Consider the following 57,671-nt stretch of genomic DNA (forward strand, 5'->3'; position numbering starts at 1 on the left):
ATCCTGGTCACGGGCGATTATAATTTTGACATGTTTCGGCGGGCTTTGCTGTGTGGTCGCTGCCCGCCTTCGCATTTATCCGGTGCTTAACGGTTACGCTGTTTACGTTTGCCAGATTCTGTATTGCGTTTTTTGGTTTGGGACGACTGAGCATTGATTTTGCTGATATTCAGAGGACGGCCAGCGACGCGTACTTTTTTCAGCGCCTGAAATAAATCTTTGGGCATGCCAGCGGGTAGTTCAACTGTACTGAAAGTATCTTCGATTTTGATTCGGGCGATATGTTCGCCATCAATGCCGATTTCGTTTGCGATAGCGCCTACAATATTACCGGGTTTAACCCCGTGCTGTTGGCCGACTTCGATCCGAAAAAGCTCCATCTCAATAGCGCTTTTACGTTGTTTGCGTCGCGGTTCAGGGCGATCATTTCTGTCTTGTTTCTGACGTGATGATGACTCAGTTGAGCGTGATTTTCGAGGGCTGTCTTTTACGAGCAGTGGCGTATCGCCTTGGGCGATTTTTGCCAGTGCGGCTGCAATTTCAACAGCAGGAACATCATGTTCGCTCTGATATTGCTCAATAAGCTGTTCAAAAAAGCTGAGTTCATCTGTTGCCAGAGTATCTGTAATTTGTTGTTTGAAGCGTTTGATTCGGGTGTTATTGATAAATTCGGTAGAGGGTAGCTGCATTTGCTCAACCGGCTGGCGGGTCGCACGTTCGATATTTTTTAGCAAACGACGCTCTCGCGGAGAAACAAATAAAATGGCATCTCCGGTTCTGCCGGCGCGGCCCGTTCTGCCGATACGATGCGTATAAGACTCAGTGTCGTAAGGAATATCATAATTGACTACATGGGTGATGCGTTTAACATCTAGGCCGCGTGCCGCGACATCGGTGGCAATCAAAATATCCACTTTGCCTTTTTTTAGCTGTTCAATTGTACGTTCACGAATAGCCTGCGACATATCGCCATTGATGGCGGCGGCCGAATGTCCCCGGGCCTGCAATTTCTCGGCCAGTTCGACCGTGGCTGTTTTGGTGCGCACAAAAATAATCATACCATCGAATTCTTCCGCTTCCAGAATCCGGGTGAGGGCATCGAGCTTATGTACGCCGCTGACTAACCAATAACGTTGACGAATATTCTCTGCTGTCGCAGTTTTAACCTTGATAGTGATTTGTTCAGGGTTATGCAAATAGTTTTGGGCAATCTTGCGGATTGCTGTTGGCATGGTGGCTGAAAATAAAGTGGTTTGATGCTGTTTTGGCAATTGTTCCAGAATCCATTCCACATCATCAATAAAGCCCATGCGTAACATTTCATCGGCCTCGTCCAGAACCAGGCAGGTCAACTTATCTAGTTTAAGTGTGCCTTTGCGCATATGGTCCATCACTCGGCCGGGTGTTCCAACGACGACATGAGCGCCGCGTTTTAGTTGGCGGAGCTGAATGCTGTAATCTTGACCGCCATAAATAGGTAAAACATGGAAACCCTTGATTTTGGAGGCATAGCGTTGAAAAGCCTCGGCTACCTGAATGGCTAGTTCCCGGGTCGGGGCTAACACGAGAACTTGTGGATCTTTTTGTTTGATGTCCAGACGCGATAACAAAGGTAAGGCGAATGCCGCCGTTTTACCTGTGCCGGTTTGGGCTTGGCCGAGTACGTCACGGCCGTCCATGATATAAGGGATGATTTCCGCCTGGATAGGCGAGGGCGTTTCGTAGCCGACTGTTTTTAATGCCTTTAAAACAGGTTCTGATAAACCGAGACTTTGAAATGATGGTGTTGGTGTAATTGATTCTGTCATTAAATGTTGAGTGCTTGAATGGATAGGGAGGTCAGCGAAGTGTTTAAGTCTTTATTCGCTGGTAAGTTAAGTCTTCTTATAGACTTTAAGGCCCAATATTTTTTCCACTGCAAGTTGTTCGAAAGCGGTTTTTTTCAGGATAGTACAGGAAGGAGAAAAGATTGAGTGGTGGGTCGTGAGCGATTCGAACGCTCGACCATCGCATTAAAAGTGCGGTGCTCTACCGGCTGAGCTAACGACCCGTAAGAAAGAATGCGCATTATACGGATAAGATCAGAGGTATGCAAGTTTTTTGTGACTGTTTTTAAAAAACGAGCTGAAGAAATCAACGAAAAAAGACTTGACTTTTGTTAACTATTGAAAAAATAACAGCTAAAAAAGTTGTGCACAAAAACTGTGGATAACTTTGTGGATTAAATGCGAAAAAAGGGCTGAAGGGCGCAGTTTTGTTACAGTTGTGTTAAATTGTGTAGAAAATAGACAATTATAAAAGTTTAATAATATCAATTGGTTGTGTGGAGTTTTGTTTTTTTGATGACATCCTCCAATAATAAAGTGACGTTATCTGACGATTTTATAGCATTGTGGAAAGATTCGTTTATAACAGCTTGATTGCTGGAGACCGAAGTGGATTATTTTTAAAAAAGTCGGTCTCCATGCTGTTTATATCTCAATCAATTTGAAGAAACTTTTTGGCGCACCACAAATAGGGCAAGCCCATTCTTCCGGAATATCTTCCCAGCGTGTACCCGGCGCGATACCGCTGTCGGGGTCGCCTTTTTCCTCATCATAAACATGTTCGCATTCCATACACCGGTATTTTCTATAATTTGCATAATCAGACATGATTTTTTTCCTTAAACTTGGATAGTTTTGCCGTTTTCTGCCGATTGGTTAATCGCGACGATGGTGCGGCAATTAGCTTTAGCATCTTCAAGGCTAAGTGCCGGTTGTTTGTCGTTTAAGACACAGTCGGAAAAATGTTCAATTTCCAGGGTAAAGTGATTCGCTGCTGGAAGGCGCTCTTCGGTTTGTTGACCGGCTTCTGTCCACCAAGAAATGATGGGAGTATCCCCGGGCAATTGCCAGACATTGTGACATTTCAAGCCCCCCTGAGTACCAATAATCTCGTATTCGGCGCGACGGGCACGTTCAAAGCTGAAATCAAACTGGGCAAAACGACCCTCACCAAAATCCAATACACCGCTTTGACTGACGTCGGCGCCACTGTCGGTGTATTTTGCCAGGCTAGTGGCGGCTTTGGGCAAGCTATCGAAGTGGCGACGGATAGTATGAATAGCGTAGCAGCCAATATCCCACATGGCGCCGCCGCCATGAGCGACATCTTTTTCCAGCCGATAAAGGCGAGCGGGTTTCATCATAAAGGAAAAACAACTGCGTACGTTACGAATCTCGCCGATGATACCTGAGTCAAGAATTTCTGCGACCCGTTGATGTTGTGGGTGGAAGTGATACATAAAACCTTCCATCACTTTAACCTGTTTTTCGGCAGCGGCGCTTTGGATGGACTCGATATCAGCGACTGTCAATGCCATCGGTTTTTCGCACAAGACATGTTTGCCTTTTTCAATAGCGCGCAAGGCCCACTTGGCATGTTCATCATTGGCCATCGGTAGATAAACGGCCTGAATATCAGGGTTGTCGAGCAATTGCTCAGGGTCATCATAGGTTTGGACATTTGATGCCCCGGCACCATACTGTTCCAGGGTTTCGCGTGCCGCACCAGGACGTCGGCTAGCGATGGCGACAAGTTCACTGTTTTTGGCGGCAATAATAGCCGGCATCAGGCGTTGGTTGATACGTGCTGCGCCAAGAATGCCCCATTTTAAGGTTTCTGACATGGTTTTTTCCCTTTGGTCTGCGAAGACTATAAACATAACGGGAATAAAATGACTTGTCCAGATGTAAACTATTTAATCCATATAGGCATTAAAACGACAACAAGAATGAGATGTAGGCATGAATCAAAAAACTAAACAAATTGCCTTGTTCGGTGAAGTGCTGTTTGATCAGTTTCCAGACGGCAAACAAGTACTCGGTGGTGCACCGTTTAATGTTGCTTGGCATTTGCAGGCATTTGGGGTGGAGCCTTTATTTATTTCCCGTGTTGGAAAGGATGACAATGGCGAAAACATTCTGGCGACCATGCAAAACTGGGATATGCGGATCGATGCCGTGCAAATTGATACGCAGCATCCGACTGGGTGTGTGCAAATCCAGTTGCAAAATGGAGAGCCGAGCTATGACATCGTGGCGGATAGTGCCTGGGATTTTATTGATGTGACAGCCTTGCCAGATTTGTCTAACATCAAGCTTTTTTATCATGGCTCGTTGGTGTTCAGGCAGACGATGAGTCGGCAGTGTTTAGCGCGGATTTTAGCGGGCGATTTTAAGCGCTTTGTCGATGTCAATCTGCGCGATCCCTGGTGGTGCAGGCATCGACTTGAACAGATGATTGAATCGGCGACATGGTTGAAATTAAATACAGACGAGCAGCTGCAGTTACAAAAAGAAATAACAGGTTTCGGCGGTAATCTGATTGTGACAGCCGGGGCGGCGGGGGCTACTTTTTTGCCGCAGCAGGGCGAGGCACTGACAGTGTCGCCAACACCGACTATGGTTGTCGATACCGTTGGGGCGGGCGATGCCTTCAGTAGTATTGTTTTGTTGGGTATTCTGTCTGACTGGCCTATGCCACTTACCTTCGAACGGGCACAACAATTTGCAAGTCGGGTGGTGGAGCTACAGGGGGCGACGACTCAGGATAGAGCATTTTATCAGGATTTTATTCGGCAGTGGCGGCTGTGACGGTGTGAAAACGGCTTATCGAAAAAGCGTCGATAGGCAGGTCGGTTTTTCCTGTATCAATCAGCTCAGCCATGATTTTTCCGATGATGGGCGAAAGCTGAAAACCATGCGCAGAAAAACCGAAGGCATGGTAAACCGAATCAAATCGTTGTGAGCGGCCGATAATCGGTAGATTGTCTGGGGTAAAGCCTTCGATGCCGGCCCAGGCACGAACAATACGTGTGTTTTTAAGTTGCGGGAAAAAATCCAATACGGTCTTAGCACTTTTTGCCATTTGCGGCCAGTTTATTTCTGTGTGTTCTGTGTCAAAATCTAGTTTTGCTACTAGCGCGCCGCCAATAATGACAGTGCCATTTTGCATTTGTTTGAATGAAAGCTTGCGACTGGCAGCGCCGATTACTGGGTCGATAAAATGCGGCAAGCGTTCTGTAACCATTAGCATCAATGCTTTTGCCGCGGTAAATGTCAAAGTAACTGTCGCCAAAAGTTGAAAATTAATGAATGATATTGGGCTTGTTGACTGAGCGCGAATCATTCGGTTTATCAGGATTTAGGCAGACGTCAGATTGCCAATCCCAGTTTCGGGTATGTTGACTCCATCGTTTGGGGTTTTGAGCTTTAGCGGCCTCATAGACCGCTTTACGCTGGATTAATATCGCCTGATCTTTAGCCTCATGGCGTTGGGCCGGTGTGACAAATTGAATACCACTATGCCGATGCTGGTGATTGTACCAGTCCACAAAGCCTGCGACCCATTCCCTGGCAGCCGCTATTGTCTCAAAGGGCTGTGAAGGATATTTAGGCGTATATTTAAGCGTCCTGAATAGGGATTCGGAATAAGGATTGTCATTACTCACCGCTGGCCGACTGAGTGAAGTCGCTACCCCCAGTTTTTGCAAGGTTGCCAGCATGGTTGCGCCTTTCATTGGGCTACCGTTGTCAGAATGCAAAACCACCTGCTCGCGTTGAATGCATTCACGTTGGCAGATATCGGTGATGACATCGGCCGCATACTGACTGCTTTCTTCCTGGTAGACCTGCCAGCCGACAATTTTACGGCTAAAGATATCCATAAACAGGTACAGATAAAAGAACTGTCCTTTGACTTGCGTTGCCAGATAGGTGATATCCCAAGTGTAAATCTGATTGGGCGATGTTGCGGTCAAGGCTTTCGGTTTGCTGCGCGAGCTAGGTGTCCGACTGGTATGCCGGTGTGATAATTGATTGGCCTCCCTTAAAACTCGATAAAAACTGGATTCTGAAGCAATATATTGACCACGCTCGGCCAATATCGGCACGATTTGATGCGGCGTACAGTCTTTAAATTCGTCCGAATTAGCGATAGCAAGTATCTCGGCTCGTTCCTCGTCACTGAGCTTATGGCTCGGGGTAAACTGACGCTGTGTCCGGCCATCGACGGATAGCGTTTCAGTTTTTGCCAACGCTGCAAAGTGCGTAAGCTGATGCCGATGATCTCGGCGGCTTTTGATTTTCTTGCGCCCAGGCCGACGGCTTCATCAAAATATTCCAACCATTGTTCGCGTTCTGCAAGAGAAATCATCACGCCTTTTCCTCCCAGAACGCTCGGCACTTTTTGGAGCACCAATAAGGCGGCGGCTTCTGCCAAGGCCTTTTCCTTGCGATTTAATTCTTTTTCCAGTTGTTTTATCTCATCCCGTAAAGACTTGTCTGATCGGGATTTTCCTGATTGTTCTGCTTTGTCGGTTTTCTTGATAAACTCGTCTTTCCAAACATCAAGATGATGCGGAAATATACCGTGTTGACGGCAAAAGGCATTTAACGCCTCACCTTCTAAAGCGACGCTTTCCATTAATAAAGCAAAACGCTCTGCCATTGACCAGTCAGCTGGGCGTTTATTCATCGGGGTGTCTGTCATAGGCGTTGTACGAGGTTTCTTTAGCCAGTTTTTAAGGGTAAACAAGTTTACATTCAATTCATCAGCGATACACTGTATCGTTTTATCACCACGTTGCAATACTTTTGATATGGCTTGTTCTTTAAATGCTTTACTATAACGTTGGGACATCGTTTTATTCCTCTGTTTTAATAGAGGCGACAACTAGTCTGACACAGGGGGCCGTGAGCGGAACCGCTTCTTCAAATTGTGCGGTCAGTTGATTGGCCCAGGCACCGGCGCAATTGACCAGGATTGGGCTGGAAAAGCGCCCCTGTGATGTGCGTATTTCCCAAGTATTGTCAATTTGTCGCAGCTGATAGACTTTTGTGTGGGATAAAAATTTAGCCCCAAACGATTCGGCCTTGTGGCGAAAGGCTGTAAGCGCATGATAGGGTCGGCCGTAACCATCGGTTTTGCAGAGCAAAGCACCGACACAGTGCGGCGCCAGGGCTGGAACGCGCTGATAAAGCTCTTTTTGCCAATCAGTTCTTCATGTCGATAGCCCAAACTTTGCACCTGTGCGGCGCGTTGTTCGAGTTTTTCCATATCGGCTGCGTTTTCTGCTACCCGCATACCGCCTGGAAAACGGGCGTCACAATCGGAGTCGGCCCATATTTCAACGCTATGCCACATCTGTGTTGCGGCTACAGACAGTGGGATTTCGGCCGGATCGCGATTGAGTAATCGTAAGCCGCCTGCATTTGCGCCGGAAGCATGTCGTCCGGGACTGTCTTTATCAACTACAATGCAGCGGTAACCTCGCATGCTCAATTGTAATGCGGTGGAGGTGCCAATCAGACCAGCGCCGACGATTAAAACATCTGCATCCATGAGCTATTCCTCGTATTCCAGTCTGGAAAGTTGTTGTAAGGTTAATGGCGTAACGGGTGGTCGACCGCGGAAAATACCGGCATTAGCAATATGGCAACCGGTCTCAGTCGCAACGATATGGGCGACGCTCAGGCTGCATTGACGCCCCTGACACGGTCCCATGCCGCAGCGGGTAAAGTATTTTACCTGATTGCTATCATCATGGCCTTGGGCGATAGCGTGTCGAATTTGGCCGGCGGTGATTTCTTCACAGCGGCAGACTAGCGTGTCGTCCGCAGGATTCAGCCAGGATTCCGGGATGCGGAAATAACGCTCAAGAAAAGGCCTGATGGCGCGATCTGTACGTAGGCATTTTAAATCCTGTTTCGCCAGCCGGTCACGTTGATGATGAGAAATTTTCCCGGCCTTGAACAGGCAAGCCAGCGCCGATAATCGACCGGCATATTCGGCAGATTTTGCACCATAAATACCCGAACTGTCGCCGGCGATGAAAATGCCGTCAAGGCTGCTGTGTCCCCAGTTATCCGTGACTGGTTGCCAGCATTGCTGGCTGTCGTTCCAGCGATGCTGACGGCTTTGTTGCATAAATAATCCACAGCGTACTCTTTTCTTAAATTCCAGTCTTTATTCATGAAACAGAATAACTTTCAGGCATACCCAGGCCTGTCATTTTATTCATTGCGCCGACGCGGAGATACGCCTCAACCATCTGAGCCGCAAAGGTCCGGTTTTTTAATTGGCCACTAAAGAGCGTTTTGATGCGAAACATAGCCGTTTCAGCCAGGCTGCGTTGATGATAACCACTTTCTTGTTTCCATGCCTTTCTCCCGATTTCAGCGCAACGTTGAACAATCGCTGTTCTTGGATGAGTTCTCCCATCTTCATCACTCGGCCATTCCACCGCCCCTTCCCGCGGCGGTATCAATGCATCGGCGCCTTTGTTACGAATCGCCTGATGACACTGGATCGTATCATAAGCGCCATCCGCCGCCACACTGGCAACTTGGTCGTGTTCATCCAGCTGCTCTAATAAATCCGGCAAGACTTCGGAATCACCAACAAAATTAGCCGTCATCTCAACTGCCACGACTTCCTGCGTTTGTGCATCAACCATGATATGGAGTTTACGCCAGGTTCTGCGCTTGCCGCTAAATGTCAACCAACCTGTCGCATTTTTTGCAATAATTTACGAAATGAATTTTATTAAGCTGCTTGACATTCTGTTGTGTTGAAATTTTCCTTATCCGGATTAAGATAAACATGGCCAATGGGCGTTAAATTTCGTGTTTGTCGTCCATTCCATCGCTCTGGATTGTCTCTTTTTGCTTGCTCGATGACTCGTTTTCTTTTTTCGAGTACGGCGCTGTCTAAGCCGTTATGGCGTTGGTTGGGTGTTACAAACTTGAGCGCACTGTGTTGATGTTCATTGTTGAACCAACAAACGAAAGCTTCAACCCAGTTCCTGGCTTCGCTTAATGTTTTAAAAGGGTTTTCTGGAAAGGTATGATGATATTTGACTGTTTTAAATAACGATTCTGAATAAGGATTATCATTACTGACACGAGGTCTGCTGAACGACGTGGCAATGTCTAAATCGACCAATTTGGCCCTTAATGTTGCGCCTTTCATCGGACTGCCGTTGTCAGAATGTATCACCAATTGCTTTTTGTCGATGTTTTCCCGGCGAGCGATATCTTCGATCAAATCAGCAGCGTGTGCGCTTGATTCGGCATCATGAACTTGCCAGCCTACGATTTTCCGACTATAGATGTCCATCACCATGTAGAGGTAAAAATACTGCCCTTTGACGGGGCTTAATAAATACGTAATATCCCACGAGTAGATTTGATTGGCCTGTGTGGCTTTGAGTGACTGCGGTTTATTATGCTGACCTGCGGCTCCTTTAGCTCTGTGCTTAAGCTGGTTGTGGGCTTTCATGACACGATAAAGGTTGATTCTGATGCGAGATAGCAGCCCAAATCCAATAACCTCGGAACGATTTGATGCGGCGTTAAAGCGCTGTATTCCGGTTTATTAATCACGGTGATGATTTCTTGCTTGATGGCCTCGGATAATTGATTGTGCACAGGCGCTGTATTGTGCAGTCGTAGGTCTTCTGAGAGTCCTTCTCCCCGGTTCCAACGCTGATAGGTTCGAGCTGATATACCCACCAGTTCACAGGCTAATTTCTGCCGCGCTCCATTGTCAACGGCTTCATCAATGAGTGCGCTAGTGTTGGCGATCTGAGTAGGCGATTAATCGGCCGCCTTTTCCCCCAGATCGCTTGGCACTTTTTGATAACACCAGTAAAGCCGCTGTTTCTGATAACGCTTTCTCTTTGCGGTTTAGCTCCTTATGCAAACGCTTGTTTTCTTGTTTGAGTTTTGTTTGCGCCTGTTTATATACGGATTCTGTTGATTTAGATTCTGACAAAAATTCCGCTTTCCAGGTATTTAGATGATGTAAGTATACTCTTCGCAAATGAGAATTTAGCATAAAAAGATGACGTAATGGAGTGAAATATATAAAATAAGGCCATGTCGAATTACACCCTTCCAGAGACTGAATTAGCCGATTTGCGCGAAAGCCATGGTGAGCTTCGAGAAAAACGTGATGCAGACCGAGTTAAAGCCATCATTCTTTTAGGTTCAGGCTGGTCAGCAACAAACGTTGCCGAAGCACTTCTCATTGACCGCAATACAATCCGTACCTACTATCGAAAATATAAGAAAGGTGGTCTTGCTAAACTCCTACAAACTCAGCATGTTGGAAGTGCCAGTTTCTTATCGGTTTCAGAAGCGACCGAGTTGGATGAATATCTGCAGAAAAATCTTCACTTAACCGCTAAATCGGTTGCAGCTTACATTAAAGAGCGTTGGCAGGTTCGCTATAGTGAACGCGGTGTGACAACCTTGCTGCATCGCTTGGGTTATGTCTATAAAAAGCCCAAGCTGATACCCGGCAAAGCTAATGCAAAAGCCCAACTGGAGTTCCTTGAGAAATATCAACAACTAAAGGAAGACAAGCAGCCCGAAGACTTGATATTGTTCATGGATGGTGTTCATCCACAACATAATCCTGTAATGGCTTGTGGTTGGATTAAGCGTGGTGTGGAATTCACGATTCAGAGTAATACCGGGCGTCAACGTCTCAATGTCAACGGTGCAGTCAATATCGATTCTCTGGATACTGTCTGCCGCTTCTATGACACCATCAATGGCGAGGCAACGATTGATCTTTGTAAGGCGATTGAAGAACGTTACCCGAAGGCTGGGACTATTTACATCATTTGCGATAATGCACGCTACTACCGATCAAAGGCTGTCAGACAATTTCTTGAAATGTCGCGAATTGAATTAGTGTTTTTACCGCCGTATGCGCCGAATCTTAATTTGATTGAACGGTACTGGCGATATTTCAAGAAAGAAATCTTATATGACCAGTATTATGAAACATTCAAAGAATTCAAAATAGCCTGCGAGACATTCTTTTCTGAGCCAGAAAAGCATGTCGACAATTTGCGCTCACTTTTAACTGAGAATTTTCAAATTATCGGTGCATGATGGTTTGCTCTATTTTCATGTGCGGAGAGTATAGATGCCTTGTTCACGACAATAGGCGCTAGCCTGATCATCGGTGAGATGATGACAATGAACAATGGCTTCAAAACGTTCTACTGTATTCCAATCTTGAGGGCTTTTTTCTTTTGACATGTTTGACTCTGTTTTTTCGAGTTGATTTTTCTTAGCTAACCGAATCCATTTTTGAAGTGTGGAGTAACCCACACCTAAAGTAACTGCAATTTGCTTTAGCGATTGTTCTGGTCTTCTGGATAATGCTTTTTCTACTGATTGTACTTTAAATTCTTGGCTAAATACGCTCATTTTTGTCTCCTGATTTAAAATTTCCTAGGCGACAGGTATGTTGACATAGGGGGAACTGTACAGCAATTATTAGACTTGATGTTGAAAAAAAAATTACTGTATCGTGATGTCTCCCTGCAGAACTTTCTCAATGGACAATTTCTCGGCAAGGATACGGAATCATGAAAACAATCAATTTACGTATTTGGCTACCTTTACTCATTTTTGCTTTTACCAGCAGCATGATTATCGGCCTATTTTTCTATCATAGTCATGAGCATAAACTGAATTTACTCAAACAAAGCCAAAGCTTTATTCAGTTCAACATGGCAAGGCTACAACGTTTACTGGAAACCGCCACCGAAACCCATGATATGGTTGCTTACGAATTCAGCGCACTGGCGACAATTCCAGAAATATCCACATTCGTACTCGCGAATGAAAATGGTGTCATCATCGAGTCGATCCATTATGACTGGATTGGTAAAAATATTGCCGATGTTTACCCTTATTTTTCTGCCGAAACACTCAAACAGGTCTTACAGGAAAAGCAAGCCCAACTCATCACTCTTCAGCATCCGGTTTTGATCCAAGCCTATTATCCAGTTCAAGCACCCAGTCAAAATGGTGAACTCCGATCCTTAAAGTATGGCGTATTGGTTTTGAGCTATGACTTATCTCAGCCATTAGCTCAACTTTACTATGACACATGGTCTGAAAGCTTAATCTTTATCTTTGTTTCGTTCCTATTATCATTACTGCTCATTGTTGTAATAAATCGCATGGTGACAAAGCCCGTTGACTACCTCTGCCGTCAGATGATTCAGTTTGCTAAAACAGAACATCCCGTACAAATCAATCTGACGGGAAAAGGGGAATTAGCGACTTTAGGTCAAGCTTTCAACCAATTAGTCACCCGCCTGACGATAAGCAAAAGTCTTCTGTTACAACAGAAAAACCTCTACCAGACTCTCAGTCAAGCGAATCAGATGATAACCCGCGTCAATGATGAGCGCAATTTATTACAGGAAGCCTGCCAAATTATTGTCGCACACGATGGTTTTATTTTTGCCCAAGCCACATTGCCTCAAGCAGACAACCCTCTTACCGTTTCCGCAGGCTCTCCGAACTTAGAACCCATCTTTGTAGTACAACCCTCTGAACCCAATAATCATTTAGGCTCAGATCCCCTCATTATCAACGATGTACAGAACACAACTCACCCATTGCCACAACGGCCTGCAGCCCCTATACAAGCCTGCGCCTTCTTCCCGCTGACTCAATTCAATAAAACAGTGGGGCTGCTAGCCCTGTATTCTGATCAAGCCCAATTTTTCAGCCACGAAATTGTACAACTGCTGCAAGATTTAAGCCTTGACTTATCTTATGCACTGGAAAAAATTCATCTGGAAAAATTACGTCAAAAAATAGAAGCTGACTTGCGGGAACGCGAAAAACGCCTGGACGTTACACTTAATTCAATTGGTGATGCCGTCATTGTCACCGATAGCAAAGGCCGAATCACACGCATGAATCCAGTTGCAGAATCCCTAACCGGCTGGCACTTCGCCGAAGCTAAAGGCAAACCCTTAGCCCGTGTTTTCCATATCATCAATGCAATAACGCGCAAGCCCGCACAAAACCCTGTGGAAAAAGTCATGGAACACGGCCAAATTGTTGGCTTAGCCAACCATACAGCGCTGATTGCAAAAGACGGAACTGAATACCAGATTGCCGATAGTGCCGCTCCCATTAGAGATGACGATGGTTCTATTCTCGGTATTATTCTGGTTTTTCACGATGTCACCAAAGAATATCAATTACATCAACAAATACAAAACAATGCCGAGCGCTTTCAGCATGTCCATGCCATAACCGGCGCTTATGTTTGGGAAACTGATGCTGACGGCCACATTACCTATATATCCGAACAATGCTATGCGATTAAAGGCTATCGCGCCGAGCAACTCATCGGCCGCAAATTATTTGAATATATGCCGGAAGACAAAAAGGCCCAGCTAAAAGATATTTTGCTTAATATGGCAAATCATAAGCAAACAAAATTCTCACTACGAGTAAAGAACACTCTCCCCGATGGCCGCATTGTTTGGGAACAAATCCGCGGTGGCGGATTGTTTGATGAAAAACAGACACTGGTTGGCCTGCGCGGAGCAGGTATCAGCATCACCGAGCAAGTTGAAGCGGAAGAGCGGATTAAAAAACTGGCTTTTTTTGACCCTTTAACCCATTTACCCAATCGCCGTATGTTTCTTGATCGGTTAAAAAATGCCGTCACCGCCGCGATGCGCCACCATAAATTCGGCGCTATTCTTTTCATGGATCTGGATCATTTTAAAAACCTGAATGATTCGCTTGGGCATGACATCGGCGACGAACTACTAAAACAGATCGCACAACGCCTTCGCACCCAGCTTCGTGGTGAAGATACTGCTGCACGACTAGGCGGCGATGAATTCATTATTCTATTTACCGAGCTTGGTGACACCGAAGATAGCGCCATCGCCCATGCCCATATCGTGACTGAAAAAATCCAACAAGCCCTAGCAAAAGAATTTTATCTTAAAGGCCATAGCTATCATTTAACCTTGAGCATCGGTATCACGCTATTTCCTCAACCGGATACAGAAATCCATGATTTGATCAAACAAGCAGACACTGCTTTGTATCGTGCAAAAGCAGCCGGTAGAAACCAATATCAATTTTTCTCCAAGGAAATGCAAGAGGCCGTAGACCAACGCCTGACAACCGAAAAAGAACTCCATTCCGCTTTATTACAAAATCAACTACGCCTTTATTTTCAGCCTCAAGTCGACCAGAACCAACAAATTATTGGCGCCGAGGCTCTGCTACGCTGGCATCACCCAGAAAAAGGTATACTCTCTCCGGCTGCATTTATTGACATTGCTGAAGAATCTAGTCTGATTCTAAAAATAGGTGACTGGGTTCTAAAAACAGCATTCCAATATCGCCAGCAATGGCGACAAAGTGGTCTGTTAAATGAACAACAAAAGCTTTCCATCAACATCAGCCCAAAACAGCTAAGACAAGACAGCTTTATCCCAACTGTCATAGAATTACTTAAAAAACATCAGATTGATGGAAATTTATTTATTTTTGAAATTACAGAAAATGTATTTCTGCATGATCTTGACGCCATTATCCAAAAAATCAATCATCTCAGGAATTATGGCATCTGGTTTTCAATTGATGATTTCGGTACCGGCTACTCATCCTTAGCCTATTTAAAACGGTTACCCATCCGGGAGTTAAAAATTGATCGTAATTTTGTCAAAGATATTGGCCATGATACAAACGACCAAGCCATCATAGACACTATTATCGCCATGGCCAAACACATGCAATTACAAGTCATTGCCGAAGGCGTAGAAACCGAGCTTCAGCTAAACTTTTTACATCAGCATGGCTGTTTCCATTACCAAGGATATTACTTCAGCAAACCTTTACCTCAAAGTGACTTTGAAAATTTTGTTCGCCAAAGCCGTAACATTTAGCGCTCTTGAAAAGCATGGCTAAAGCCCCGGGTCACAGGTTTTAACAAATAATCCAAAATACTCTTTCTGCCTGTGACAATGCTGACCTGAACGGTCATGCCGGGAATGATTTTCATTAAATCCGGGTTGTCACCCAAATGGTTTTTCGACAGCACAATACGGCTCAGATAATAAGGATTTCTTTTTTCATCCAGGTAGGTTGAAGGTGAAATCTGATCCACAGTGGCTTCGACATAACCATACTTACTGGCATCATAACTATCTATTTTAACTTCAGCTTGCTGACCAACGCTGATATGACCAATGTCTTCCGGCAAAATACGGGCTTCGACAATCACATTACCGTCCATCGGCACAATCTGCAAAATCACATCCCCCGGCGCTACCACCGCATTCTTGCCAGTGATTGAGATACCTTGAACAATCCCGGCAATAGGCGCATAGACATCAAGACGATTAACCTTGTCTTCTGCCTTGATCAAAGCCTTTTCCACTTCGGCCAATTGGCCAGTCAATTCCAACACTTCAAATTCATTTTCTTTATGGTGTTTGTCCATAATCTCCTGATAGCGTTGCCTGGCTTCCTGCATGGCCATTTGGGCGACTGAAATGCCGCCCTCGACGGATTTGACCTGACTTTCCACACTGGCCAGACGGCTTTTGCTGGACAGTAAATCCGTCTGGGAGATGACATGGGTAGCCGCCAGCCTTTCTCGCATATCCACTTGTTTTTGTAATAATGCCCGTTCTTTTTTCAGGGCTTTGAGCTGGTTTTTCTGTTTTTCCAGTTCCCGGGCCTTTTGGCGAGACTGCGATTTCAAAACGGCCAGTTCGCTTTGCAAACTCTCCTGTTGGGCGTAATAGCTGGCCAATTCCTGCTTGGCCAGCGCTGGGTATTTTTTACTCAAGGTTGAAAAATCCGGTTGCCGACCTTCCTCGATGGCCCGGATGCGCTCCAGTTTTAGCAAAATACTGGCTTTTTTGATTTGCAGTTGTTCAAAATCCGCCATGGAGGCTGGCATGGCAAAGCGCACCAGTAATTCTCCCGGTTGGACTTCATCACCGTTTCTGACCAGAATTTCACTGATAATCCCGCCTTCAAGATGCTGGACATCATATATTTTTCCGGTGGGCACCACTTCCCCTTTGGCGTGCGTCACTTCATTGACCTGGGTCAAAGCTGCCCAGAGTACAATGGCAATAAACAAAAACAAACTGAAATAAATACCCAGTTTGATAGTGGGTTCTATTCCTTGTTCTTCCAATTGAATGGCTTGTGCCAGAAACCGGGCACGAGCCCGGGTTAAACTGCCAGCCGGTTTGTGTGTTACGTTTTCGCTCATGCTTCTGCTTCCATCAAAATTGAAATGGCTTTGTCGGCTTCACCGATAAACTGGACAGCCCCTTGTTTCATCACGACCACTTTATCGGCTAGGCGAATATGGCTAGGGCGGTGGCTGACCATGACAATGGTGCTGTGTCCTTTCAGCGTTTTAAGCTGCTTCATAAAGCGGGTGTCACTTTCAAAATCCAACGAGGCACCGGGCTCATCAAACAAAATGATGCGAGCGGGACTGACCAGTGCCCGTGCAATGGACAAGGAACGTAAAAACCCCGGGGGATATTGTTCGGCCGTTTTATCGGTCAGGCGGGTATTAAAGCCTTCTGGCAGGGCCAAAATGTCCTCGAGAATTCCTGCTTTTTCAGCGGCGGACTCAAGTTCTGTATCGGTGGCAAGGCCATTGGCCAAACGCAAATTCTGGGCAATAGTGCCATGAAAAAGGGTGGTATATTGCGGCACATAGGCGATTGAGCGACGTAATTCCAGGATATTCAGTTGACGCATATCCACCCCGTCGATATGAATGGCACCCCCCTGTGGGCTGTACATACCGACTATGGATTTAAGCAAGGTCGATTTGCCTGATCCGGTATAACCGACGATGGCCACCATTTCTCCAGGCTGAATATCGACGGACACGCCCAGTAATGCCGGATCCTGGGATGGGCCATAGCGGAAACTGACCCGGTCCAGTCGGATATGGCCTTTGATGTTTTGCAGCACCAAGCCTTTGTTGACCCCTGATTTTTCCGCCGGAATTTTCATCAGTTGATTGATTTGGCGAATGGATTTAAAGGTTTGCTGGAATTTTGAAATGGACAGAAAAGCACCTTGCAGCGGTGAAAGAATCCGCCAGACTAAAGCCATAGTAGCAATCAGGCCCCCCATGGTAAGGCTGCCGTCAATCACGCCTAGCGTTCCCATGGCCAATACCGCTAACGCCGTTAATGTCATTATGGCCTGAGACAGACTGCTCATGACAGAATTGATAATAAACGTCTGATAATTTGCCATAATCGCTTCGCCCGATACTTCTCTAAAGCGTTCCCACCAGACATTCTCGGCGGCGATCGATTTGATTTCCTTGCGTCCTGACAACGTTTTCAGCAACATGTTTTGCTTGTTGGTTCGGGCTTTTCCCGACCGGTTGATGCGGCGGTTTAATTCGGGCACAAATACCAGCCCGATGAGCAGATAAACAAAAATCATCACGAATGGAATCAAGGCAATCGGCCCGGATAACACCGCAACTACAATCAGAAACAATAATACAAACGGTAATTCCAGCACGATAGAGGCGTTGGCACCAGTAAAAAAGTCCCGGATAGCATCAAATTGTTTCAGTTGGGCAAGCTGGGCCGCGACGGTCGAGCGCTCGATACTCAAAGGCGGCAACGACAACAATTTCTTAAAGGTTTCCACGCCGATCAAATAATCCATGCGGCCTGCGACCGTTCCCAACAACCGAGCCCTCAAAATTCGCAGCCCGAGGTCAGCAGCAATCAATATCGCCACACCCGAAAGCAACATGGGCAGGCTGTCCAGCGAGCGGGTGCCAATGACTTTATCGTAAATTATCATGATAAAGAGCGGAACCAACAGAGCGACCAGGTTGATGACGAAAGTCATCCCCAATAAATGAATAATCAGTTTCTGAAAGCGGGCGAGCAAATCGGAAAACCAGGGGTTATTCGAAGCACTAGCACCGGGCAGTCCATGTGAAATGTTTTTATCGGTAAATAAGTAGGCAGTTCCCGGGAAATTTAATTGATCAGCGGCCTGGGTTTTCTCCGTTTCGCTCTGTGCATCGAAATAACGGATCATGCCGTTTTCTTGCGCCAGCAGAATATAGACTTGCTCATTGGAGGTGATAAACAAGGCCGGATACAATTCGGCTTGTAATTGATTCAACGCAATCGTCTGCGGCGAACTTTCGTAGCCGATGTTGACTAAAATATTGCGTAGATCAACCAAATCCAGTTCATTGGCAAAATGCGGCAAGGCTTCGATCAATTCCCGATCGATGTTTTTCCAGCCCAATGCTTTTAGCAGTGGGAACAGACAGGCAGCATAAGGGCATTGGTCGGAAAAGTGTTCAATTTGTTTTTCCCGCAAGGCCCGGGCAAACTTTTCAGCGACATCCGGTGATTTTGACGAGGAGTCGGTCGATTTCTTTTGCATCGTTGTCATAATAATTCGTGCATGGCTACTGGCGTGGCTGCAAAGTGCCATCCTGTAATTGGAACTGACGATGACACAGTTTCAGAAAAGAGGGTCGGTGCGAAACAATGACGATAGTCTTGTTTTTTTGCTGCATGATTTTCATCACGTCAATTAAACGTTTGTCATTTTTAATATCGAAATTGGCATTCGCGTCATCAAACAGAATGATTTTTGGGTCGCCCACCATGGAACGCACCATGATAATCATCTGTTTTAATCCCTCTGGCAGATTATCCATCGCTAAATGTCAACATACCTGTCGCCTAGGAAATTTTAAATCAGGAGACAAAAATGAGCGTATTTAGCCAAGAATTTAAAGTACAATCAGTAGAAAAAGCATTATCCAGAAGACCAGAACAATCGCTAAAGCAAATTGCAGTTACTTTAGGTGTGGGTTACTCCACACTTCAAAAATGGATTCGGTTAGCTAAGAAAAATCAACTCGAAAAAACAGAGTCAAACATGTCAAAAGAAAAAAGCCCTCAAGATTGGAATACAGTAGAACGTTTTGAAGCCATTGTTCATTGTCATCATCTCACCGATGATCAGGCTAGCGCCTATTGTCGTGAACAAGGCATCTACTTACATCATCTAAATACCTGGAAAGCGGAATTTTGTCAGAATCTAAATCAACAGAATCCGTATATAAACAGGCGCAAACAAAACTCAAACAAGAAAACAAGCGTTTGCATAAGGAGCTAAACCGCAAAGAGAAAGCGTTATCAGAAACAGCGGCTTTACTGGTGTTATCAAAAAGTGCCAAGCGATCTGGGGAAAAGGCGGCCGATTAATCGCCTACTCAGATCGCCAACACTACAGCGCACTCATTGATGAAGCCGTTGACAATGGAGCGCGGCAGAAATTAGCCTGTGAACTGGTGGGTATATCAGCTCGAACCTATCAGCGTTGGAACCGGGGAGAAGGACTCTCAGAAGACCTACGACTGCACAATACAGCGCCTGTGCACAATCAATTATCCGAGGCCATCAAGCAAGAAATCATCACCGTGATTAATAAACCGGAATACAGCGCTTTAACGCCGCATCAAATCGTTCCGAGGTTATTGGATTTGGGCTGCTATCTCGCATCAGAATCAACCTTTTATCGTGTCATGAAAGCCCACAACCAGCTTAAGCACAGAGCTAAAGGAGCCGCAGGTCAGCATAATAAACCGCAGTCACTCAAAGCCACACAGGCCAATCAAATCTACTCGTGGGATATTACGTATTTATTAAGCCCCGTCAAAGGGCAGTATTTTTACCTCTACATGGTGATGGACATCTATAGTCGGAAAATCGTAGGCTGGCAAGTTCATGATGCCGAATCAAGCGCACACGCTGCTGATTTGATCGAAGATATCGCTCGCCGGGAAAACATCGACAAAAAGCAATTGGTGATACATTCTGACAACGGCAGTCCGATGAAAGGCGCAACATTAAGGGCCAAATTGGTCGATTTAGACATTGCCACGTCGTTCAGCAGACCTCGTGTCAGTAATGATAATCCTTATTCAGAATCGTTATTTAAAACAGTCAAATATCATCATACCTTTCCAGAAAACCCTTTTAAAACATTAAGCGAAGCCAGGAACTGGGTTGAAGCTTTCGTTTGTTGGTTCAACAATGAACATCAACACAGTGCGCTCAAGTTTGTAACACCCAACCAACGCCATAACGGCTTAGACAGCGCCGTACTCGAAAAAAGAAAACGAGTCATCGAGCAAGCAAAAAGAGACAATCCAGAGCGATGGAATGGACGACAAACACGAAATTTAACGCCCATTGGCCATGTTTATCTTAATCCGGATAAGGAAAATTTCAACACAACAGAATGTCAAGCAGCTTAATAAAATTCATTTCGTAAATTATTGCAAAAAATGCGACAGGTTGGTTGACATTTAGCGCTAACGACAACAAACATCCCTGTGTCGCTCTCAACGGCAGCTTAAAGAGTTCTCTCAGGGTCAATGCGCATTGAATAGCAGTATCAGAATACGTCATCGGGCTTCCTCTATAGCCTGTCTTTTCAGGCTGATGCCATTGCTTGATCATGGATTCTTCGAACCATAGCGTTAATGAACCTCGATTGATCAAGGCTTGATTGTAATTCGACCAATTCTTTAGTTTGTAGCGTTGTTTCTTTTTCTTGTCCATGCCCTATAATATGGGGATCCTTATGATTTATGCAACAAAGCCAAATCGCTCCATCACTCAGGCGTGTCAACTTTTCAGCGGGAATTGCTGAATAATGGATCGCTGGTTTGTCTTGCATTTAAACTAGTGTTAGATAGGAAGGCGCTTACATGGAGAAGATATCTCTAAAATGAACTATTCTTAAAGAAAGGTTCAGTATTCAACAGATTGGATTAAATATTAATTGTGAGGTAACAAAATGAAACAGTTTTCTTATGATGAAGCATTTTCGAGAAATATAGGCTGGGTAACAGAAAATGAATTAGAGCTTTTGCGTTCAAAGAAAGTAGCTGTCGGAGGGCTGGGTGGGGTTGGCGGGAGTCATTTGATTGTGCTGGCCCGACTAGGAATTGGCCATTTTCATATTTCAGATTTGGATACGTTTGAAATTGCTAATTTCAATCGGCAATACGGCGCATGTATGACGACATTGAATAGACCTAAGGCAGAGGTAATGGAGGAAACGTTAAAAGACATTAACCCGGATGTTAAGGTTACAAATTTTCCAAATGGTATTACATTGGATAATCTGGATGAGTTTTTGCGTGATGTGGATATTTATGTAGACAGTCTGGATATTTTTGCGCTACCTATTAGGCGTGCAGTGTTTATGCGCTGTTATGAATTGGGGATTCCGGCAGTTACTGCTGCACCAATGGGAATGGGTACTTCGATGTTGGTTTTTATGCCAGGTAAGATGGATTTTGAAAGTTATTTTGATTTGGATGGCTATTCATTTGAAGAGCAAATATTGAGATTTGTTATCGGTGTTTCACCTAGTGTGATGCAACGAGCATATCTTGTAGACCGTTCGGCTGTTAATTTTTTGAAAAAGAAAGTTCCCTCTACACCTATGGGGATTGAGCTTGCAGCAGGTGTGGCATGTACCAATATTTTAAAGATTTTGTTGAATAGAGGTGGGGTTATTTATGCCCCATGGGGATGCAGTTTGATGCCTATTTGAACAAATTTAAAAAACTTGGCGGCCATGGGGAACAAAAATCCTATTCAGCAGATATTGTTTTGGCGTTTAAAACAACTTTTGGATATTAGATGAGTTTATTGCTTAAAGTGACCCTTATTATCCAGAAATAAAAATAAGGGGTCAGAGATGTTTTCATATTGACTCATTATATATTGGGTGCGAGAATGAGGACATTGTGCAATGTTTAGGCGGGTGAGTCAGTATGCTGGCGGAAGAAGATATCAGTTTTATCAAGGCGCATATTAGCGAGTGGTTGGCTGAACAGTCATTAGGCAAGCCGCCGGTGGTGTATGAAATTGAGCTGCGCGAGCGGATGGTTCGGGTGGAAGAGGCGTTAAAACATCAGGGAGATGAGCTAAAAGCCCAGCGTGAATTGATTCAGACGATTCTGACTCAAATGGATAAGCGCTTTGAGCAGACAGCAAAGCAGATTGAGAATTCAAGATTGGATATGGAGAAGCGTTTTGAGCAGCTCGATAAGCAGATTGAAAATTCAAGACTGGAAATAGAGAAGCGTTTTGAGCAGGTTGATAAACGTTTTGAGCAGGTCGATAAGCAGATTGAAAATTCAAGATTGGAAATAGAGAAGCGTTTTGAGCAGGTTGATAAACGTTTTGAACAGGTCGATAAGCAGATTGAAAATTCAAGACTGGATATGGATAAGCGTTTTGAGCAGGTAGATAAGCGCTTTGAGGAAATTACCAAGCGTCTGGATCGTTTTATGTTTTGGTCGTTGGGTATTACAGTAACTTGTGCGATTTTCGTGGTTAATTTTTTAAAGTAAAAGGCATCAATAGGGTCGGAGTCCTTTTATGCCTAGAAAACCCAGATTCATTTTGCCAAATGTACCCGTGCATGCCATTCAGCGTGGTAATAACCGTCAGGCTATTTTTTTTTGATGAAGCTGATTATCGGGTTTATCTGGAATGTATGAAAAAGGCAGCTAAAAAATACGGATGTCTGATTCATGCTTATGTGTTGATGAGCAATCATGTGCATTTGTTGATAACGCCTGAAAATAGGGAAAGTGTAAGTCGTTTTTTTCAATATATTGGACGTATTTATGTGGCTTATATCAACAAATCTTATGGACGAACCAACATTATGGGAAGGGCGCTTTAAAGCCAGTCTTATTGAGGAAGATCAATATCTTTTAAATTGTTATCGCTATATTGAGTTGAATCCGGTTAGAGCGAAAATGGTGAGTCGGCCGGAAGAGTACGTTTGGTCAAGTTATCACTATAATGGATTGCAAAAGCAGGATGACTTGATAACGCCGCATACTTTATATTTGCAATTAGGCAGGACGTATGAAGAGCGGCAGCAGGCTTATCTCGCTTTATTCAAGACAGCGCTGGGGCCAGCAATTGTGACAGAAATTCGTAGTTGTCTACAAAGTGGGATGCCGTTAGGCGATGAGCGGTTTAAGCGTCAGATTGAACAGCGATTAAATGTCAGTGTGGGTCAAGTAAACCGTGGGCGTCCACGTAAGAATGTGTGTAAAAAGTCTGACACACCTATGGCCTTTTAGGTACAACTATTGATAATGCAAGGGATAGGCGGGTCGTTAACAGGGCAATCGGGTTTAAAAAAGGGTTGAAATTATAATTTAGATAAGGTATTGGTTTTATCATTTTGATTATAAATGACAGTTACCCCAACGGCCTCAATTATCCACCATTTTTCAACGATTGCTGATCCAAGAGTAGATCGGCGAAAGAAGCATCAACTCACTGATATATTTTTCATCACCTTGTGTGCGACTATTTGTGGAGCCGATAACTGGGTGGCCATTGAAAAATTTGGAAAGGCTAAAGAAAGCTGGTTCACTGAACAGCTTGGTTTAGAAAATGGAATCCCTTCACATGATACGTTGGGTGCTGTTTTTGCCGCCATAGATACGGAACAATTTAGTCAATGCTTCTCAAACTGGGTGGCCGATCTAGCGGACTTGGTTGAAGAAGATATTATTGCAATGGATGGCAAATGCTTAAGGCGCAGTATTGATAAAGCCTCAAATAAGTCAGCCATCTATATGGTGAGCGCCTGGTCGCGGAAAAACAGTTTGGTTTTAGGTCAGGCGAAAGTGGATGATAAATCCAATGAAATTACGGCCATACCCAAACTTCTGTCGCGTTTGGATATTGCAGGCGCTTTGATTACAATTGATGCAATGGGGTGCCAAAAGAAAATAGCCAAACAGATTATCGACCAAGGCGGTGACTATGTTTTGAGTTTAAAAGGAAATCATGGCACCTTACATGAGGATGTAAAGGCCTATTTTACATCCGCTTTATCGCCAGAAATTGCCACAAAAACCGTCAATGGTGAGCATGGGCGAATTGAAACGCGTTCTGTTCGTGTCACGGATGAGATTGAATGGTTAAAAAGGAGCATTCCTGGTCAGGATTAAAAAGTATTATTGCCGTCACAGCCACAAGAGAAGTGGATGAAAAATAACCGAGGAAACACGCTATTTTATAAGCAGTTTAAGCGCAAACGATCCAAACAAGTTAGAGCATGCTGTTCGCGCTCATTGGGCGATTGAAAATAACTTGCATTGGGTTCTTGATCTTGCTTTTGATGAGGATAGCAACCGAACCCGCAAAGGATATAGTGCTTCAAACTTAGCTGTCATTCGACACATGGCCTTAAATTTAATAAAAGCCGAGGAAACGGCCAAAGTCGGTGTAAAAACCAAGCGAATGATGGCAGGGTGGGATAATGATTATTTACTCAAGATTCTTGGTGTAATTTAAACCCGATTGCCCTGGGGTCGTTAACAGGTTCGATGGCTTGGTTTTGGCGCGTCATTGGGGCACAATTTCAGGTAAAATAACTGGCTTCCGAATCCTATCATCTTGTGCTATGCGTTTTTTTTATACCAGCCTGTTTTGTTTGCTTTTACCTTTTGTGTTGTTGCGCCTGTATTGGCGCGGGATTAAACAAGCTGCTTACCGGGCGCGTTGGCAGGAGCGGTTGGGGTTTTTTACACAGTCTTATCCTGAACATTGCATCTGGTTCCATGCCGTTTCTGTGGGCGAGGCGGAAGCGGCTTTTCCTTTGATTAAGCGTTTGCAACAGCGCTATCCAGACCAGCCCATTTTAGTGACAACGACTACGCCAACAGGGGCTGCGCGTGTTGCCGAGGTTTTAGGCGACAGTGTCAGCCATGTTTATTTTCCTTATGATATTCCCTGGGTTGTTTGCCGATTTTTAAGTGTTTTCAAACCCGTTATGCTGGTGGTGATGGAAAAGGAAATCTGGCCGAATCTATTCAGGCAATGCGGCCAGAGACAGATTCCTTTATTTATAATCAATGCGCGCTTGTCGGCGCGTTCTGCAAAATCTTACCGCTGGATTAAAGGCTTGGTTAAGCCTGCTTTGGAGAATGTGCAGATGATTTTAGCGCAGACTGAGGACGATCGTTTGCGCTTTATCGACATTGGTGCGGCATCCGATAAGGTGCAGGTAAGTGGCAATTTAAAATTTGATATCGAGTTACCACAACAACTGATTGAACAAGGTAAGGCGCTTAAAGGTGATTTGTTTTCTGGGCGTTTTGTCTGGATTATTGCCAGTACGCACCCGGGCGAGGAGGCCGTTTTTCTGGCGCAATATGCGGATTTAAAACGCCATATCCCAGAGCTGTTACTGGTGATTGTACCTAGACATCCCGAACGCTTTGATAGCGTTCATCAACTGGCCTTGCAGTATGGTTTGCAGGTCGAAAGACGCAGCAGGCAGGCGTCCATTTCTTCCGCAACCGATGTATATCTGGCCGATACCATGGGCGAGTTAAAGATGTTATATGCGGCGGCCGACGTTGCTTTTGTTGGCGGTAGTCTGGTGCCGGTCGGCGGGCATAATATTCTGGAGGCTTTAGCGGCTGGAACGCCGGTTATGTTTGGCCCGCACATGGTGAATTTCAAGGAAATTGCCCGCCAGGTTTTACAGGATGGCGCGGCTGTTCAATGTCAAAATAAAGAAGATGTGGCAGGGCGACTGCTGATACTTTATCAGGAGCCGGCTCTCCGACAAGCATTGGTGGAAAAAGGTCATCGCTTCATTCGGAAAAATCAAGGGGCACTGGATAAAACGCTAGCTATGCTGGAGAATCAGGGGTTTACTCAGCCTGAGAGGCTTAAATGATGCAAAATCATCATGATATATTTAAACAGCTGATTCCGTTTATTTTGCTGCTTGGCTTGTTTTGGCTGAGTTATTTGATTCTGGAAGCGTTTTTAGAATCGTTGATTTGGGCGTTTATTTTGGCCTATGTGACATGGCCGCTGTATCGTTGGATCGATAAACGCTTGAATTATCAGCAATTGTTAAGCGCTTCTGTCATGACACTACTGATTTCGTTAGCCATTTTTGTTTTGATTTATGGCCTAGCAGGCCTATTGCAGGACGAAGTCAAAACTGCTTATCAGACGCTGTACCAGGTTCTTAAAAATGGCGAATTAACATTGCCGGAAGCCATTCGTAACCTGCCCGGATTGGGGCATTATTTGCAAGCCTGGCTGGATAACTTTAATGCCGATAAAGCCAGTATTATAGCGCCCTTGATTAACGAATTGAGACAGTGGGTTGGGAATTTTGCCACCTTCTTGGGTAGTGTCGGTCATTATATTCTTAAATTAGGTGTGGTTTTGGTGACCTTGTTTTTTTGTTACCGCGATGGTGAAGAAGCAATAAGACAAATGCGTTCAGGCATTTTACGTTATGCAGGTAAAGATGGTGATGTTTATTTACACGCCGCTGCCCACACCACGAGGGCGGTTGTGTATGGCATGGTATTGGCGGCGTTGTCGCAGGGGATTCTGGCGGGTGTAGGATATGCCTTTGCCGGGGTTAATGCACCTATTTTGTTTGGTGCGCTCACGGCGTTGCTGGCCTTGATCCCTATGGGGGCGACACTGGTCTGGATTCCAACCGGTATTGCCTTGATTTTAAGCGGACATATTTGGGCGGGCGCGGGTTTGCTGGTATGGGGGTTTACCGTGGTCAGTACCGTCGATAACCTGATTCGGCCGATTGTGATTAGCGGCGCGAGTAAAGTCCCTTTTTTAGTCGTCATGTTTGGCGTGTTGGGTGGTTTGACTGCATTTGGAGCGATTGGGCTGTTTATCGGGCCGGTTATCCTGGCGGTTTTATTGACCGTTTGGAAACAATGGATAAGGCAGCAAGCTGAAACGTCCGAGGTTTGATGAAATTTCGGCGCAAAATACCACGACAATAAGGCATTGTGAAATTTAACAGGTATTAGGGGCTGTTGCCATTTCACATAGGTAACCATAAAAAGGCGCAGTCATGAACTTCGCCGCCTGTCACTGAGAAATGAATAGGAAGACCACAGGCATCAACGGCCATATGAATTTTACTGGTGTTCCCGGCGACAGATTTCCCTATCGCTGTTTCTTGTTCACAGGCCGCACCACTACTATGCTGATGTGCTTTCACAATACTCCCATCAATAAATTCCCATTCCAGGTCTGGATCAACAACCAAGGCGTTAAAAATACCCATCAGTTTTTTCTTTACGAGACCAGTCATTGAATCGTTTATATACCGCATTCCAATTACCAAAAGCCGTGGGTAAATCTCTCCAGGGACAACCTACTCGCAAGCGATAAAAAATACCTTCGACTGTTTTTCGAAGACAAGGTTTGTCATAAATTCCCATTTTCAACATAATTATCTTCAGTTTCTCCCAAAGTTCATCCGTAAGCATTTGTCGGGGCATAGTTTGCTTGTTTTTGAGTCAAAATAAACAATCTATGTGGCGGAGTTATTGAATTTCAAGGGGGATTTTCAAAACGGCAACAGCCCCTATTCGGTATGACTGAATAATGTATTAAGAATGATATATATAACAGAGGAAAAGATGACAATCGAACAAGATTTGCAGACAAGAAGCGATACAAAATGCGAGTTATGCGGTGCAGATAACGACTTGGCTGTTTATACGGTGCCGAATAGCCCGGAAGAGGGCGTGGTGGGCAGTGTTTTAGTATGCAGAACGTGCCTTTCGCAAATCGAAGGCGATCAGGACCTGGACGAGCATCATTGGCGTTGCTTGAATGACAGCATGTGGAGCCAGGTGCCTGCGGTACAGGTGATGGCCTGGCGTATGCTGAACCGTTTGCAACATGAAAGCTGGGCGCAGGATTTATTGGATATGTTGTATCTGGAAGATGACGTGCTGGACTGGGCTAAGGCTGGAGCCGACAATGCCGAAGCGGACAACGAGGTGAAGCATCTCGACAGCAATGGTGCAGTGTTGGCGGCGGGTGACACAGTGACCTTAATCAAGGATTTGAATGTCAAAGGCGCTAATTTTACCGCCAAACGTGGCACTCCTGTGCGAAACATTAACTTGGTTGCCGATAACCCGGAACAGATTGAAGGCCGGGTGAACGGCCAGCAAATTGTGATTTTGACGCAGTTTGTCAAAAAATCTAAATAAGTCTTTTTGAAAACACTGCATCATATTCCTACCCATTTAGTGCTGGGCTTTTTAGGGAGTGGCAAGACCACGGCCATTTTGCATCTGTTGGCGCAAAAGCCCAACTTAGACTTAATGCGCACAAAGGCAATGCATTTTTTAGGATGAAAACAGACCAAAAAAGGGTTGAGCGGTGACTTTCTCACCGCTCTTTATCATTCCCCGCTCATGTTCCAGCACGATAAAACAGTTGGCAAGACTCATGGAGCGTAAGATGCCGGATCCTTGTTTGCCGGTGGTTTTGACCTGCCATTCGCCATTTTCCATTTGCTGTAATATGCCGCGGACGATTTCGGTGCGGCCCGGTTTTTTGCGTATGTTTTCCAGGGTTTTGACCTGTAATGTGGGCGCTAGGCGGGGGAGGACGATGCCGAGTTTTTGTTCCAGCGCCGGTTTTACAAATAAATAAAAGGTAACCATCACCGCAACAGGGTTGCCGGGCAGTCCGAAAAACAAGCATTGGTTCAGACGGCCAAAAGCCAAAGGGCGGCCGGGTTTTATCGCCAGTTTCCAGAAGTTGATCTGGCCGCAGGCTTGCAGTGCGGTTTTGGTATGGTCAGCCTCGCCGACCGAGACGCCGCCAGATGAAATAATCACATCTGCATATTCGCTGGCCTGTTGGAACTGACGCTGCAAAATTTCCGGGTCATCTTTAATGATGCCGAGGTTGATAATTTCAATCGCCGGTGAATCAAGTGCGGCCGCCAGGCTGTAACGGTTGCTATCAAAAATGCCGTTTTCTGGTGGTTTCTGGCCGATGTCAAAGACCTCGTTACCGGTTGAGGCGATGGCGACGCGCAGTTTTCGTTTAACGCTGATTTCACCGTTGCCGATGGAAGCTAACAGTCCAATATCCGGCGGTGTCAGGCATTTGCCACGCGGCAGAATAATTTCGCCACTTCGCAAATCTTCACCTGCCCGGCGAATATTGTCGCCCGTTTTATGTTGCCCATCGATGAGGATGTAGTCATCACCCTGTTCGACATGTTCTTGCATGACGACGGTATCGGCGCCAGATGGAATTTTTGCGCCGGTCATGATGCGGATGCAATGTCCCGGCAATAGCTGGCAAGGGCGGTTATCGCCAGCATGAAGGGTATCGCTGATGGCAAGTTTTTTGCGGCCTTGTTGTGGAATATCCCGGCTCAGAATGGCAAAGCCATCGACCGCTGAATTGTCATGTGGCGGTACATTGAAAGGCGCTGTGATATCGGCAGCCAGTACCCGGTCTCTGCTTTGCCCGACAGGGCAGGTTTCAGCAACGGAGAGTGGTGTAATCAGTGCAGCAATACGGGCTTTGGCTTCATCGACCGACATTAAGCCGGTTTCGAAAATATCCTGGCAACTCGGTTGTTTGTTAATCATGGCTGTTGTTTTATTTAATCAGATGCTCACGGCTATCATGGATGCCGAGGTTGTCGACCCAATTGACTCGAATAAGATCGCCCGATTTAACGTGATTCAGTACAAAACTGAAATACGGGTCTTTGGAGATACTGCCGCTTAGATCAGCCTGAATGACGCGCTCACCATTTAGGCTGATGTCGAGTTCTTGAATAAAATGAGCCGGGATAAACTGGCCGGTTTCGGGGTCACGATTTCGGCCATTTTCCATTGGGTGTGCAATTAAAATCCGGATTTGCGCTTTTTGTTGACGCCGTTTACTGCGAATGCGAATACTGGAATTAGCCACCGCAGCCTCCAATAGTGACTTTGACGGCTTTTTGGGTGCGAAGCAGTTGGCCGTCGCGGGTTTCGGCAATCACAATTACATTTGAACTTTTCGCCATTTTCAGGCGTAAAGACAGGGTAGGCTCTACTCGTGGTGATAGCTGAAATTGGGCGGATAAAGGTTTGGGGTTTTTTTCAACCAACACGCTGATTTTTTGAATATCGGGCAGGCTGCTGGTAATGGTTAAGGGAACGACGGCGCCATTTTCGGCAACGCGGGGGAGTTTTAAATGAATTTTGTTGGTGTCGATAAAATTAGCTGTTGGAAACAGGGTTTTCAAGGTTTCCGGGTACGGTGTTGTGCTAAACAAGCGTTCAGGCCAGTCGGCCCAGGCAAATGCAGACTTTAGCCCAAACAGGCTACAGATTTGTATGAGCCGTTTAACGAAATGTCTGCGTGATTTGGCCAATGAATTCCCCTCGCTCGATAGCGGCTTATGACACAACTTATGATTATATCCTTATACCGGGCTGCATAAAACCAGCATCGGTTTTATGCAGCAGGAAGGGGCGAATTATTCCTCTTCAATTTGATCGCGGGGTTTGGGTTTGTTATGCATCAGCAGGAAATAAACCACCGGGATAACGACTAGTGAAAACAGGGTGGAAGCGATAATGCCGAAGACAAAACTCCAGGCTAACCCTGAAAAGATTGGATCCAGAACAATGATAGCCGATCCGAAAACAGCCGCGGCCGCAGTCAGGAAAATCGGTGTCATCCGAACGGCGCCGGCTTCAATCAAGGCTTCGGCCAGGGTGGTTTCTTCATCCCGGTTCCAGGCGCGTTCAATAAAGTCGATTAGAATGATTGAATTACGCACGACGATACCAGCGAGTGCAATCATGCCGATCATGGCGGTCGCGGTAAAATAAATCGGGGTGGCGTAGCCTGCAACGGGCTCGGTAAACAGGTTGATAAACCAGAATCCCGGCATGATGCCGATGACGGTCAGCGGAATGGCAATCATCATGACGCCAGGAATGCCGAGTGAGCCGGTTTGCGCAACTAGCAAGACATAAATCATGATTAACGCGGCGGCAAAGGCCAAACCTAAATCGCGAAAGACATCGACGGTGATTTTCCATTCGCCTTCGCCGGACATTTCAACCCGGTAGCCTGGGGGTAACGGCTTTTCGTCCAGGCTGGCATACATATCGAGTACCGCTTCGGCCGGTGCACGTCCGGCCATTTCAGCGGTAATATACATCAATCGATGCAGGTTTTTATGATAGATCGTCTGATCCCCCCATTCATTTTGCATACTACCGATTTCACTCAATGGGATCAGTTTTCCCGAAGCCGTTTTAACCCTGAGCGTCAATAAATCGGTGGCGGATGAACGTAATGCCCTAGGCAGTTGTACATTGATTAACAGGGGTTTGCGTTCACTGACAATATGAACTGAGCCTGTCACTTGTCCGTTTAATGCCGTTTTTAGGGTGTTCGCAACCTGGGTGACGGTGACGCCATGCTGTGCCGCTTTTTCCCTGTTTAGAATAAAATGTACTTGTTTATGCGGTTCATCAATCATGTCATCGATATCGACGACACCCGCAAATTGTTGCAGCCGGTTTTTGACATCATTCGAAACCCGGACAATATCGTTGTAACTGGCCTGAGGAGGCCCATAAACTTCAGCCACAACGGTTGCCAGAACCGGCGGACCCGGGGGCAATTCCACAATTTTAATATTAGCGCCATACTGTTGTTCAATACGGTCTATTTCAGGGCGAATACGCAAGGCAATTTTATGCGACGAAAATTCGCGTTTTTCCTTTTCCACCAGGTTGATGCGGATATCGCCGACATAACTGCCCTGACGCAGATAATAATGGCGCACCATGCCATTGAAATCCATCGGTGAGGCTAGGCCGATATAGGATTCAAAATCGGTGACTTCATTGACTGTCGCCAGATACTGTTCCACGGCGCGTGCGACGGCATCGGTCTGCTCCAACGTGGCGCTGCGCGGCATATCGATAATAAGCTGTAATTCATTTTATTATCGAATGGCAATAATTTCAAGGGCACAGCTCGAGTGACGGCCAACAGCGTCGCACCGACAAAGGCGATGAAAATCACCAGCAGAAACCAACGACTGCGAGCAGGTGTTTTAATAAGTGGCGACAGTGTCTTGCTGTACCACCGGTAAGGCCGTGATTTTTTTAAGTCGAAAGGCTTGTCATGCTGCTTGCCATAATCTTTTTTGAGTAGTTTGTAGCTGGCCCACGGGGTGACAGTGAAGGCGATGATCAGCGATAACAGCATTGCGACCGGTACATTGAAGGCCATAGGCGCCATATAAGGCCCCATCATGCCGGTAATATAAAACATCGGAATAAAAGACAGAATGACGGCGAAGGTGGCGACGATGGTCGGTGGCCGGACTTCATCGACAGCGGTCAACAAGGCACGCAAAGGCGGCTCTTTTTTCATTTTATAATGACGATGGATATTTTCTACATCAACGATAGGGTCGTCCACCAGTAAGCCTAGCGACAGAATCAAGGCGAATAGAGTTACGCGGTTGATAGTGTAGCCAAAAAGCAGATCGCACAGCAGCGTGATGGCAAAGGTCAACGGTACCGCGATAGAGACAATGAATGATTCTTTCAGTCCGAGGGTCATGGCCAGCAACACAATGATGGTGATGATCGCGATACCAAGATGTTCGACCAGTTCGTTAACCTTGTGATTCGCTGTTTCGCCATAATTTCGGGTGATATTGATTAACACATCATCTGGAATCAGGCTGCCTTGCAACTGTTCGGTCAGGGCCAGAACCTCTTCAGCGACGGTAACGGCATTGCTGCCTTTGCGTTTGGCAACGGCAATCGTGACCATTTGCCGGCTTTCACCCGTAGTAGCTTGTGGGCCAACGGCATGTCCGACCCGTTTCATGTCTTTGACGGCAGGTCCGAAACCGATTCGGGTGTAATGATTAGGGTCTTCCGGGCCGTCCATAATAGTGGCGACATCACGTAAATAAACCAGCCGGCCATTGACATTTTTAATGACTGTAGCGCCGACTTCATCCGGTGTTTTAAAATGTGGCCCGGCTTCTAGCAAAATTTCTTGATTATCGCGTGAAAACGCGCCGGCCTGGAGATTGACATTGGTATTGGCTAAGGCTTGTTGAATATCCAGCAATGTGGTTTTGCGCGAAGCCATTTTTGCCGGATCCGGATAGACCGAAATTTTTCGGGCAGCGCCCCCTACGACCCAGCTTTTACCGACGTTATCGACGCTTCTCAGGCGTTCGAGTAATTCATCGGCAATGCGACGAATGGCCATTGAGTCATAAACCGGGTTTTGCGGCGACAGGGTCAGAAACACGATAGGAACATCGTCAATCTCGACCGGTTTGACAATCCAGTCGGTGACGCCGGGCGGTACCAAATCCTTGTTCGCCATGATTTTATCCCGAGTTTTGATCAGACTGGCCTCCATGTCTTCACCGACATAATAGCGTACCGTCACCAGCGCTTGTCCCGGGCTGGAGACAGAATAAACATATTCTACGCCGGGGATTTGATATAACAGACTTTCCAGTGGTGTGGTCACCAGCATTTCGATTTCTTCACTGGATGCGCCAGGATATTGCACAAATACGTCCATCACCGGCACCACAATTTGCGGATCTTCTTCACGTGGTGTCAATACTAGCGCCGCAGCCCCTGCAAAAATGGCGATAATCAAAAACAATAATGAAAGCTGAGATGTGGTAAACAGCTTGACGATGCGAATGGTCAAGCTGTCGGCATGGTTTTGCTGTTCGCTCATTGCTGTAAACCTGTATTGATCAGAATGGTTTCACCTTCCCGTAGACCGGATAATACTTCGACCTTATCGCCGTAACGTTTACCGGTACGAATATGGCGGGTATAAACTTGATCGTTTTCAACAATTTTTATCGCCTCCAACTGACCGAAATGGAGTACGGCAGAGGCCGGAATCAGAATAATTTGCAGGTCTTTTTCACAGCTTTGTTCCATCCAGGCAAACAAGCCGGGAACCAGGCCTTCCGATGAAGGTAAGCTGGCCTTGATCAATTGCGTATGCGTGAACGGGTCGATTTCTGGGACAATTTCATCGACGGTCGCAAGTAAGGTACGATTTAAGGCATCGATGCGTACATTGATTTTCATGCCTAAGTGAATGCGTTTAGCGCAATGGGTCGGAATAGCCGCTTCCGCCCTCAGGTCATCGGCTTTTTGAATGACAACCACAGCAACACCGGGCAGACCCATGTCGCCTGGTTCTTGCAAGCGTTCGCTGACGATGCCATCAAAAGGGGCTTTGAGAATATTTTCGTTTAAATTAGCGCGTATGCGTTTTACCCGGCCTAATGCCTGATTAACCATGGCGCGAGCACTGCGGGCCTGGGCGATGATGGCATCATAGTTTTGCCGGGTTGCTGCACCCTGGCTGAACAGTTTTTTAATGCGTTTTTCATCGGCAATCGCTTGCGCGGCTTGCGCACGCGCCGCATTTAGCGCGGATTGGGCTTCTTGAAAGGCGGCCTCAAGATCAGATTTGTCCAGAACCGCTACAATATCGCCTTGTTTGACACTGTCGCCGGCATTGACCTTGACTTCAAGAATCCGGCCGCTGAATTTAGGTGCAATGCGCGCGACACTACGGGATTTTATCGCGCCCGGCCAGGCGATCACATTGCCGCTCAGCTGTTTTCCGACGGTCAGGGTTTTGGCGCCGACGGGAAGTGGCGATAGTTTTCTTTCGGTATTGCCGGGTGGCACCTTGTCAGGGCCGCCGATGATGCCTAAAGAAAGCAGTATGGCAAAAAGCAAAAGGGTGATAGCGGCCGTATTGATGAGCCATTTTTTTTGTAGCAAAGTATGCATGATTTAATCCCTGTTTGATCCGATGGCTTGATTGAGTTGCGCCTGTGCACTGAGTGCGTCAAAGTAGGCGGCAATGTGGCGGGCATGGGCCTGATCGCGAGCCACCTGAGCTTCAATAAAACGAGTGACGGTGACGACGCCTGAATCGCGTTGCGCAGTAACCATGCGTAAGGCTTCTTCTGCCGCAGCAACGGAAGCTTTAGCGACATTGACCCGGTTCAACGCTTCAGTGAGTTTTAAACGCGCTGATTTGACGTCATTTTCAATTTGTAGCCGGGTTTTGGTCAGGTTTTTACGCGCGATAGCGAGTTGGTGTTTAGCCTGGTCAACTTTGGCGCTATCACGAAAGCCGCTGAATAAAGACATTTCGACCATCACTCCGGCGGTCACATTATCCCGGTTGGTGCTGAAATCGATGTCTTTGCTGTCTGAGCCATAATTGACATAAGCGCTGGCGCTGGGCAAATGAACGCCTTGAGCGGCGCGTAATTTCTGCCTGGCCATTTGCAAACGTTTATCGGCTGCCCGATAATCTGGACGTTGCTGCATGGCTTTGGCTAGAAGCTGGGTAAAATCTTCCGGGGTTTCCGGTAATTTGGGCTTATGACTTGAATCTAACGTCAGTGCTTGTTCTGCCGTCAAACCCATTAAAATTTTAAGGCTGGTCTTTATCAGTTCCACCGTATTGGCGGCGTGAATTTCCTGATCATGTGCGGCGGCGGCCTGAACTTCTAAGGACAGGACGTCGGATTTTAATTCAGTGCCGGCGGCATAGCGCAAGCGGCTTTGTTTTAATTCGCTTTCAACCGCCTCAATGGCATGCAAAGCGACTTTATGATTTTCCAGTGCAGCAAGATAATGATAAAAACTGCGGGTGACCATTTCGATTAATTGGTTGCGCACCGTGGTTTTATCGAATTGGGCAGCATCGACCGCCGATTGTGCCGCCTTGCTGCCATAATAATCTTGACCGCCACGGAACAAGGAATATTGTAGACTGATTTCAGGGCGGTAATTATCGACCCCGCCCGGATGGTTGAAATCGGTGCCGCCGGTCAGGTTAAGACGGCGTTGAGCAATAATCATGGCAAAGGCGCGGGCTGGATTGTCGGAATGTTCATAACCCAAACGTGCTTTGACTTCCGGGTAAAAGGCAGACAGCGCTTGGTCTAATTGTGCTTCAGCCTGTTGGATTCTGTTTTGCATGATTTGCAAATCAGGATTATGCAGCAAAGCGTAATCAATGGCTTGTTGCAGGGTAAACGATTCAGGTGTCAGGGTGTTGGCCATCGGAAACGTGCTTATCCCCAAACAAAGGCCAGCTAAAGCCAGGATTTTTTTTGCATAACGCATAATGAATTCCAGAAAAAACAGTATTTTAATAGGTAGTAATATTCTATACTAAAAAAATGTACGGACTCAATGGTTTTAAATCTTACTTTTTGAAAACAACCCTCGGCGTAATTATAGGGCTGATTGGCTTATTTACCCAGCCTGCTGGTGCTGAATCGAAGTCGATTGATAATGCCTGGAAGCTTAAGCCCCTTGTGTTGAATGATTTACAAGGCAAGCCGCATAATCTTTATGACTGGCATGGCAAGGTCATTTTATTGAATTTCTGGGCAACGTGGTGCGGGCCATGCCAGGTGGAGATTCCAGATTTGATACGCTGGCAACGCGATTACGCAGGCAAAGGCCTTCAGGTTGTCAGCGTAGGGCTGGATGAGGTTCGGAAACTGAAAAACTTTGTTCGTACCGTCGGCATCAATTATCCGGTTCTACAGGCTGACCCGGAACAGCAATATAGCCTGCTACGGCAATGGGGCGACCCATTTGGCGTATTACCCTTTAGCGTTGTAATTGGGCAAGATGGACATTTAATTTTTATGCAGCAAGGTGTTTTCAGGCAGGAGGCGTTTGATCGCTTTGTGAAGCCATTGCTTAATTAGTTCAATACCGCTTTCATAATAGGCTGCAACTGTCTGAAAATAAGAAACTTTGGACGCTTGTCGGCAAATTCGCGTAAAATTAAGTGCTTGAATATCCATAAATTATGAGGGGATGTTATGAAAAAGTTTTTAATGTGTGTTGTGTTGAGTGTGGGATTCAGCGCACTTAGCTATGCCAATGAGAGTGAGTGGGATGGGTCTGTGCTAGATGATGCTACGATCAAAAAAATTCAAGGTGCGCAGTTTAACTATAAAAGCTGTGTCGCCAAAGAAATGCAAAAGAAAGGCTATGCCAGTATCGAGAGTAGAACGGCGACAGGTGCCATTATCAAACAATGTGAGCCGGTGCTGGCCGATATGCGGAAAGTTTATCTGGAGGCAAAAGTACCTGCCGTCATCGCCGACCGGCATTTGAAAACGATGCGGATTAAATTAACGCGGCGATTGTTGAAGCAGTTAATGTATCAGGAAGCGGCAAAAGCGGCGGGAAATATTAAGTAAGGAATGAAGAAATGAATAATGTTTATAGCATTGATTTGTCACTACGACCGACAACCTTTGATTTGTGGCATGTTTGTTTGGCGGCAACGGTGGTTTTGTTGGCCTTTATTCTGATTGCGGTATTGTTGTCGGTGCTAATAGGTCACAGGCGCTGCGTCAAGAAAGCAGAGCAAATGCGTCAGCAAATGGCGGCGAACGAACCTGAAACTAAAGTGGTTGAAAAAATTGTTGAAGTTGAAAAGGTGGTTGAAGTTCCAGTTGAAAAGATAGTCGAAGTGCCGGGGCCTGCACCAGAGCCTGTTGTACTGAAAGAAGCGACACCTGAGGCAGCGTTACAATTGCTGGGGATGTTGCAAAAAGAAGCGCGTTTTATCGATTTTATCAATGAAGATGTCAGTCAATATGGGGATGCCGATGTGGGTGTTGCCGCTCGGGTGGTTCATGAAGGCTGTAAAAAAGTGATTGATGAACATTTTAGTTTGACCACAATCCGTCAGGAAACAGAAGGCAGTAAAGTGACGTTGGACGAAGGGTTTAATTCGGCCGAGATTCGTTTGACAGGGAATATTGTCGGCAAACCGCCTTTTACCGGCACATTGATTCATAAAGGCTGGCGTGTTACTGAATATCATTTGCCGAAATTAACAGAAAAGCATGACCCGAAAATTATTGCCCCGGCTGAGGTTGAGTTATGAGTGAGTTGTTTGGACATGTCACTAATCAGGATGAGGCTGATAATCAGTCGCTTGAGTCGCAGAATTATGACGCTGAAGCACACAGAGATTCCGAAGGTCCGCGTTATTCCGTTGGTATAGACCTGGGAACGACGCACAGCGTCTTGTCCTATGTTGACTTGCATCAATCCGACGATGAAGTTGTGCAGGATGTTATGGCGGTTCCGCAATTGATTGCGCCAGGTGAAGTTGAGGAAAGAGAGCAGCTGCCTTCATTTATCTATTTGCCCCATGAGGCGGAGATTTCCGAGGGTGAAACGGCATTGCCGTGGACTGAAAAACCCGACTTTTTGGTGGGCGAAATTGCCCGTAATCTGGGTGGAAAAACACCGATTCGTCTGGTGGCCAGTGCAAAAAGCTGGCTGTGTCATGCGGGCGTAGATTGTAAGCAAGCAATTTTGCCAGCCGATGCGCCGGATGAAGTGGAAAAAGTATCACCATTTCAAGCAACCCAGGCCTATTTGCAGCATCTGGTGGATGCCTGGACCTATGAACATCCCGATGCCGATTTAGCTACGCAGGATGTCACCATTACGGTTCCGGCTTCATTTGATCCGGCTGCACGTGAACTAACGGCTGAAGCCGCGCGCTCAGTAGGATTGAATCAGGCTATTTTGTTGGAGGAGCCGCAATCGGCGCTGTATAGCTGGATTGAGAACAGCGAAGGCGACTGGCGGAATCATGTCAATGTCGGCGATATTATTCTGGTTGTCGATATCGGTGGTGGAACGACCGATTTATCCTTGATCGCTGTTACCGATCACGAGGGTAATCTGGAGCTTAACCGTGTTGCTGTCGGCGACCATATTTTGTTAGGTGGGGATAATATGGATTTGGCTTTGGCCTATGCGGTTAAAGCCAAGCTCGAGAAAGACTGTGGTAAGCGATTGGAAGCCTGGCAGGTTCAATCTTTGACCCATGCGTGCCGTGATGCGAAGGAAAAACTATTTAATGATCCCGAGCTAGATAGTATTCCATTGGTGGTGGCTAATCGGGGTTCATCGTTAATCGGTGGCAGCCTCAGAACTGAATTGACACGGGATGAGTTAAATCAGATTCTAGTTGAAGGTTTTCTACCTGAAGTCCCTATCTCGGAAAAGCCAATTTCACGGCCACGGTCAGGGCTACGATCTCAAGGTTTGCCGTATGCGCAAGATGCGGGTATTACCCGTCATTTGGCGGCGTTTTTAACCAAGCAAGTCGCCGCAACCGATGAACTGGATGATATAAAATTACCGGAAAATGCGTCATTTTTACATCCTAGCGCGGTGCTGTTTAATGGTGGTGTGTTAAAGGCACAGGTTTTGGCCGAGCGGCTGATGGCGATTATCAATAGCTGGTTGCAAGCCGAACAGGCACCGGATGCGCGATTGTTACAAGGCGCCGACCTGGACCTGGCGGTCGCCCGAGGCGCGGCTTATTATGGCTTTGTTCGCAAAGGCAAAGGCGTTCGTATTAAAGGCGGCACTGCGGCATCCTATTATGTCGGCGTCGAGAGCGCTATGCCGGCCGTTCCCGGCATGCCGCCGGAAATAGAAGCGTTGTGTATTGCGCCATTCGGGATGGAAGAGGGGACCGAAGAAGCCTTACCTGATGATGTGTTTGGTCTGGTAGTTGGCGAGCCAGTTAGGTTCCGCTTTTTTGCCTCGAAAAGCCGACGGGAAGATAAGGTCGGAACACGGCTGGATTTCTGGACTGAAGATGAGCTCGAAGAGCTGGATGAAATCGAAATCACTTTGCCGGATGAGGGGCGGAAAGCGGGTGAAGTTGTGCCTGTTCATCTATCTGCCGCCGTGACTGAAGTTGGAACCTTGGAGTTGCATGCTGTTTCTCAGCAGGATGGGCGACGTTGGAAAATTGAGTTTGATGTTCGCGCAGGCGAAGAATCCAGCTAACCTGGTTGAGCTATACAATAACAACTGAGTAGTTAGTGTAAATAAGAAATGTGATGGTTTTTTATATTTACTTATCAATTACTTATCGTTTGTTGTTGATGAATCTGGGTTAAATGATAATCCCCGGCCTATCTCCGTCGGGGATTTTTTTGAGTGTATTACTGGACTGAAGGAATAAAGGTCATTATAATACACCGCTCTTTTGAACAAGAAAGCCCAGGTAGCTCAGTCGGTAGAGCAGGGGACTGAAAATCCCCGTGTCGGCAGTTCGATTCTGTCCCTGGGCACCATTCTTGTGCTGTCCTAATCTTCCTCCCATTTTTAAAAGCCTATCGGCCACGCTTTTCAGCGTGTATGATAAAGCTCTGTCTTGTTTTTGTTGCTTAGCTTATGCAAAAAACCCATCATATAAACAGTCTGATAGACCGTTTCGGTCGACACGTTAATTATTTACGTGTTTCTGTGACCGATCGCTGTGATTTTCGTTGCCAGTATTGTATGGCCGAAGATATGACGTTTTTGCCGCGCGCGCAGGTTTTAACGCTGGAGGAAATTCATTTTATTTGTCAGGCTTTCGTCGAGCTAGGTGTGCAAAAGATTCGGGTCACGGGGGGGGAGCCGTTGGTGCGGAAAGGTGTGCTGGGTTTGTTGGGTGAGCTAGGCTGCTTGAGCAAACTGAATGAATTGGTGCTAACGACCAATGGCTCGAAGCTTGGGCAGATGGCCGCAAATATAAAAAGTGCAGGAGTCAAGCGTGTCAATATCAGCCTGGATACACTGGATAAGGAAAAATTTAAAATTCTGACGCGGACGGGTAATTTGGAGACTGTATTGCAGAGCATAGATGCAGCGGTACGAGCCGGTTTTGAACGGGTCAAAATCAATGCTGTTGTGCTGAAAAATCGTAACCATACCGAAGTGACTGATTTGGTTCAATTTGCCGTGGATAAAGGTATTGATATTAGTTTTATTGAGGAAATGCCGCTAGGCGTTATCAGTAGCCACGATCGCGCCGATGTTTTTTATCCCAGTCATTTAATCCGCCAGGATTTGGCCGCCCAATTTACATTGACTCAGGTTCAAGACAAAACGGGTGGTCCGTCGGTTTATTATCAGGTAGAGGGGGCAAACACACGGGTGGGGTTTATTTCGCCACATAGTGCCAATTTTTGCAGCCAGTGTAATCGTGTTCGATTGACGGCAGAGGGTCGTTTGTTGTTATGTCTGGGAAATGAGCATTCAGTGGATTTGAAGCAAGTGGTGCGCGCATTTCCGGGCGATATGAATAAGCTTAAGCAGGTGATTATTGATGCCATGCAGATCAAACCGGAAAAACACGAATTCAATTTGCAGGAACAACCCATTATTTTACGGCATATGAATTCTACCGGCGGTTAAGCTAGGCGCTTGCACTCAATATCTGAGTCAAAATAATAAATACTCTTTCTGTCTGCTTTTTGCCATGGTTGTCGTCAAATTTTAACGTTAAAGGCCGTTAAAAATGTTAAAATAGGCCGTTTAATCTCGCATTCATGATTTATTGGGATAAGCACTTTTCATGACAAAATATATTTTTATTACGGGGGGCGTTGTCTCGTCACTCGGTAAAGGGATTGCCGCTTCATCATTAGCTGCAATTCTGGAAGAGCGTGGTCTTAAGGTGACAATGACTAAATTGGACCCTTATATCAATGTCGATCCGGGGACGATGAGCCCGTTTCAGCATGGTGAAGTGTTTGTGACGGAGGATGGCGCGGAAACTGATCTGGATTTGGGACATTACGAGCGGTTTTTGAAGACCACCATGTCCAAAAAGAATAATTTCACGACAGGGCAAGTTTATGAAGAAGTTTTGCGCAAGGAACGCAAGGGCGAGTATTTAGGCGCGACGGTTCAAGTCATTCCGCATATTACCGATGAAATAAAACGCAGGGTTTATGCCAGTGCTGAAGATATGGATGTGGCGATTATTGAGGTCGGTGGCACGGTAGGTGATATTGAATCATTACCATTTCTGGAAACGATACGCCAGATTGGCGTCGAACTCGGTCATGAGCGGGCTATTTTTATTCATTTAACATTAGTTCCCTATATTCGCTCAGCCGGTGAAATCAAAACCAAGCCGACTCAGCATTCAGTTAAAGAGCTGCGCACCATCGGTATTCAGCCAGATATTCTGATTTGTCGATCTGAGCAACCTATTCCCGCCAGCGAGCGCTCTAAAATTGCCTTGTTTACCAATGTAAACGAGCGTGCCGTTATTTCGGCGATTGATGCCGATACGATTTATCGCATTCCACTGTTGTTGAACGAGCAAGGGCTTGATGACATCGTAGTGGAAAAATTACGCCTGGATGTCCCTAAAGCTGATTTATCCGAATGGCAGCGCGTGGTCGATGCGCTGACGCACCCAGTCGATGTGGTCAATATTGCGATTGTGGGCAAATATGTCGATCATGTTGATGCCTATAAGTCGTTGAACGAGGCATTGATTCATGCCGGCATTCATACGCGCCATAAAGTTAATATTCAGTATATCGATTCAGAAGCCATTGAGGAACAAGGTGTTGGCGCCTTAAAGGATCTCGATGCGATTCTGGTGCCGGGCGGATTTGGTGAGCGCGGCGTGGAAGGTAAAATTGCCAGCGTGCGCTATGCTCGGGAAAACAATATCCCTTATTTAGGGATTTGTTTGGGTATGCAGTCGGCCGTGATTGAGTTTGCCCGCAATGTGGCGGGACTCGAGGGGGCCCATAGCACCGAATTTGTCCCGGATGCCTTGCACCCTGTCATTGGCCTGATTACCGAATGGCAGGATCAGCAAGGGCGTGTCGAAGTGCGTACGGAAGACTCCAACCTGGGTGGAACCATGCGCTTGGGCGCACAAAAATGTCGCTTACAGCCGGACTCCCTGGTTCATCAGGTGTATCAAAAAGATGTCATCAATGAACGCCATCGACACCGTTATGAGTTCAATAACAATTACCTGGAACAACTGGAGCAAGCTGGTTTGCGGTTTTCCGGTAAATCGATTGATGGGCGGTTAGTTGAAGTCATTGAAATACCTGAACACCCGTGGTTTTTGGCGTGTCAGTTTCATCCAGAATTTACCTCGACACCGCGTAAAGGCCATCCGTTATTTTCCGGTTTCGTGCAGGCGGCGGCAAAATATCAACAACAAGCGAGTCAACAATGAAATTATGTGGATTTGAAGCAGGCCTTGATCAGCCCTTTTTTCTGATTGCGGGCACCTGTGTGATTGAAAGTGAACAAATGACACTGGATGTTGCAGGTAAGCTGCAAGAAATCACCCGGGAATTAGGTATTAACTTTATTTACAAATCTTCTTTCGATAAGGCAAACCGCTCTTCGCACAAGAGTTTTCGGGGGCCAGGGCTTGAAAAAGGCTTGCAGATTCTGGAGAAAGTTAAACAGCAATTACACGTACCGGTGTTGACCGATGTGCATGAAGATACGCCACTAGAAGAAGTCGCCTCGGTTGTGGATGTTTTGCAGACGCCGGCGTTTTTATGTCGGCAGACCAATTTTATTCAGGCTGTCGCTAAACAGGGAAAGCCTGTCAATATCAAAAAAGGCCAGTTTATGGCGCCGTGGGATATGAAGCTGGTATCGGATAAGGCTAAAGCGGTGGGGAATGATCAGATTATGGTCTGTGAACGGGGCGTCAGCTTTGGCTATAATAATCTGGTTTCTGATATGCGTTCTTTAGCGGTAATGCGTGATACGGGCTGTCCTGTCGTTTTTGATGCCACACACTCTGTGCAATTGCCGGGAGGGCAGGGAACTTGTTCAGGCGGTCAACGCGAGCACGTGCCGGTTTTAGCTCGGGCGGCAATGGCGGCGGGTATTTCGGGTATTTTTATGGAAACCCATCCTGAGCCTGAAAAGGCTCTGAGTGATGGTCCAAATTCCTGGCCGCTGGGCAAAATGAAAGAATTACTCGATGTTTTATTAACCATAGATCGGGCTGTCAAAGCCGGCAGTTTGATTGAAACAACTTTATAAGGGCAAAAACAGCATGGCTGAAATAGTAGATGTAAGAGCAAGAGAAGTTTTGGATTCACGTGGTAACCCAACTGTTGAGGCTGAAGTCAGATTGGCTTCAGGTGTTATCGGGTCGGCAATGGTGCCATCAGGCGCGTCAACCGGTGAGCGTGAAGCGATTGAGTTGCGTGATGGTGATAAATCTCGCTATTTGGGTAAAGGCGTTTTGAAAGCGGTTGAAAATGTCAATACTGAAATCCGCGCAGCCGTTATGGGAATGAATGCGGGTGAGCAAAAAGCGTTAGATCAGAAAATGATCGAACTTGATGGCACCGATAACAAAGGTCGATTGGGTGCAAATGCTATTCTAGGTGTGTCTATGGCAGCGGCGCATGCGGCGGCACAGGAAGGTAATTTACCTTTATATCGTTACCTGAATGCTACAAACGAATTTATTTTGCCAGTACCTATGATGAATATCATCAATGGTGGCTCTCATGCAGATAATAGTGTTGATTTGCAGGAATTTATGATTCTACCTGTTGGAGCGCCAAATTTCCGTGAAGCGATTCGCTATGGGGCGGAAGTTTTCCATAATTTGGCTAAAGTTTTGAAAGGCAAAGGTCTGGCAACAACGGTGGGTGATGAGGGCGGTTTTGCGCCAAACTTGTCGTCTAACGAAGAGGCTATTGAAGTCATTTTGGAAGCCATTGAAAAAGCTGGCTACAAAGCGGGGCAAGATATATATCTAGGAATGGATGCGGCGAGCTCTGAATATTTTAAAGATGGCAAATATGAGTTGGCATCAGAAGGCAGAAGCTTTAATTCAGCAGAAATGACTGAATTCTTTGTCGAGTGGGTAAACAAATATCCAATTATTTCAATTGAAGATGGTATGGATGAAAATGACTGGGATGGCTGGAAAAACCACACTGAAAAATTGGGCGATAAAATTCAATTAGTTGGAGATGATTTGTTTGTAACCAATCCGGCTATCTTGAAAGAGGGCATCGACAAAGGTATTGCCAATTCAATCCTGATCAAAGTGAATCAGATCGGTACATTAACCGAAACATTGGAAGCCATCAGCATGGCAAAAGCGGCCGGTTATTCGGCTGTGATTTCCCATCGTTCAGGTGAAACGGAAGATACTACTATCGCTGATTTAGTAGTTGCAACAGGTACAGGCCAGATCAAAACCGGTTCGTTGAGCCGCTCTGACCGTGTCGCTAAATATAATCGTCTGATGAAAATTGAAGATGAATTAGGTGATAAGGCTGTTTATGCTGGTCGTAGCGCATTTAAAATGCTCTAAAACATCACATAAATGGGGGCTGTCGCATCCATTTTTCTGATCAGGTGGATACTGCTAGGGTATCCACCTTTTTTGATAGAGCTTTATGATCATCAAAGTACTTATCGCTGTTTTAATCCTTTTAATATTGCAATTGCAGTATCGTCTTTGGTTTGGGGATGCCAGTATCGGTCAGATATTGGATTATCAAGCCCGTCTTGCACAATTACAACAACAATCTCAGTCTGAAAAAGAGCGTAATCGGGCATTGTATGCTGAAGTGCAAGACCTGCGTAAAGGTAAACAAGCGATTGAAGAACGCGCCCGTTATGAATTGGGCATGATCAAGAAAAACGAAACTTTTTTTCAGGTACTTGAATGACGCGCAAAACAAAAATCTGGGCTGTCGTGCCTGCGGCCGGTGTCGGTAAACGTATGCAGGCCGATAAACCTAAACAATATTTAACACTAGCGGGAAAAACCGTCATCGAACATACCTTGAATCGCTTGCTGGATGCGGCTGTGTTTTCGGCCGTCGCTGTAGCTATTTCTGAACAAGATCCATACTGGCCGGAATTGGCGGTTGCCAGACACCCGGATGTGATGACCGCTGCGGGCGGTAAAGAACGGGCCGATTCGGTATTGTCAGCATTAAAAGCCCTGACAAAAGCTCATGAACAGGATTGGGTGATGGTGCATGATGCGGCAAGACCCTGTTTGACGACAATGGATATTTTGGCATTATTGCAGCAATTAGAGCAGGATGAAGTCGGTGGAATTTTGGCTGTACCGTCACATGATACGCTAAAAAGTGTAGAAGATGGTGTGATTATGGGCAGTGTCGATCGCGATAAAATCTGGCGCGCCTTAACTCCGCAAATGTTCCGCTTTGGACTGTTGCGTGATGCCCTGCAACAGGCTGAAGGCAATGCGGCGATCACCGATGAAGCAAGCGCCTTGGAACTTAAAGGTTTCAAGCCGAAGATTGTCGAAGGGCGTGTCGATAATATTAAAATCACTCGTCCGGAAGATTTAGCGCTGGCGCAATTTTATATGGAGCAACAATGATTAGAATCGGACAAGGCTATGATGTGCATCGTTTTAAAGATGGTGGTGAGGTTATTTTAGGCGGTGTCAAAATTGACTATGAAAAAGGCTTAGAAGCGCACTCCGATGGCGATGTCGTCTTGCATGCCTTATCGGATGCCTTGTTAGGGGCTGCAGCCTTAGGTGATATTGGTAAGCATTTCCCCGACACCGATCCTGATTTTAAAGGTGCAGATAGTCGGGTTTTGTTACGTCACGTTTATGCCATTGTAAAAGATAAAGGCTATCGGCTGGTTAATGCCGATATTACCATCATCGCGCAAGCACCCAAGATGGCACCGCATATTGCGACCATGTGTCAAAATATTGCGGTAGACCTTGAGGTTGATGTCGATCGTATCAATGTGAAAGCCACAACCACCGAAAAGCTTGGTTTTGAAGGCCGCAAAGAAGGCATTGCCGTGCAAGCTGCTGTGTTGATCGAATCTGTGTGATTGATGCACAAATAGATTGGCCTAGAGCCTGGGGTGGCGTATCTGGTTCGGGACTCATCAAATCGACAGTAGATGATTTCCAGGTTATCGAAGAATTATCTTTCGAGCCTGCCGGAGAAGGCGAGCATGTTTTTTTATACCTTGAAAAACAGGGTGAAAATACCGATTATGTGGCTCGGCTTTTGGCGCGGTTTGCCGGTGTTAGGCAGCGTGATATTGGCTATGCCGGACTCAAAGACCGGCATGCGCGCACCCGACAATGGTTCAGCATCTGGTTGCCCGGTAAGCCAGAACTTGAGTGGCGGGACATTGAAACCCAGCAGATTAAAGTACTGCAGGTCAGCCGCCATTTACGCAAACTAAAGCGCGGCGCTATTCGCTGTAACCATTTTCAAATTAATCTTCGTGATTGGCAAGGTGAAAACAGCCGTCTGCAACAGCAGTTGCAACAGATTAAAACGGCCGGTTTCCCCAATTATTTTGCACAGCAGCGATTTGGCCGTGATGGGCAAAATCTCAACAAAGCACTGGCCATGTTTAACGGCCAGCGCGTCAAACGACAGCACCGGAGTCTGTATTTATCCGCTGCCCGCTCATGGTTGTTCAACCAGATTTTAGCCGAACGTGTGCGTCAAGGGAATTGGAATCAGCTGATTGGGGGAGACATTTGTCAGCTTGATAACAGCCATAGTTTGTTTGAATACGATGAGTCGGATAAAACATTGCCGGAACGATGTCAGGCCGGTGATATTCATCCAACGGCTGTGCTGTTTGGGCAGACGACAAGCGATTTACCCGAAATCAGTCAACGCATATTGCAGCAGTATCCAGAAATCACAGCTGGATTGTCCACATTTGGCTTGACGGCCGATTATCGCGCATTGCGTGTCATTCCTCAAAACCTGCATTGGCAACAAATCGGGACATCGCAATGGCGGTTTGTGTTCAGTTTACCGGCCGGTGCTTATGCAACGGCATTGATGCGTGAGCTGATAACAACCGAGCCTCCGTAAAAACACGTTTTGCCTGTCGGGGCGTATTTTGAGAATATAGCCTAAAAACAATATTGACAGAGGAGGACGCGTGATGAAAACACAGGTCTTGTTTCTGGTTTTTGTGGCGATCTTGATAACGGTGTTTATCCGTTTAAATCCGGCACAACGTTCCACCACTTCTGATTATGATATTTATCAGTATGTAGAAGAGTGTAAGGCCGAACTGGGAATTCAGCGCGATTTGCCCGTTGTCTCCTGTTTGGATGGCAAAAAGATTCCTATTTATGTCGATAAACAGGAAATAAACAGTCACAATTGGTCTACATTATCGCAAGGCAAACAATGCGATAATCCACATTGGTTGGGTGGCGATATTGGTTGTTGGACATATTCCCATCTGCAAGTGATTCCACTGGATGAAGACAATGTAATGGTGGTGAATTGTCGGCAAAAAGGTAATCAGAATGACAAAACCTGGTATCGCGATACACAAAGTAATTTAGGAAAAGACCAGAACCAGCGCAAACAGGCGATTTTGCAAGCGAAAACAGCCGCAGAAAAACAACAGCTTTATTATCTATACAATACCTTCAATGATTTAGGTATTATTTTCCGCAATATCCGCACTGGAAAGGCCTGCTATTTAACCCAATATGGCAAACAATTTACAGGCTTTATTCCGCCACTTGATAAACCGCTCCCCGCTAAATCAGACTATTTGAAAAATTATAACCCCGATCATGCCCGCCCCCCCGAAGGTTTTCCGGAAGAACTCTGGTATCGGGATGCGAACCAGGCTTTTCGTTCGCCACAGCTTACCGCTCAGGCAGGATGTATCAACTGTCATAATGCACATGGTTTCAAATACAGTCCTTACATCAATTCCAGTCATGGTTTGCCAAGTATCTACAGCATGAAAGACTTGCCTATGCTGTTAGTGGGTAAGCCCTTTATCGATCATTTTCGAAAGGAAGGATTTTTGCAGTTAGATACTACGCCGGTCAACGGTGAAAAGCAGATCTGTACACGTTGCCATAAAATAACAACAGCTGGAACCTGCGGTTATTTGTTTGATTTTGCGACCGGACATCCAAATATGAAACTGCATAAGTGGTTGACACGCAATAAAAAAGAAAACTGGATGCCGCCTGTTGACATGGGGGTACAGTCGGTTTATAAACATACTAAAAGGATGAGTTGCTGTTGTAAAAACCCGTATGCAAAAGGCTGCTTGACGCGGCAATTTGGCCCAACCGAATCAGATCTCGCTGAAGGATTTTTAGAGGGCCGAGGCTGGGTCGAATCAGAAGGTCCGGGAGATTGTGACAACTGATACACAAAGGATGTATTTGAAGACTCTATGTTGTATAGATTAACCGAAGGAAAAACTTTTTAAAAAAGAGTGAACTTTTTACATTATTAGCACTCTACCTATGCGAGTGCTAATAATACGAATAAAAAATATCAACGGAGGGCAACATGAGTAATGAATTAACACTACCTGCCAATTTATCAGTTGGCACATTTGATACTTATGTCAACGCCATTGCTCAGCTGCCTAGGTTGTCAGCTGAGGAAGAACATAAATTAGCTGTGCGTTTTCATGAGGAAGGCGATATAGACGCCGCTCGTCAATTGGTTTTATCTAATTTGCGCTTTGTCGTACATATTGCCAAAGGCTATAGTGGTTATGGTTTGCCATTACCTGACTTGGTTCAGGAAGGTAATATTGGCTTAATGAAAGCGGTTAAACGTTTCAACCCAAATATGGGAGTGCGTTTGGTTTCTTTTGCTGTGCATTGGATCAAAGCTGAAATCCATGAATTTGTGATTAAAAACTGGCGTATCGTAAAGATTGCGACTACCAAAGCGCAGCGTAAATTATTTTTTAATTTGCGTAAATCTAAAAAAAAACTGGAGTGGCTGACTAAAAATGAAGCCGAGCATATTGCAGATGAACTCTCTGTCGATGTAAAAACAGTGTATGAGATGGAAACCCGGCTAGATGGACATGATATGGCATTTGATCAGCCTGGCGATGATGTATCAGATGAAACAAACTTTGCACCGGTTAATTATCTGGAGCAACGCAATGCGGATCCGGCTGTGATTTTAGAAAAAGATGATTGGCAAGGGCATGAGGAAGACTTGTTGTCAAAAGCGATGGCAAATCTGGATGAGCGTAGCCAGGATATCCTGACCAGTCGCTGGTTATCCAGTGAAAAAGCAACCTTGCATGAGTTGGCCGAACGCTACAATGTCTCAGCTGAACGCATTCGGCAGCTAGAAAAGAATGCGATGAATAAAATAAAAAAAGCGGTTGTTCTGGAGGCTTAAAAAACACTTGAAAAAACACCGAATACCCGTATAATACCTCAACTCTGCCGAGGTGGCGAAACTGGTAGACGCGCTGGATTCAAAATCCAGTTTCTTCGGAAGTGCCGGTTCGATTCCGGCCCTCGGTACCAAATAAAAGAAAGGCTCTACATTTATTTGTAGGGCCTTTTTATTTTCTGTATCAGTTCAAAAAAATAATTTGATAAGCATTTCTTATTTTTGGCAGTGTTTGCAAAAAAAACTGCTGCGCTGAGCAATTTTAATCTGTTGAATCGTTTGGCCGCATTGCAGGCAGGGCTGTTCTGTTCGGCCATAAACAGCCAGGGATTGCTGGAAATAGCCGGGCTTTCCCTGGGCGTTGACAAAATCCTTTAGCGTTGTGCCGCCTTGGTCGATCGCGTGTTGCAATACGGTTTTAATGGCTTCGGCTAATTTTTGGTAACGTTTGAGGGATATTTTACCGGCTTGGCGGTTTGGATGGATACCGGCCATAAAAAGAGCTTCACTGGCGTAAATATTACCGACGCCAACGACAATATGACTATCCATAATAAAATTTTTGACGGCGATTTTACAGTTTTTGGCTTTTTGATAAAGCAGGCTGCCGTTAAATTGGGGAGATAAAGGCTCCGGCCCTAAATCTTTGAATAATGGATGCTTATCGATAGATTGATCCGTCCATAAAACGGCGCCAAATTTGCGTGGGTCATTCAGCCTGAGGGCGTTACCATCGGTCAAGACAAAATCAATATGGTCATGTTTTGCGGCTACTGTGTTGGCGGGAATAATTCTTAAATTTCCAGACATGCCAAGATGCAGAATAACGCAGCCGTTGCTAACCTCCATTAATAAATATTTTGCCCGCCTGAAAACCGCTCGGATATGGTGCCCTTGAAGTTTTTCATGCAAGTTGTCAGGCACCGGCCAGCGTAATTGCATTTGCCGGACAATGACCTGCTGAATGGTTTTATCGACAAGATATGGTTTGATACCGCGGCAGGTGGTTTCGACTTCGGGAAGCTCGGGCATTAATTTTGTTTGCGTTTTCGCCAGATATAAAAACCGGATACCAGAAAGATAAGCGGCAACAGGATCAGGAAAAAGGTGCTGAGCAAGCCTAGCGTCAGATCATTGAAGTGCAAGCTTTTGCCGACGCTGTCCCGCGCTGGAATGTCAATGAATTGATCATTATGGGTCAGCCATTGGATTATGCGCAGGCCAAGTTCCAGATTACCGACGTTGTTCAGGTAAGCATTGGCGAGAAAGTCGGCATCACCGATGACAATAATGCGTTGTTGCTGACCTGTTTTGAGTGTCCGGGTCAGGCTGTAGGCGAAATCCAGTGGCCCCATCTGGTCCGGGCTGTCGGCGTCAAATTGACTATCGGCTGTTGCAGGATCGCTTTCGAGCCAGGCTTGCGTGTCACTTTGCAGTAGTGTGTGCAGATTAAATTCGCTGCTTTCAGTATTTTGTAATACGGCGACGCCCGGGAATATCGTCATGTCTTTAAAGGCTGTGGTCACGGGGTGGGAAGGATATTGGCTGATCAGGATAAAGCCTGGGTTGTCTACGCCATAAAGTGACGATTGCGAGCCGAGCAGTTGGCCACTTAATTTTTTAAGCCCTAGGTGGTGCAATAACGGATGCAGGAAGCTGCGTTCCGGGTCGGTTAGCAACAGAAGATTACCACCGTGTTCTAGATAATTTGTAATTTGTTGCATCTCAGCGGGTAATAGCGCAACACCTGGTTCTGTCAGAACCAGTAATGATGAATTATCTGGAATTGCGCCGGTTTTGGCCAGGTTAAGCGATTGCGGATGAATGCCGCGTTTTTGTAGTTCGGCACCAAACAAGCCTAGATCAAAATTGGCCTGTCCTTCAAGGGAGCGTTCGCCGTGTCCGGTCAAAAAACTTAGCCAAATATCCCGACTGCTCGCTAATTGCAGCAGGGTATTGGTCAGGCTGTTTTCATCCAGGTAAGTTATTTTTTCATGTTTACCCTTGTATTCAACGACGACTGCACCGACTGAGCTGAGATGGTATTTTTTGCTCAATTCAGGGTGCGCTTTCGGGTCGCTGTAGTCAATGGTAATCGACGGTTTAACGCGTTGATACTGCGCCAATAAATCGGCAATTTGTTGGCGCAGGCTAGGATCGGAAATCAGGACGTGAATTTGGATCGGCGCCGATAATTTTTGTAAGACTTTAATGGAAACAGGCGATAGGGTGTTGTTTTGATTTGCGGTTAAATCAGTTTGTGTATGGTAACGAGTGCTAAGCCAGGCGGCTGCAATCAGCAGTGACAGCAAGGCAAAAGTTTTTAAAATGGCGTTCAACCACAGTTTTCGGTGAATATGCGGGGTGATTTTCATTTTTGCAGGCGCTCGTATTCCAGACGAAAAATACTGAGAATCAGAAAGGTGGCGCAAAATAGCACAAAATACAGCACGTCCTGGCTGTCTAGCAGGCCGCTTTGCAGATTCTGGAAGTGACGCAGCATGGAAATGTATTCTAAGACATCGCTACTCTGATTTTTTAAACCGGCTTTCCAATCAATAATCCAGAGCAGTAACAGCAAGCCAAAACTGCCAATAGCGGCGATGGTCGGATGACTGGCGAGACTGGACAGATAGAGACCTAATGCGGCGAATGCCGCGGTTAATAGTAGCAGACCAAGAAGATTGCAAAACCATTTGCCAAAATCCAGTTCGCCGCCAAATAACAAGGCGAGTGACATTAAACCAGTCATGGCGACGATGCAGGTTAGTAAGCCGATAATCGACAGATATTTTCCCAGCACGATGTCGGTGGTCGAAAGCGGGGCAGAAAGCAACAGTGTCAACGTTTTGTTGCGTCGTTCTTCACACAGTGTACGCATGGTCAGCAAGGGGGTGACCAGCAGTAGAATAACGGCGGCGTTGCTGAACAAGGGGGCGACGATAATATCGGTAATGCCGGGGGCATGGCTGATTTGAGCCAGCCGCGATTGAAAGGCGATAAAGGTTTCGATTTGAGTCAGAAACAGATAAGCCAGAATGAACTGAATGACCGCTAACACCGACCAGGCCAACGGTGACAGGAACAGCGATTGAAATTCCCGGCGTGCAATAGTAAATATCATGCGTGTGTTTGCGTGGTCAGGCTGATAAAAATATCTTCCATGGATTTTTTGAGTGGGGCGATAGCTTCAAGTCCCCACCGATTTTCCAGTACACAGGCTGCCAGTATATCCGTTACGGCAGTCTTTGCGTGGAAATGGACAATATAGTCGTGAGGCGATTGGACTTCTACTGCGGTAATGCCATCGAGTGCTTTGATGGTGTCGATATCGATCGGTTGTCGTGTGCGGAGTTTGATGCGCTCCGTGTTCATCAGCCGATTCAGGCCAGCAATGGATTCTTTCAGGATAAGTCGGCCTTGGTCGATGATTTGGACATGGCTACAGGATTGTTGCACTTCCGATAAAATATGGGTGGACAGAATAATGCCGTGTTCTTCACCTAATTGTTTAATCAGTTGGCGAATTTCCTGGATTTGAATTGGGTCTAGGCCGACGGTGGGTTCATCGAGTATGATCACATCGGGTTCATGGAGGATCGATTGGGCAATACCAACTCGTTGCTGAAAGCCTTTTGATAATTGATTGATCAACCGATGGCGCACGGATTCAAGGCCGCAGCGCTGCTCGGCCTTGTGTACGGCTTTCGCGCATCGTTGCCGTGGAACGCGATGCAGGCGGGCGCAATAGTGCAAGAATTCATGGACAGTAAGGTCTTTATAGAGTGGTGGCGTGTCGGGTAAATAGCCTAATGCCGATTTGGCCTGTTTGGGCTGGTCGAGAAGGTCGATGCCGTTGATTAAAATCTGACCGGCACTCGGTGCCAGGCAGCCGCAAAGCATCTGCATCGTGGTTGTTTTGCCCGCACCATTTTTGCCTAGAAACCCGAGTATTTCGCCTTTATTAAGGTTGAAGCTGACATCGTCAACGGCACATTGACGGCCATAAAAGCGGGACAGGTTTTTGGCTTCAATCAGTGCTGTCATACTTTGACAGGCTTAAAGTTGGGATTGCAGAAATTGAAGTTCATCGCGGTATTTTTGACGCAGCAGCAAGAATTTCCAGCGTGCGCCACCACATTGACGCCACAACATAGCCGAGCGAATACCGGCCAATAATAAGGCGCGGATACGATTGACGATGGCTTGATTTGACAGGTATTCCGGTTTTCCATCAACCATGATTTTAGGGGGAATGGTACTGATGGTTCTGTGATATAAATCGGCTAGACTGGCCAGAACATTATCGTGTAGCAGCTCAAAATAATCTGCCTGGGATTGCGCTTTTTGTACGCCTTCGGCTACAGTTTTGAGCATTTGTGGGCGATTGGATAATTGCCGTTCTAGATAGACTAACGAGGCCGCATAGCGTGCCTGCTGAGGGTGCAGAATTTGTTTTTTAGCCAGATGTTTTTCCAAAAACGTCAGACCTATCTTCAATCCTTCAAGATCGCCATAAACCGATAAAACGCTATCAGGATGGGTTTGCATAATACTGCCAATGCTGGCTTGCATGGCCTTTGTATCGGCTTTTCCAGTTGAGGCTAATTGCTCGACCAGCGCGCAGGCCTGCGCAATACCGGCCAGAGCGATGGTTTGATGGGTAAATGATTTTGCCGTCATGTTCGTACAGCATCCATTTTTCTTTGTTGAGTTATATTCACTTGTAAAAGGTCGTTGAAATATAAATTTAGTGTGAACTTTTAATAAAAATGGTGCTGTATTAACATGGCGCGCTGGCCTGGCAGACAGGCTTGACTGGTTTGCCTGCTTTCAGCCAAGATTTGAGTCCTGTCGATAAATGATTGATATGCTCCAAACCCAATTTTTTAGTCAGGAAGTTCCCGACCAAACCACTGCGATGACCTGAACGACAAACCAGAATGACTGGCTGGTCGGGTGATTTCCGGAGCTGGTCAAATTGGGTGAGCCAGGTTTGTGTCAAGGCATTGCCGTCTTTATCAAAAAATTGTAATGGAACGCTGCCGGGGATAACGCCGGTTTGCTTCCACTCTTCTGGAGTTCGAACATCAATAATCAAGACATCGCCTTGTTTTTGCAGGGCTTCGACCTCTTCGACAGAGAGATTTTTAAGATCTGCGGCCCATAAAAGACCGGAAAAGAGTAGAAAAAACAAAAAGGAAAATAATGATAAGGTGTTTTTCATGGGTTAGGTTGCATTGCTAAGAAGTTGGTTGGTCCACTCAATACTTTGCAGATAAAGTTGACTCATATTGGGCGGTAAAGATGATTGTACCTCAGTAAGCGAATTTTCCCATTTTTCATAATCTAAAACAAGCGCCAACACCTGGCCTGCTGTCCCTGAGTGATGCAAGATTGCATCGCTGATATTTTTCTCTAGAGGAAGTTGAGCTATGATTTCATCTAGTGGGGCATCCATGAGGCTATCTAAGCCGGAGAACATACCAATCATAAATAAGGTTTCGGCTTTTTCGGAAAAATGGGGTGCCAATAATTCACATATTTTGGCGCGAACCATTAGGCTTTGGATAACGACGAGTGGTTTTTCAGTCATGGACGATAATGTCAAAATATTGATCCACTGCTTTAATTGGTTTAAGCCTAATAGTGATACGGCATGTGAAATCGATTCTACGCGGCGCGGGACTGCGAAAAAGGAAGAGTTTATATAATGCAGTAGTTTATAGGCCAGGCTAGGGCAATGATTGATAATATGACTGATTTCGTTAAAAGACACATCAGGTTGGTTAACTTTAGCCAATAAATTCATAACACCTGTTTGATTGACTTCTTTTCGTTTGCCCTGAATTGTTTCCGGTTTTTTGAAGAAGAATCCTTGAAAAAGGCTGCAGCCTGCTTGCTGTAGAATTTGAAATTCTTCATGCGTTTCAACTTTTTCGGCCAGTAAGGTCAGTTGATAAGGTTTGAGTTGTTCAATTAAAGCCAGTGTTTTTTTCATCGGCATTTGCATGATGTCAAGCTTTATGATGTCAGCAAATTCCAATAAAGGCAGCCATTCCGGGGTTAGAATAAAATCATCCAGTGCCAGCGTATAGCCTTTGTTTGAAAACTCTTTTAACGTTGAAACCAGTTCGGGGGTTATATTGATGCCTTCTAAAACTTCGATAACGACACGATCTTTAGGTAAGTGTAAGGGGGTTTTGTCGAGTAGGTTTTGTTCGGTAAAATTAACAAAAGCCTTTGCACTACCAACAAGATTATTTAAACCGATTTCAAGCAAAGTATCCGAAATAACCTGGTTCGTTGCTAAATGTGCATCATCAGGGTTGGATATATCAAAATTACGCCCTCGAAACAGAATTTCATAGGCAAAAATATCTAGATTATGGTCAAGGATTTGCTGGCGCCCGATCAGAATTTCTTGCATAGTTCGTTTTGATTATAGTTATCATATTTGTTGCAACAACGATGCTTGCCATCATATTATGATGACGTACACTATTTATTCTAGTAGAAAAAAATAAAGAGGAGAGAAAAATGACTGAAACAGTAGTTTTAAAAGTAACGGGCATGAAATGCGGTGGTTGCGAAAATAATGTGAAACAGAAACTATCGGAATTAGAGGGCATTACTGAAGTAAAGGCAGATCATAAAGCCGATTCGGTTGAAGTTAGCTTTGATGCGTCAAAAATTGATCTGGCGGCTATTAAGCAAGCTATTACCGATGCCGGCTATGTCGTTAACGATTAACATAAAGTTAGTACAAAATATTCAGTAGCTTATGCATAGGGCGGTTGGCAATATTCGAGTTAATTCTCGTCCGATGGCACAACGATAGTGGTAGACGATATGAATAATGAAATACAGACAGATTCAACACCTGAAATTCGACTCTCTATTTTAGGGATGAGTTGCGCTGGTTGTGTGGGGGCTGTGGAAGGCGCATTAAAACAAGTGCCAGGTGTGGAATCTGTCAACGTTAACTTTGCCAATCATACGGCGACAGTGCAGGGTAATGTCGATCCTGAACAATTGAAACAGGCCGTGCAGGAAGCGGGGTATGACGCTGCGGTGATGGAGGGCCTAGAAGACCCCGCTGAAGAAGAGCAGCAGGAAATGGCGCGTTATCAAAAGCTGATAAAAAAAGCGATTGTCGCCGCAGCGTTTGGCTTTCCATTGATGATTGCTGGCCATTTAGGCTGGCTGCCCGAAATAGACAGCGAAGCCGGTCAGGTTTTTTGGCCCTATGTGTCATTGATAACGTTGGGAATTTTATATTATTCCGGGGGACATTTTTTTCAAGGAGCGATCAAGTCGTTTAAATTAGGGCAGGCCAATATGGATACCCTGATTGCTTTGGGAACCGGAGCGGCCTGGTTTTATTCGACCATTTTAATTGATTTTGCCGATAAAATGCCGTCTTTGTCGCCGCACGCTTATTTTGAAGCCTCGGTGATTATTCTAGCCTTTATCAATTTCGGAAGTGCATTGGAAACCCGCGCCCGGGGCAAAACATCCGCTGCAATTCGTGAATTGATTGGCTTGCAGCCTCGTACTGCACGCGTGATACGAGACGGTCAGGAAATGGATGTACCAATCGAAGATGTTGGTTTGGGTGAAACTATCCGCGTCCGGCCCGGGGAAAAAATCCCGGTAGATGGTGAGGTGATTGAAGGCCATTCCACGGTGGATGAATCCATGCTGACGGGGGAGTCCATGCCCGTTGAGAAAACTGTGGGCTCAGAAGTTGTCGCCGGAACGATGAATATCAAAGGTAGCTTTTTATTC

54 protein-coding genes, 3 tRNA genes and 5 pseudogenes (1 of these 62 cut by a window edge) are annotated in these 57,671 nt (G+C 45.9%); 31 read left to right on the top strand and 31 right to left on the bottom strand.

The annotated features are described in order from the left end of the window. Positions 1–86: 86 nt before the first annotated feature. The 4 genes from JEU20_RS08310 to JEU20_RS08325 all read right to left on the bottom strand — a co-directional run bounded on the left by JEU20_RS08310 (position 87) and on the right by JEU20_RS08325 (position 3,670). Positions 87–1,808, bottom strand: coding sequence for a DEAD/DEAH box helicase (locus JEU20_RS08310; RefSeq protein ID WP_198244929.1), 1,722 nt, complete (start codon positions 1,806–1,808; stop codon positions 87–89). A 166-nt stretch (positions 1,809–1,974) separates the two neighbouring features. After that, positions 1,975–2,050: transfer RNA gene (locus JEU20_RS08315), tRNA-Lys, on the bottom strand. A 421-nt stretch (positions 2,051–2,471) separates the two neighbouring features. Next, on the bottom strand, positions 2,472–2,654 hold the full coding sequence (locus tag JEU20_RS08320) for a rubredoxin (protein WP_198244931.1): 183 nt from the start codon (positions 2,652–2,654) through the stop codon (positions 2,472–2,474). A gap of 11 nt (positions 2,655–2,665) precedes the next feature. Further along, a complete protein-coding gene (locus JEU20_RS08325; RefSeq protein WP_198244933.1) occupies positions 2,666–3,670 on the bottom strand; it encodes a Gfo/Idh/MocA family protein in 1,005 nt (334 codons plus the stop codon). Between the two features lie 118 nt (positions 3,671–3,788). Here JEU20_RS08325 and JEU20_RS08330 point away from each other — a divergent pair, with 118 nt between their 5' ends. Next, positions 3,789–4,637 (top strand): PfkB family carbohydrate kinase, encoded by an 849-nt coding sequence (locus JEU20_RS08330; protein ID WP_198244935.1) that lies wholly within the window; start codon positions 3,789–3,791, stop codon positions 4,635–4,637. On the opposite strand, the gene JEU20_RS08335 is transcribed toward JEU20_RS08330, so the two are convergent. The 8 genes and pseudogenes from JEU20_RS08335 to JEU20_RS08370 form a co-directional block, all read right to left on the bottom strand. Beyond that, entirely contained in the window at positions 4,615–5,106 is a 492-nt protein-coding gene (locus JEU20_RS08335) for an NAD(P)/FAD-dependent oxidoreductase (RefSeq protein WP_245395156.1), read from the bottom strand. The two genes, JEU20_RS08330 and JEU20_RS08335, sit on opposite strands and share 23 nt — an antisense overlap. 25 nt (positions 5,107–5,131) lie before the next feature. Next, a protein-coding gene (locus tag JEU20_RS08340; protein ID WP_198244939.1) for an IS3 family transposase occupies positions 5,132–6,684 on the bottom strand; the annotation gives its coding sequence in 2 pieces (ribosomal slippage) (positions 5,132–6,073 and positions 6,076–6,684; 1,551 coding nt in all). 4 nt (positions 6,685–6,688) lie between these two features. Continuing rightward, positions 6,689–7,386, bottom strand: a pseudogene (locus tag JEU20_RS08345) (NAD(P)/FAD-dependent oxidoreductase). A gap of 3 nt (positions 7,387–7,389) precedes the next feature. Beyond that, entirely contained in the window at positions 7,390–7,971 is a 582-nt protein-coding gene (locus JEU20_RS08350) for a (2Fe-2S)-binding protein (protein ID WP_198244943.1), read from the bottom strand. A 43-nt stretch (positions 7,972–8,014) separates the two neighbouring features. Continuing rightward, complete coding sequence (locus JEU20_RS08355) at positions 8,015–8,545, bottom strand: IS5 family transposase (protein ID WP_198244946.1); 531 nt, start codon at positions 8,543–8,545, stop codon at positions 8,015–8,017. 44 nt (positions 8,546–8,589) lie between these two features. Then, positions 8,590–9,324 (bottom strand): DDE-type integrase/transposase/recombinase, encoded by a 735-nt coding sequence (locus JEU20_RS08360; RefSeq protein WP_198244948.1) that lies wholly within the window; start codon positions 9,322–9,324, stop codon positions 8,590–8,592. Then, entirely contained in the window at positions 9,321–9,557 is a 237-nt protein-coding gene (locus tag JEU20_RS08365) for a helix-turn-helix domain-containing protein (protein ID WP_198244515.1), read from the bottom strand. The genes JEU20_RS08360 and JEU20_RS08365 overlap by 4 nt, the downstream gene beginning before the upstream one ends. 58 nt (positions 9,558–9,615) lie before the next feature. Continuing rightward, positions 9,616–9,819, bottom strand: coding sequence for a hypothetical protein (locus JEU20_RS08370; protein WP_198244950.1), 204 nt, complete (start codon positions 9,817–9,819; stop codon positions 9,616–9,618). Positions 9,820–9,923: 104 nt separating this feature from the next. On the opposite strand from JEU20_RS08370, the gene JEU20_RS08375 reads away from it, so the two are divergent. After that, positions 9,924–10,949 (top strand): IS630 family transposase, encoded by a 1,026-nt coding sequence (locus JEU20_RS08375; RefSeq protein WP_198244952.1) that lies wholly within the window; start codon positions 9,924–9,926, stop codon positions 10,947–10,949. 15 nt (positions 10,950–10,964) lie between these two features. Here JEU20_RS08375 and JEU20_RS08380 read toward each other — a convergent pair whose 3' ends face one another. Further along, complete coding sequence (locus JEU20_RS08380) at positions 10,965–11,270, bottom strand: transposase (RefSeq protein WP_198244954.1); 306 nt, start codon at positions 11,268–11,270, stop codon at positions 10,965–10,967. Between the two features lie 161 nt (positions 11,271–11,431). Between JEU20_RS08380 and JEU20_RS08385 the strand changes: the two genes are divergently transcribed. Next, positions 11,432–14,782 (top strand): EAL domain-containing protein, encoded by a 3,351-nt coding sequence (locus JEU20_RS08385; RefSeq protein WP_198244956.1) that lies wholly within the window; start codon positions 11,432–11,434, stop codon positions 14,780–14,782. On the opposite strand, the gene JEU20_RS08390 is transcribed toward JEU20_RS08385, so the two are convergent. Genes JEU20_RS08390 through JEU20_RS08400 form a run of 3 tightly spaced genes read right to left on the bottom strand, consistent with a single transcriptional unit; the run spans position 14,779 to position 18,555 of the window. Further along, the gene (locus JEU20_RS08390) at positions 14,779–16,125 is read right to left on the bottom strand and encodes an HlyD family type I secretion periplasmic adaptor subunit (protein ID WP_198244958.1); all 1,347 of its coding nucleotides are present in this window, start codon (positions 16,123–16,125) and stop codon (positions 14,779–14,781) included. The two genes, JEU20_RS08385 and JEU20_RS08390, sit on opposite strands and share 4 nt — an antisense overlap. Then, entirely contained in the window at positions 16,122–18,305 is a 2,184-nt protein-coding gene (locus tag JEU20_RS08395) for a peptidase domain-containing ABC transporter (RefSeq protein WP_198244960.1), read from the bottom strand. Before JEU20_RS08395 ends, JEU20_RS08390 begins: the two co-directional genes overlap by 4 nt. A 25-nt stretch (positions 18,306–18,330) precedes the next feature. Beyond that, positions 18,331–18,555: a P-loop NTPase family protein gene (locus tag JEU20_RS08400; protein WP_198244962.1), complete on the bottom strand. Its 225-nt coding sequence runs from the start codon at positions 18,553–18,555 to the stop codon at positions 18,331–18,333. Between the two features lie 83 nt (positions 18,556–18,638). Here JEU20_RS08400 and JEU20_RS08405 point away from each other — a divergent pair. Further along, a pseudogene (locus JEU20_RS08405) lies at positions 18,639–20,193 on the top strand (IS3 family transposase). On the opposite strand, the gene JEU20_RS08410 reads toward JEU20_RS08405, so the two are convergent. After that, positions 20,165–20,500, bottom strand: a complete 336-nt coding sequence (locus JEU20_RS08410) for a transposase (RefSeq protein ID WP_198244964.1) — start codon at positions 20,498–20,500, stop codon at positions 20,165–20,167. The pseudogene JEU20_RS08405 and the gene JEU20_RS08410 overlap by 29 nt on opposite strands. Before the next feature lie 238 nt (positions 20,501–20,738). Between JEU20_RS08410 and JEU20_RS08415 the strand changes: the two genes are divergently transcribed. From JEU20_RS08415 to JEU20_RS08440, 7 genes and pseudogenes are all read left to right on the top strand, one after another. Beyond that, the gene (locus JEU20_RS08415) at positions 20,739–21,503 is read left to right on the top strand and encodes a ThiF family adenylyltransferase (protein ID WP_245395157.1); all 765 of its coding nucleotides are present in this window, start codon (positions 20,739–20,741) and stop codon (positions 21,501–21,503) included. Between the two features lie 223 nt (positions 21,504–21,726). After that, the gene (locus tag JEU20_RS08420) at positions 21,727–22,308 is read left to right on the top strand and encodes a hypothetical protein (protein ID WP_198244966.1); all 582 of its coding nucleotides are present in this window, start codon (positions 21,727–21,729) and stop codon (positions 22,306–22,308) included. A gap of 146 nt (positions 22,309–22,454) precedes the next feature. Continuing rightward, the gene (locus JEU20_RS15610) at positions 22,455–22,646 is read left to right on the top strand and encodes a transposase (RefSeq protein WP_342590484.1); all 192 of its coding nucleotides are present in this window, start codon (positions 22,455–22,457) and stop codon (positions 22,644–22,646) included. Beyond that, positions 22,612–23,055 carry a hypothetical protein gene (locus tag JEU20_RS15615; RefSeq protein ID WP_342590485.1) on the top strand — a complete coding sequence of 148 codons (444 nt, stop codon included), beginning with the start codon at positions 22,612–22,614 and terminating at the stop codon, positions 23,053–23,055. The genes JEU20_RS15610 and JEU20_RS15615 overlap by 35 nt, the downstream gene beginning before the upstream one ends. Positions 23,056–23,169: 114 nt before the next feature. After that, positions 23,170–24,283 (top strand): annotated as a pseudogene (locus tag JEU20_RS08430) (ISAs1 family transposase). Between the two features lie 109 nt (positions 24,284–24,392). Further along, positions 24,393–25,676: a lipid IV(A) 3-deoxy-D-manno-octulosonic acid transferase gene (waaA, locus tag JEU20_RS08435; RefSeq protein WP_198244968.1), complete on the top strand. Its 1,284-nt coding sequence runs from the start codon at positions 24,393–24,395 to the stop codon at positions 25,674–25,676. Then, positions 25,673–26,737 (top strand): AI-2E family transporter, encoded by a 1,065-nt coding sequence (locus tag JEU20_RS08440; RefSeq protein WP_198244970.1) that lies wholly within the window; start codon positions 25,673–25,675, stop codon positions 26,735–26,737. Before waaA ends, JEU20_RS08440 begins: the two co-directional genes overlap by 4 nt. Before the next feature lie 100 nt (positions 26,738–26,837). Here JEU20_RS08440 and JEU20_RS08445 read toward each other — a convergent pair. Next, positions 26,838–27,273: pseudogene (locus tag JEU20_RS08445) on the bottom strand (IS5 family transposase); the annotation flags it as partial. A gap of 141 nt (positions 27,274–27,414) precedes the next feature. Between JEU20_RS08445 and JEU20_RS08450 the strand changes: the two are divergent. Further along, positions 27,415–27,996, top strand: a complete 582-nt coding sequence (locus JEU20_RS08450; protein ID WP_198244972.1) for a PhnA domain-containing protein — start codon at positions 27,415–27,417, stop codon at positions 27,994–27,996. A 39-nt stretch (positions 27,997–28,035) separates the two neighbouring features. After that, positions 28,036–28,143: a GTP-binding protein gene (locus JEU20_RS15885; protein WP_483446972.1), complete on the top strand. Its 108-nt coding sequence runs from the start codon at positions 28,036–28,038 to the stop codon at positions 28,141–28,143. Here the strand turns inward: JEU20_RS15885 and moeA are convergent. From moeA to JEU20_RS08485, 6 genes and pseudogenes are all read right to left on the bottom strand, one after another. Continuing rightward, positions 28,135–29,400 (bottom strand): molybdopterin molybdotransferase MoeA, encoded by a 1,266-nt coding sequence (gene moeA / locus JEU20_RS08460; RefSeq protein ID WP_198244974.1) that lies wholly within the window; start codon positions 29,398–29,400, stop codon positions 28,135–28,137. The two genes, JEU20_RS15885 and moeA, sit on opposite strands and share 9 nt — an antisense overlap. Before the next feature lie 10 nt (positions 29,401–29,410). Continuing rightward, the gene (gene soxZ, locus JEU20_RS08465) at positions 29,411–29,728 is read right to left on the bottom strand and encodes a thiosulfate oxidation carrier complex protein SoxZ (RefSeq protein ID WP_198244976.1); all 318 of its coding nucleotides are present in this window, start codon (positions 29,726–29,728) and stop codon (positions 29,411–29,413) included. Beyond that, positions 29,721–30,176, bottom strand: coding sequence for a thiosulfate oxidation carrier protein SoxY (soxY, locus tag JEU20_RS08470; RefSeq protein ID WP_198244978.1), 456 nt, complete (start codon positions 30,174–30,176; stop codon positions 29,721–29,723). The genes soxZ and soxY overlap by 8 nt, the downstream gene beginning before the upstream one ends. A 105-nt stretch (positions 30,177–30,281) precedes the next feature. After that, positions 30,282–33,550: pseudogene (locus JEU20_RS08475) on the bottom strand (efflux RND transporter permease subunit). Then, positions 33,547–34,632 (bottom strand): efflux RND transporter periplasmic adaptor subunit, encoded by a 1,086-nt coding sequence (locus tag JEU20_RS08480; protein WP_198244980.1) that lies wholly within the window; start codon positions 34,630–34,632, stop codon positions 33,547–33,549. Before JEU20_RS08480 ends, JEU20_RS08475 begins: the two are co-directional and overlap by 4 nt. 3 nt (positions 34,633–34,635) lie before the next feature. Next, the gene (locus JEU20_RS08485) at positions 34,636–35,985 is read right to left on the bottom strand and encodes a TolC family protein (RefSeq protein WP_198244982.1); all 1,350 of its coding nucleotides are present in this window, start codon (positions 35,983–35,985) and stop codon (positions 34,636–34,638) included. Positions 35,986–36,074: 89 nt separating this feature from the next. Here JEU20_RS08485 and JEU20_RS08490 point away from each other — a divergent pair, with 89 nt between their 5' ends. The 16 genes from JEU20_RS08490 to JEU20_RS08565 all read left to right on the top strand — a co-directional run bounded on the left by JEU20_RS08490 (position 36,075) and on the right by JEU20_RS08565 (position 50,014). Next, positions 36,075–36,581: a TlpA disulfide reductase family protein gene (locus JEU20_RS08490; protein WP_245395158.1), complete on the top strand. Its 507-nt coding sequence runs from the start codon at positions 36,075–36,077 to the stop codon at positions 36,579–36,581. A 117-nt stretch (positions 36,582–36,698) separates the two neighbouring features. Next, positions 36,699–37,082 carry a hypothetical protein gene (locus JEU20_RS08495; protein ID WP_198244986.1) on the top strand — a complete coding sequence of 128 codons (384 nt, stop codon included), beginning with the start codon at positions 36,699–36,701 and terminating at the stop codon, positions 37,080–37,082. Positions 37,083–37,093: 11 nt separating this feature from the next. Then, positions 37,094–37,777 carry a DUF2760 domain-containing protein gene (locus JEU20_RS08500; protein ID WP_198244988.1) on the top strand — a complete coding sequence of 228 codons (684 nt, stop codon included), beginning with the start codon at positions 37,094–37,096 and terminating at the stop codon, positions 37,775–37,777. Next, complete coding sequence (locus JEU20_RS08505) at positions 37,774–39,711, top strand: Hsp70 family protein (protein ID WP_198244990.1); 1,938 nt, start codon at positions 37,774–37,776, stop codon at positions 39,709–39,711. Before JEU20_RS08500 ends, JEU20_RS08505 begins: the two co-directional genes overlap by 4 nt. 214 nt (positions 39,712–39,925) lie before the next feature. After that, positions 39,926–40,001 (top strand) — tRNA-Phe (locus tag JEU20_RS08510). A gap of 100 nt (positions 40,002–40,101) precedes the next feature. Further along, positions 40,102–41,109: a GTP 3',8-cyclase MoaA gene (gene moaA, locus JEU20_RS08515; RefSeq protein WP_198244992.1), complete on the top strand. Its 1,008-nt coding sequence runs from the start codon at positions 40,102–40,104 to the stop codon at positions 41,107–41,109. Positions 41,110–41,269: 160 nt separating this feature from the next. Further along, complete coding sequence (locus tag JEU20_RS08520) at positions 41,270–42,907, top strand: CTP synthase (protein WP_198244994.1); 1,638 nt, start codon at positions 41,270–41,272, stop codon at positions 42,905–42,907. Then, complete coding sequence (gene kdsA, locus JEU20_RS08525) at positions 42,904–43,737, top strand: 3-deoxy-8-phosphooctulonate synthase (RefSeq protein WP_198244996.1); 834 nt, start codon at positions 42,904–42,906, stop codon at positions 43,735–43,737. Before JEU20_RS08520 ends, kdsA begins: the two co-directional genes overlap by 4 nt. Before the next feature lie 13 nt (positions 43,738–43,750). After that, positions 43,751–45,031 (top strand): phosphopyruvate hydratase, encoded by a 1,281-nt coding sequence (gene eno, locus JEU20_RS08530; RefSeq protein WP_198244998.1) that lies wholly within the window; start codon positions 43,751–43,753, stop codon positions 45,029–45,031. Between the two features lie 91 nt (positions 45,032–45,122). Beyond that, positions 45,123–45,392, top strand: coding sequence for a cell division protein FtsB (gene ftsB, locus JEU20_RS08535; RefSeq protein WP_198245958.1), 270 nt, complete (start codon positions 45,123–45,125; stop codon positions 45,390–45,392). Further along, the gene (ispD, locus tag JEU20_RS08540) at positions 45,389–46,078 is read left to right on the top strand and encodes a 2-C-methyl-D-erythritol 4-phosphate cytidylyltransferase (RefSeq protein WP_198245000.1); all 690 of its coding nucleotides are present in this window, start codon (positions 45,389–45,391) and stop codon (positions 46,076–46,078) included. The genes ftsB and ispD overlap by 4 nt, the downstream gene beginning before the upstream one ends. Then, a complete protein-coding gene (ispF, locus tag JEU20_RS08545) occupies positions 46,078–46,551 on the top strand; it encodes a 2-C-methyl-D-erythritol 2,4-cyclodiphosphate synthase (RefSeq protein ID WP_281066835.1) in 474 nt (157 codons plus the stop codon). Before ispD ends, ispF begins: the two co-directional genes overlap by 1 nt. Then, on the top strand, positions 46,548–47,564 hold the full coding sequence (truD, locus tag JEU20_RS08550; RefSeq protein WP_198245004.1) for a tRNA pseudouridine(13) synthase TruD: 1,017 nt from the start codon (positions 46,548–46,550) through the stop codon (positions 47,562–47,564). The genes ispF and truD overlap by 4 nt, the downstream gene beginning before the upstream one ends. A gap of 73 nt (positions 47,565–47,637) precedes the next feature. Beyond that, the gene (locus JEU20_RS08555) at positions 47,638–48,879 is read left to right on the top strand and encodes a hypothetical protein (RefSeq protein WP_245395222.1); all 1,242 of its coding nucleotides are present in this window, start codon (positions 47,638–47,640) and stop codon (positions 48,877–48,879) included. A gap of 146 nt (positions 48,880–49,025) precedes the next feature. Beyond that, entirely contained in the window at positions 49,026–49,883 is an 858-nt protein-coding gene (gene rpoH / locus JEU20_RS08560) for an RNA polymerase sigma factor RpoH (RefSeq protein WP_198245006.1), read from the top strand. A gap of 46 nt (positions 49,884–49,929) precedes the next feature. After that, positions 49,930–50,014, top strand: a tRNA-Leu gene (locus tag JEU20_RS08565). An 82-nt stretch (positions 50,015–50,096) separates the two neighbouring features. Here JEU20_RS08565 and mutM read toward each other — a convergent pair. The 7 genes from mutM to JEU20_RS08600 form a co-directional block, all read right to left on the bottom strand. After that, the gene (gene mutM, locus JEU20_RS08570; RefSeq protein WP_198245008.1) at positions 50,097–50,912 is read right to left on the bottom strand and encodes a bifunctional DNA-formamidopyrimidine glycosylase/DNA-(apurinic or apyrimidinic site) lyase; all 816 of its coding nucleotides are present in this window, start codon (positions 50,910–50,912) and stop codon (positions 50,097–50,099) included. Beyond that, positions 50,912–52,255 carry a GldG family protein gene (locus tag JEU20_RS08575; protein ID WP_198245010.1) on the bottom strand — a complete coding sequence of 448 codons (1,344 nt, stop codon included), beginning with the start codon at positions 52,253–52,255 and terminating at the stop codon, positions 50,912–50,914. Before JEU20_RS08575 ends, mutM begins: the two co-directional genes overlap by 1 nt. Then, complete coding sequence (locus JEU20_RS08580) at positions 52,252–53,004, bottom strand: ABC transporter permease subunit (RefSeq protein WP_198245012.1); 753 nt, start codon at positions 53,002–53,004, stop codon at positions 52,252–52,254. The genes JEU20_RS08575 and JEU20_RS08580 overlap by 4 nt, the downstream gene beginning before the upstream one ends. Next, positions 53,001–53,927 carry an ABC transporter ATP-binding protein gene (locus JEU20_RS08585; protein ID WP_198245014.1) on the bottom strand — a complete coding sequence of 309 codons (927 nt, stop codon included), beginning with the start codon at positions 53,925–53,927 and terminating at the stop codon, positions 53,001–53,003. The genes JEU20_RS08580 and JEU20_RS08585 overlap by 4 nt, the downstream gene beginning before the upstream one ends. 12 nt (positions 53,928–53,939) lie before the next feature. After that, on the bottom strand, positions 53,940–54,563 hold the full coding sequence (hflD, locus tag JEU20_RS08590) for a high frequency lysogenization protein HflD (RefSeq protein ID WP_198245016.1): 624 nt from the start codon (positions 54,561–54,563) through the stop codon (positions 53,940–53,942). 100 nt (positions 54,564–54,663) lie between these two features. Then, on the bottom strand, positions 54,664–55,107 hold the full coding sequence (locus tag JEU20_RS08595) for a rhodanese-like domain-containing protein (protein WP_198245018.1): 444 nt from the start codon (positions 55,105–55,107) through the stop codon (positions 54,664–54,666). A gap of 3 nt (positions 55,108–55,110) precedes the next feature. Next, positions 55,111–56,310: an EAL and HDOD domain-containing protein gene (locus tag JEU20_RS08600; protein ID WP_198245020.1), complete on the bottom strand. Its 1,200-nt coding sequence runs from the start codon at positions 56,308–56,310 to the stop codon at positions 55,111–55,113. A gap of 110 nt (positions 56,311–56,420) precedes the next feature. Between JEU20_RS08600 and JEU20_RS08605 the strand changes: the two genes are divergently transcribed. Then, on the top strand, positions 56,421–56,633 hold the full coding sequence (locus tag JEU20_RS08605) for a heavy-metal-associated domain-containing protein (protein ID WP_198245022.1): 213 nt from the start codon (positions 56,421–56,423) through the stop codon (positions 56,631–56,633). A 99-nt stretch (positions 56,634–56,732) separates the two neighbouring features. Beyond that, positions 56,733–57,671, top strand: partial view of a heavy metal translocating P-type ATPase gene (locus JEU20_RS08610; protein WP_198245024.1) — the 5' end (the start) only. The gene runs 1,323 nt beyond the window's last position; 939 of the gene's 2,262 nt are visible here — the first part of the coding sequence; the start codon lies at positions 56,733–56,735; its stop codon lies off the right edge, out of view.

It is taken from the genome of methane-oxidizing endosymbiont of Gigantopelta aegis (assembly GCF_016097405.1).
Taxonomy (GTDB): Bacteria; Pseudomonadota; Gammaproteobacteria; order Methylococcales; family Methylomonadaceae; genus Methylomarinum.

Coding starts and splice junctions, on each gene's coding strand:
- JEU20_RS08310 (WP_198244929.1), bottom strand. CDS start 1,808: ATGACAGAATCAATTACACCAACACCATCATTTCAAAGTCTCGGTTTA.
- JEU20_RS08320 (WP_198244931.1), bottom strand. CDS start 2,654: ATGTCTGATTATGCAAATTATAGAAAATACCGGTGTATGGAATGCGAA.
- JEU20_RS08325 (WP_198244933.1), bottom strand. CDS start 3,670: ATGTCAGAAACCTTAAAATGGGGCATTCTTGGCGCAGCACGTATCAAC.
- JEU20_RS08330 (WP_198244935.1), top strand. CDS start 3,789: ATGAATCAAAAAACTAAACAAATTGCCTTGTTCGGTGAAGTGCTGTTT.
- JEU20_RS08350 (WP_198244943.1), bottom strand. CDS start 7,971: ATGCAACAAAGCCGTCAGCATCGCTGGAACGACAGCCAGCAATGCTGG.
- JEU20_RS08360 (WP_198244948.1), bottom strand. CDS start 9,324: ATGAAAGCCCACAACCAGCTTAAGCACAGAGCTAAAGGAGCCGCAGGT.
- JEU20_RS08375 (WP_198244952.1), top strand. CDS start 9,924: ATGTCGAATTACACCCTTCCAGAGACTGAATTAGCCGATTTGCGCGAA.
- JEU20_RS08380 (WP_198244954.1), bottom strand. CDS start 11,270: ATGAGCGTATTTAGCCAAGAATTTAAAGTACAATCAGTAGAAAAAGCA.
- JEU20_RS08385 (WP_198244956.1), top strand. CDS start 11,432: ATGAAAACAATCAATTTACGTATTTGGCTACCTTTACTCATTTTTGCT.
- JEU20_RS08390 (WP_198244958.1), bottom strand. CDS start 16,125: ATGAGCGAAAACGTAACACACAAACCGGCTGGCAGTTTAACCCGGGCT.
- JEU20_RS08395 (WP_198244960.1), bottom strand. CDS start 18,305: ATGCAAAAGAAATCGACCGACTCCTCGTCAAAATCACCGGATGTCGCT.
- JEU20_RS08400 (WP_198244962.1), bottom strand. CDS start 18,555: ATGATTATCATGGTGCGTTCCATGGTGGGCGACCCAAAAATCATTCTG.
- JEU20_RS08410 (WP_198244964.1), bottom strand. CDS start 20,500: ATGGACAAGAAAAAGAAACAACGCTACAAACTAAAGAATTGGTCGAAT.
- JEU20_RS08415 (WP_245395157.1), top strand. CDS start 20,739: ATGAAACAGTTTTCTTATGATGAAGCATTTTCGAGAAATATAGGCTGG.
- JEU20_RS08420 (WP_198244966.1), top strand. CDS start 21,727: ATGCTGGCGGAAGAAGATATCAGTTTTATCAAGGCGCATATTAGCGAG.
- JEU20_RS15610 (WP_342590484.1), top strand. CDS start 22,455: ATGAAAAAGGCAGCTAAAAAATACGGATGTCTGATTCATGCTTATGTG.
- JEU20_RS15615 (WP_342590485.1), top strand. CDS start 22,612: ATGGACGAACCAACATTATGGGAAGGGCGCTTTAAAGCCAGTCTTATT.
- waaA (WP_198244968.1), top strand. CDS start 24,393: ATGCGTTTTTTTTATACCAGCCTGTTTTGTTTGCTTTTACCTTTTGTG.
- JEU20_RS08440 (WP_198244970.1), top strand. CDS start 25,673: ATGATGCAAAATCATCATGATATATTTAAACAGCTGATTCCGTTTATT.
- JEU20_RS08450 (WP_198244972.1), top strand. CDS start 27,415: ATGACAATCGAACAAGATTTGCAGACAAGAAGCGATACAAAATGCGAG.
- moeA (WP_198244974.1), bottom strand. CDS start 29,400: ATGATTAACAAACAACCGAGTTGCCAGGATATTTTCGAAACCGGCTTA.
- JEU20_RS08480 (WP_198244980.1), bottom strand. CDS start 34,632: ATGCATACTTTGCTACAAAAAAAATGGCTCATCAATACGGCCGCTATC.
- JEU20_RS08485 (WP_198244982.1), bottom strand. CDS start 35,985: ATGCGTTATGCAAAAAAAATCCTGGCTTTAGCTGGCCTTTGTTTGGGG.
- JEU20_RS08495 (WP_198244986.1), top strand. CDS start 36,699: ATGAAAAAGTTTTTAATGTGTGTTGTGTTGAGTGTGGGATTCAGCGCA.
- JEU20_RS08500 (WP_198244988.1), top strand. CDS start 37,094: ATGAATAATGTTTATAGCATTGATTTGTCACTACGACCGACAACCTTT.
- JEU20_RS08505 (WP_198244990.1), top strand. CDS start 37,774: ATGAGTGAGTTGTTTGGACATGTCACTAATCAGGATGAGGCTGATAAT.
- moaA (WP_198244992.1), top strand. CDS start 40,102: ATGCAAAAAACCCATCATATAAACAGTCTGATAGACCGTTTCGGTCGA.
- JEU20_RS08520 (WP_198244994.1), top strand. CDS start 41,270: ATGACAAAATATATTTTTATTACGGGGGGCGTTGTCTCGTCACTCGGT.
- kdsA (WP_198244996.1), top strand. CDS start 42,904: ATGAAATTATGTGGATTTGAAGCAGGCCTTGATCAGCCCTTTTTTCTG.
- eno (WP_198244998.1), top strand. CDS start 43,751: ATGGCTGAAATAGTAGATGTAAGAGCAAGAGAAGTTTTGGATTCACGT.
- ispD (WP_198245000.1), top strand. CDS start 45,389: ATGACGCGCAAAACAAAAATCTGGGCTGTCGTGCCTGCGGCCGGTGTC.
- JEU20_RS08555 (WP_245395222.1), top strand. CDS start 47,638: ATGAAAACACAGGTCTTGTTTCTGGTTTTTGTGGCGATCTTGATAACG.
- rpoH (WP_198245006.1), top strand. CDS start 49,026: ATGAGTAATGAATTAACACTACCTGCCAATTTATCAGTTGGCACATTT.
- mutM (WP_198245008.1), bottom strand. CDS start 50,912: ATGCCCGAGCTTCCCGAAGTCGAAACCACCTGCCGCGGTATCAAACCA.
- JEU20_RS08575 (WP_198245010.1), bottom strand. CDS start 52,255: ATGAAAATCACCCCGCATATTCACCGAAAACTGTGGTTGAACGCCATT.
- JEU20_RS08580 (WP_198245012.1), bottom strand. CDS start 53,004: ATGATATTTACTATTGCACGCCGGGAATTTCAATCGCTGTTCCTGTCA.
- JEU20_RS08585 (WP_198245014.1), bottom strand. CDS start 53,927: ATGACAGCACTGATTGAAGCCAAAAACCTGTCCCGCTTTTATGGCCGT.
- hflD (WP_198245016.1), bottom strand. CDS start 54,563: ATGACGGCAAAATCATTTACCCATCAAACCATCGCTCTGGCCGGTATT.
- JEU20_RS08595 (WP_198245018.1), bottom strand. CDS start 55,107: ATGAAAAACACCTTATCATTATTTTCCTTTTTGTTTTTTCTACTCTTT.
- JEU20_RS08600 (WP_198245020.1), bottom strand. CDS start 56,310: ATGCAAGAAATTCTGATCGGGCGCCAGCAAATCCTTGACCATAATCTA.
- JEU20_RS08605 (WP_198245022.1), top strand. CDS start 56,421: ATGACTGAAACAGTAGTTTTAAAAGTAACGGGCATGAAATGCGGTGGT.